Annotated in this window: 58 protein-coding genes, 2 other RNA genes and 1 pseudogene (1 of these 61 cut by a window edge); 8 read left to right on the top strand and 53 right to left on the bottom strand. The window is 65.3% G+C overall.

The window, feature by feature from the left end; all coding sequences use genetic code 11:
• The 24 genes from B9N72_RS13380 to B9N72_RS13495 form a co-directional block, all read right to left on the bottom strand.
• On the bottom strand, positions 1–1,606 hold a 1,606-nt coding region (locus B9N72_RS13380; RefSeq protein ID WP_143477831.1), incomplete at its 3' end, for a retention module-containing protein.
• An 89-nt stretch (positions 1,607–1,695) separates the two neighbouring features.
• Entirely contained in the window at positions 1,696–2,310 is a 615-nt protein-coding gene (locus tag B9N72_RS13385) for a helix-turn-helix transcriptional regulator (RefSeq protein WP_085276820.1), read from the bottom strand.
• 4 nt (positions 2,311–2,314) lie between these two features.
• Complete coding sequence (locus B9N72_RS13390; RefSeq protein ID WP_085276821.1) at positions 2,315–3,733, bottom strand: HlyD family type I secretion periplasmic adaptor subunit; 1,419 nt, start codon at positions 3,731–3,733, stop codon at positions 2,315–2,317.
• Positions 3,730–5,838 (bottom strand): type I secretion system permease/ATPase, encoded by a 2,109-nt coding sequence (locus B9N72_RS13395; RefSeq protein ID WP_327078296.1) that lies wholly within the window; start codon positions 5,836–5,838, stop codon positions 3,730–3,732. Before B9N72_RS13395 ends, B9N72_RS13390 begins: the two co-directional genes overlap by 4 nt.
• A 142-nt stretch (positions 5,839–5,980) precedes the next feature.
• A complete protein-coding gene (locus B9N72_RS13400; RefSeq protein WP_085276823.1) occupies positions 5,981–6,331 on the bottom strand; it encodes a DUF2069 domain-containing protein in 351 nt (116 codons plus the stop codon).
• The gene (gene tatC, locus B9N72_RS13405) at positions 6,328–7,056 is read right to left on the bottom strand and encodes a twin-arginine translocase subunit TatC (protein ID WP_085276824.1); all 729 of its coding nucleotides are present in this window, start codon (positions 7,054–7,056) and stop codon (positions 6,328–6,330) included. The genes B9N72_RS13400 and tatC overlap by 4 nt, the downstream gene beginning before the upstream one ends.
• Entirely contained in the window at positions 7,053–7,571 is a 519-nt protein-coding gene (gene tatB, locus B9N72_RS13410) for a Sec-independent protein translocase protein TatB (protein ID WP_085276825.1), read from the bottom strand. Before tatB ends, tatC begins: the two co-directional genes overlap by 4 nt.
• Positions 7,572–7,586: 15 nt before the next feature.
• Positions 7,587–7,784 (bottom strand): Sec-independent protein translocase subunit TatA, encoded by a 198-nt coding sequence (tatA, locus tag B9N72_RS13415; protein ID WP_008952125.1) that lies wholly within the window; start codon positions 7,782–7,784, stop codon positions 7,587–7,589.
• A 67-nt stretch (positions 7,785–7,851) separates the two neighbouring features.
• The gene (locus B9N72_RS13420; RefSeq protein WP_085276826.1) at positions 7,852–8,175 is read right to left on the bottom strand and encodes a histidine triad nucleotide-binding protein; all 324 of its coding nucleotides are present in this window, start codon (positions 8,173–8,175) and stop codon (positions 7,852–7,854) included.
• 19 nt (positions 8,176–8,194) lie between these two features.
• Positions 8,195–8,521 (bottom strand): phosphoribosyl-ATP diphosphatase, encoded by a 327-nt coding sequence (locus B9N72_RS13425; protein WP_008952123.1) that lies wholly within the window; start codon positions 8,519–8,521, stop codon positions 8,195–8,197.
• 114 nt (positions 8,522–8,635) lie between these two features.
• Positions 8,636–9,034, bottom strand: a complete 399-nt coding sequence (gene hisI, locus B9N72_RS13430; RefSeq protein WP_085276827.1) for a phosphoribosyl-AMP cyclohydrolase — start codon at positions 9,032–9,034, stop codon at positions 8,636–8,638.
• Positions 9,035–9,048: 14 nt separating this feature from the next.
• A complete protein-coding gene (hisF, locus tag B9N72_RS13435; RefSeq protein ID WP_085276828.1) occupies positions 9,049–9,816 on the bottom strand; it encodes an imidazole glycerol phosphate synthase subunit HisF in 768 nt (255 codons plus the stop codon).
• Positions 9,817–9,893: 77 nt separating this feature from the next.
• A complete protein-coding gene (gene hisA / locus B9N72_RS13440) occupies positions 9,894–10,634 on the bottom strand; it encodes a 1-(5-phosphoribosyl)-5-[(5-phosphoribosylamino)methylideneamino]imidazole-4-carboxamide isomerase (protein WP_085276829.1) in 741 nt (246 codons plus the stop codon).
• A gap of 21 nt (positions 10,635–10,655) precedes the next feature.
• Positions 10,656–11,297, bottom strand: a complete 642-nt coding sequence (gene hisH, locus B9N72_RS13445) for an imidazole glycerol phosphate synthase subunit HisH (protein ID WP_085276830.1) — start codon at positions 11,295–11,297, stop codon at positions 10,656–10,658.
• Complete coding sequence (hisB, locus tag B9N72_RS13450) at positions 11,294–11,887, bottom strand: imidazoleglycerol-phosphate dehydratase HisB (protein WP_040652113.1); 594 nt, start codon at positions 11,885–11,887, stop codon at positions 11,294–11,296. Before hisB ends, hisH begins: the two co-directional genes overlap by 4 nt.
• A gap of 2 nt (positions 11,888–11,889) precedes the next feature.
• A complete protein-coding gene (gene hisC, locus B9N72_RS13455) occupies positions 11,890–12,960 on the bottom strand; it encodes a histidinol-phosphate transaminase (RefSeq protein ID WP_085276831.1) in 1,071 nt (356 codons plus the stop codon).
• 130 nt (positions 12,961–13,090) lie between these two features.
• Positions 13,091–14,383: a histidinol dehydrogenase gene (hisD, locus tag B9N72_RS13460; protein WP_085276832.1), complete on the bottom strand. Its 1,293-nt coding sequence runs from the start codon at positions 14,381–14,383 to the stop codon at positions 13,091–13,093.
• Between the two features lie 18 nt (positions 14,384–14,401).
• Complete coding sequence (hisG, locus tag B9N72_RS13465) at positions 14,402–15,043, bottom strand: ATP phosphoribosyltransferase (protein ID WP_085276833.1); 642 nt, start codon at positions 15,041–15,043, stop codon at positions 14,402–14,404.
• 39 nt (positions 15,044–15,082) lie between these two features.
• Positions 15,083–15,853 carry a flagellar brake protein gene (locus tag B9N72_RS13470; protein WP_234985985.1) on the bottom strand — a complete coding sequence of 257 codons (771 nt, stop codon included), beginning with the start codon at positions 15,851–15,853 and terminating at the stop codon, positions 15,083–15,085.
• A gap of 37 nt (positions 15,854–15,890) precedes the next feature.
• Positions 15,891–16,478, bottom strand: coding sequence for an SCO family protein (locus tag B9N72_RS13475; protein ID WP_085276835.1), 588 nt, complete (start codon positions 16,476–16,478; stop codon positions 15,891–15,893).
• Complete coding sequence (gene cyoE, locus B9N72_RS13480; protein WP_085276836.1) at positions 16,478–17,377, bottom strand: heme o synthase; 900 nt, start codon at positions 17,375–17,377, stop codon at positions 16,478–16,480. Before cyoE ends, B9N72_RS13475 begins: the two co-directional genes overlap by 1 nt.
• The gene (locus tag B9N72_RS13485; protein WP_085276837.1) at positions 17,374–18,390 is read right to left on the bottom strand and encodes a COX15/CtaA family protein; all 1,017 of its coding nucleotides are present in this window, start codon (positions 18,388–18,390) and stop codon (positions 17,374–17,376) included. The genes cyoE and B9N72_RS13485 overlap by 4 nt, the downstream gene beginning before the upstream one ends.
• A gap of 126 nt (positions 18,391–18,516) precedes the next feature.
• Positions 18,517–19,065 (bottom strand): hypothetical protein, encoded by a 549-nt coding sequence (locus tag B9N72_RS13490; protein WP_085276838.1) that lies wholly within the window; start codon positions 19,063–19,065, stop codon positions 18,517–18,519.
• A complete protein-coding gene (locus B9N72_RS13495; RefSeq protein WP_234985986.1) occupies positions 19,062–19,739 on the bottom strand; it encodes an SURF1 family protein in 678 nt (225 codons plus the stop codon). Before B9N72_RS13495 ends, B9N72_RS13490 begins: the two co-directional genes overlap by 4 nt.
• 19 nt (positions 19,740–19,758) lie before the next feature.
• Here B9N72_RS13495 and B9N72_RS13500 point away from each other — a divergent pair, with 19 nt between their 5' ends.
• Positions 19,759–19,956: a DUF2909 domain-containing protein gene (locus B9N72_RS13500; protein ID WP_085276839.1), complete on the top strand. Its 198-nt coding sequence runs from the start codon at positions 19,759–19,761 to the stop codon at positions 19,954–19,956.
• A 188-nt stretch (positions 19,957–20,144) separates the two neighbouring features.
• Positions 20,145–20,221: non-coding RNA, sX9 sRNA (locus tag B9N72_RS13505), on the top strand.
• Between the two features lie 5 nt (positions 20,222–20,226).
• On the opposite strand, the gene B9N72_RS13510 is transcribed toward B9N72_RS13505, so the two are convergent.
• The 8 genes from B9N72_RS13510 to pssA form a co-directional block, all read right to left on the bottom strand.
• Entirely contained in the window at positions 20,227–21,084 is an 858-nt protein-coding gene (locus B9N72_RS13510; protein WP_085276840.1) for a cytochrome c oxidase subunit 3, read from the bottom strand.
• A 175-nt stretch (positions 21,085–21,259) separates the two neighbouring features.
• On the bottom strand, positions 21,260–21,436 hold the full coding sequence (locus B9N72_RS13515) for a DUF2970 domain-containing protein (protein ID WP_085276841.1): 177 nt from the start codon (positions 21,434–21,436) through the stop codon (positions 21,260–21,262).
• Positions 21,433–21,984: a cytochrome c oxidase assembly protein gene (locus B9N72_RS13520; protein WP_085276842.1), complete on the bottom strand. Its 552-nt coding sequence runs from the start codon at positions 21,982–21,984 to the stop codon at positions 21,433–21,435. The genes B9N72_RS13515 and B9N72_RS13520 overlap by 4 nt, the downstream gene beginning before the upstream one ends.
• A gap of 9 nt (positions 21,985–21,993) precedes the next feature.
• Positions 21,994–23,622: a cytochrome c oxidase subunit I gene (gene ctaD / locus B9N72_RS13525; protein ID WP_085276843.1), complete on the bottom strand. Its 1,629-nt coding sequence runs from the start codon at positions 23,620–23,622 to the stop codon at positions 21,994–21,996.
• A 43-nt stretch (positions 23,623–23,665) separates the two neighbouring features.
• Complete coding sequence (gene coxB, locus B9N72_RS13530; RefSeq protein WP_085276844.1) at positions 23,666–24,781, bottom strand: cytochrome c oxidase subunit II; 1,116 nt, start codon at positions 24,779–24,781, stop codon at positions 23,666–23,668.
• A gap of 220 nt (positions 24,782–25,001) precedes the next feature.
• The gene (gene bioD, locus B9N72_RS13535) at positions 25,002–25,625 is read right to left on the bottom strand and encodes a dethiobiotin synthase (protein WP_085276845.1); all 624 of its coding nucleotides are present in this window, start codon (positions 25,623–25,625) and stop codon (positions 25,002–25,004) included.
• A 141-nt stretch (positions 25,626–25,766) separates the two neighbouring features.
• Positions 25,767–27,560, bottom strand: coding sequence for a 2-isopropylmalate synthase (locus B9N72_RS13540; RefSeq protein WP_085276846.1), 1,794 nt, complete (start codon positions 27,558–27,560; stop codon positions 25,767–25,769).
• A gap of 224 nt (positions 27,561–27,784) precedes the next feature.
• Positions 27,785–28,564 carry a CDP-diacylglycerol--serine O-phosphatidyltransferase gene (pssA, locus tag B9N72_RS13545; protein WP_085276847.1) on the bottom strand — a complete coding sequence of 260 codons (780 nt, stop codon included), beginning with the start codon at positions 28,562–28,564 and terminating at the stop codon, positions 27,785–27,787.
• Positions 28,565–28,921: 357 nt separating this feature from the next.
• On the opposite strand from pssA, the gene asd reads away from it, so the two are divergent.
• Positions 28,922–29,761, top strand: coding sequence for an archaetidylserine decarboxylase (gene asd / locus B9N72_RS13550; protein WP_085276848.1), 840 nt, complete (start codon positions 28,922–28,924; stop codon positions 29,759–29,761).
• 277 nt (positions 29,762–30,038) lie between these two features.
• Here the strand turns inward: asd and ilvC are convergent, their stop codons facing one another.
• The 3 genes from ilvC to ilvB are packed head-to-tail and all read right to left on the bottom strand — an operon-like array spanning position 30,039 to position 33,378.
• Positions 30,039–31,055 (bottom strand): ketol-acid reductoisomerase, encoded by a 1,017-nt coding sequence (ilvC, locus tag B9N72_RS13555; RefSeq protein WP_085276849.1) that lies wholly within the window; start codon positions 31,053–31,055, stop codon positions 30,039–30,041.
• A 55-nt stretch (positions 31,056–31,110) separates the two neighbouring features.
• Entirely contained in the window at positions 31,111–31,602 is a 492-nt protein-coding gene (gene ilvN, locus B9N72_RS13560) for an acetolactate synthase small subunit (RefSeq protein ID WP_008952097.1), read from the bottom strand.
• 15 nt (positions 31,603–31,617) lie between these two features.
• Positions 31,618–33,378, bottom strand: a complete 1,761-nt coding sequence (gene ilvB, locus B9N72_RS13565; protein WP_085276850.1) for a biosynthetic-type acetolactate synthase large subunit — start codon at positions 33,376–33,378, stop codon at positions 31,618–31,620.
• A gap of 228 nt (positions 33,379–33,606) precedes the next feature.
• On the opposite strand from ilvB, the gene B9N72_RS13570 reads away from it, so the two are divergent.
• A complete protein-coding gene (locus tag B9N72_RS13570) occupies positions 33,607–34,122 on the top strand; it encodes an RDD family protein (protein ID WP_085276851.1) in 516 nt (171 codons plus the stop codon).
• 105 nt (positions 34,123–34,227) lie between these two features.
• On the opposite strand, the gene guaD is transcribed toward B9N72_RS13570, so the two are convergent.
• From guaD to B9N72_RS13585, 3 genes are all read right to left on the bottom strand, one after another.
• Positions 34,228–35,541, bottom strand: a complete 1,314-nt coding sequence (guaD, locus tag B9N72_RS13575; RefSeq protein WP_085276852.1) for a guanine deaminase — start codon at positions 35,539–35,541, stop codon at positions 34,228–34,230.
• A 345-nt stretch (positions 35,542–35,886) separates the two neighbouring features.
• Entirely contained in the window at positions 35,887–36,630 is a 744-nt protein-coding gene (locus B9N72_RS13580; protein ID WP_234985987.1) for a lytic transglycosylase domain-containing protein, read from the bottom strand.
• Positions 36,630–38,345, bottom strand: coding sequence for a proline--tRNA ligase (locus B9N72_RS13585; protein WP_085276853.1), 1,716 nt, complete (start codon positions 38,343–38,345; stop codon positions 36,630–36,632). The genes B9N72_RS13580 and B9N72_RS13585 overlap by 1 nt, the downstream gene beginning before the upstream one ends.
• A 286-nt stretch (positions 38,346–38,631) precedes the next feature.
• Here B9N72_RS13585 and kup point away from each other — a divergent pair, with 286 nt between their 5' ends.
• Positions 38,632–40,497 carry a low affinity potassium transporter Kup gene (gene kup, locus B9N72_RS13590; RefSeq protein ID WP_085276854.1) on the top strand — a complete coding sequence of 622 codons (1,866 nt, stop codon included), beginning with the start codon at positions 38,632–38,634 and terminating at the stop codon, positions 40,495–40,497.
• A 245-nt stretch (positions 40,498–40,742) separates the two neighbouring features.
• Here the strand turns inward: kup and ampD are convergent, their stop codons facing one another.
• On the bottom strand, positions 40,743–41,291 hold the full coding sequence (ampD, locus tag B9N72_RS21450) for a 1,6-anhydro-N-acetylmuramyl-L-alanine amidase AmpD (protein ID WP_234985992.1): 549 nt from the start codon (positions 41,289–41,291) through the stop codon (positions 40,743–40,745).
• A 99-nt stretch (positions 41,292–41,390) separates the two neighbouring features.
• Positions 41,391–41,777 (bottom strand): annotated as a pseudogene (locus B9N72_RS21455) (GNAT family N-acetyltransferase); the annotation flags it as partial.
• A 177-nt stretch (positions 41,778–41,954) separates the two neighbouring features.
• Between B9N72_RS21455 and B9N72_RS13600 the strand changes: the two are divergent.
• On the top strand, positions 41,955–42,485 hold the full coding sequence (locus B9N72_RS13600; RefSeq protein WP_085276856.1) for a hemerythrin domain-containing protein: 531 nt from the start codon (positions 41,955–41,957) through the stop codon (positions 42,483–42,485).
• 280 nt (positions 42,486–42,765) lie between these two features.
• Here B9N72_RS13600 and tal read toward each other — a convergent pair whose 3' ends face one another.
• The 3 genes from tal to phoB form a co-directional block, all read right to left on the bottom strand.
• Positions 42,766–43,824 (bottom strand): transaldolase, encoded by a 1,059-nt coding sequence (gene tal / locus B9N72_RS13605; RefSeq protein ID WP_085276857.1) that lies wholly within the window; start codon positions 43,822–43,824, stop codon positions 42,766–42,768.
• Positions 43,825–43,920: 96 nt separating this feature from the next.
• The gene (phoR, locus tag B9N72_RS13610; protein WP_085276858.1) at positions 43,921–45,225 is read right to left on the bottom strand and encodes a phosphate regulon sensor histidine kinase PhoR; all 1,305 of its coding nucleotides are present in this window, start codon (positions 45,223–45,225) and stop codon (positions 43,921–43,923) included.
• 9 nt (positions 45,226–45,234) lie between these two features.
• A complete protein-coding gene (gene phoB / locus B9N72_RS13615; RefSeq protein ID WP_085276859.1) occupies positions 45,235–45,924 on the bottom strand; it encodes a phosphate regulon transcriptional regulator PhoB in 690 nt (229 codons plus the stop codon).
• Positions 45,925–46,342: 418 nt separating this feature from the next.
• On the opposite strand from phoB, the gene B9N72_RS13620 reads away from it, so the two are divergent.
• Positions 46,343–46,783 carry an Lrp/AsnC family transcriptional regulator gene (locus B9N72_RS13620; protein ID WP_085276860.1) on the top strand — a complete coding sequence of 147 codons (441 nt, stop codon included), beginning with the start codon at positions 46,343–46,345 and terminating at the stop codon, positions 46,781–46,783.
• A 262-nt stretch (positions 46,784–47,045) separates the two neighbouring features.
• On the opposite strand, the gene yedA is transcribed toward B9N72_RS13620, so the two are convergent.
• The 10 genes from yedA to rnpB form a co-directional block, all read right to left on the bottom strand.
• Positions 47,046–47,927, bottom strand: a complete 882-nt coding sequence (gene yedA, locus B9N72_RS13625) for a drug/metabolite exporter YedA (protein WP_085276861.1) — start codon at positions 47,925–47,927, stop codon at positions 47,046–47,048.
• A 151-nt stretch (positions 47,928–48,078) separates the two neighbouring features.
• Complete coding sequence (tolQ, locus tag B9N72_RS13630) at positions 48,079–48,747, bottom strand: protein TolQ (protein ID WP_327078297.1); 669 nt, start codon at positions 48,745–48,747, stop codon at positions 48,079–48,081.
• 33 nt (positions 48,748–48,780) lie between these two features.
• Positions 48,781–49,380 (bottom strand): L-threonylcarbamoyladenylate synthase type 1 TsaC, encoded by a 600-nt coding sequence (locus B9N72_RS13635; RefSeq protein WP_234985988.1) that lies wholly within the window; start codon positions 49,378–49,380, stop codon positions 48,781–48,783.
• Between the two features lie 82 nt (positions 49,381–49,462).
• Positions 49,463–50,191 carry a substrate-binding periplasmic protein gene (locus B9N72_RS13640; protein WP_085276863.1) on the bottom strand — a complete coding sequence of 243 codons (729 nt, stop codon included), beginning with the start codon at positions 50,189–50,191 and terminating at the stop codon, positions 49,463–49,465.
• 255 nt (positions 50,192–50,446) lie between these two features.
• Complete coding sequence (purD, locus tag B9N72_RS13645; protein ID WP_085276864.1) at positions 50,447–51,724, bottom strand: phosphoribosylamine--glycine ligase; 1,278 nt, start codon at positions 51,722–51,724, stop codon at positions 50,447–50,449.
• 51 nt (positions 51,725–51,775) lie between these two features.
• Positions 51,776–52,321, bottom strand: coding sequence for a lipid IV(A) palmitoyltransferase PagP (gene pagP / locus B9N72_RS13650; protein ID WP_234985989.1), 546 nt, complete (start codon positions 52,319–52,321; stop codon positions 51,776–51,778).
• 57 nt (positions 52,322–52,378) lie between these two features.
• Complete coding sequence (purH, locus tag B9N72_RS13655) at positions 52,379–53,956, bottom strand: bifunctional phosphoribosylaminoimidazolecarboxamide formyltransferase/IMP cyclohydrolase (protein WP_085276866.1); 1,578 nt, start codon at positions 53,954–53,956, stop codon at positions 52,379–52,381.
• 74 nt (positions 53,957–54,030) lie between these two features.
• Entirely contained in the window at positions 54,031–54,267 is a 237-nt protein-coding gene (locus B9N72_RS13660; RefSeq protein WP_085276867.1) for a helix-turn-helix domain-containing protein, read from the bottom strand.
• A 34-nt stretch (positions 54,268–54,301) separates the two neighbouring features.
• Positions 54,302–55,330, bottom strand: a complete 1,029-nt coding sequence (gene dusB / locus B9N72_RS13665; protein ID WP_085276868.1) for a tRNA dihydrouridine synthase DusB — start codon at positions 55,328–55,330, stop codon at positions 54,302–54,304.
• Between the two features lie 175 nt (positions 55,331–55,505).
• Positions 55,506–55,911: RNase P RNA component class A (rnpB, locus tag B9N72_RS13670), an RNA gene on the bottom strand.
• Positions 55,912–56,017: 106 nt separating this feature from the next.
• Here rnpB and B9N72_RS13675 point away from each other — a divergent pair.
• Positions 56,018–56,380, top strand: the beginning of a protein-coding gene (locus B9N72_RS13675) for a bifunctional diguanylate cyclase/phosphodiesterase (protein WP_085276869.1). The gene runs 2,808 nt beyond the window's last position; 363 of the gene's 3,171 nt are visible here — the first part of the coding sequence; its start codon is at positions 56,018–56,020; its stop codon lies beyond the right edge, outside the window.

The following is a 56,380-nucleotide window of genomic DNA, read 5'->3' on the forward strand; positions in this document are numbered from 1 at the left end:
TGCCGATGCCGGTGGCGGCATCGTAGACATAGCTCGCCGTCAGTTGGCCCGTCGTGCCGTTTGGCAATGTCTCGACGGGGAACGTCGTCGACGTGCCGGTCAGCACATGGCCGCCGAGCGACACGGCTTGAATGCCATCCGGCGAGGTGAAGCCGATGCTGCCGGAGGTGGTCTCGGAGGTGGCGGCCGAATTCGAACCGGCCGGTTCGCCGACACGCGCCGGCAGGCCGGCTTCATAGACGGTGGTGTCGCTGCCGCCGGCCTCGGGGATCGAGACGGTCGGGGTGGCGTCGCCGATCGAGATGGTCAGCGTGGTGTGCGACAGGTCGCCGTCGCCATCCTTGATGGTGTAGGTGAAGACGTCGTCATGACCGCCCTGCGAGCCCACGTCGCGGGTGTAGGTGTAGGAGCCATCCGCCTTGAGCGTTAGCGTGCCGTAGAGACCATGGATCGGGGTACCGACATTGGCGTCTTCGCCGCCGGCAGTGGTGCCGGCCGCAATGCCCACGACACCGCCCACCGGCGATGTCGTGGCCGGGCCGTCGGCGCCGAACACGTCGTTGGTCAGCACCTGGCCCGTCACCGGACCAACGGTGCCGGCTGCAACGCTGTTAGTGTCCAGACTTGCCGTCGGCACGTCGTCGACAATGTTCACGCTCAGCGTGCCGTTGCTGCTGCTACCGTCCACATCGGTGGCCGTCACCGCCACGTTGTCGAACAGACTGTTGTTGCCGTCGCCGCTGGCGTGCGTTTCCGCCGTGTTCAGCGTGTAGGTGTAGCTCACCACCCCGGTGGCCGGGTCGAACCCGGTGATGGTGATGGTGCTGCCCAGCGCCGTGATGATGGTGGTGTTCGCCGTCAGCGCGTTGTTGTCGACCACCTTAACCCCGCCGATGACGATTTCGTCCAGGCCGTCGGCCGCCGTCACCTTGAAGGAGCCGCTCATGCTTTCGGTGGTCGCGCTCGGATTGCTGCCGATGCTCAGCGCCGCTTCGGAGACCGTGCCTTCGCCGCCCTGCGCCGTCGGGGTCAGGTCGCTGATGGTGACACCATTGTTTACCGAGAGAGCAGGCAAGGTGCCGCCCAGGTCGTTCTGCTGCACGTTGGCGATATCGAAACTACCCACCAGCCCGATATCGGTCAGCCCCTCGGTGATGCGCGCCAGGCGGATGAAGGTGAGCCCGCCATCCTCGCCGCCGGCCCCGCTCAAGCCGGCTGCGGCCGGCGCCAAGGCCGCGAAGGGGTCCTGACCCGCCTCGAGGGCCTGCAGGATGGCATTGGTGTCCGAGGCGGCCTGCTGCTCCACCGACGGCGCCTGCAGCGCCGCTTCATGAGTATCGGGAACGGCCTGAGGATTGAGGATGGACTCGTCCAGACCGACCAGCCGCCCTCCTTCGATGACCAGGGAGTCGCCGCTGGCCGTGAGCAGCACGGCGGAGCCATCGGCATCCGCCACGATCCGCTCGCCAACGTGGACGATGTCCCCCGCCTTGAGCAGACGGACTTCACCCTGGCCATTGATGACTCTGACGGAGCCGTGGACACTATCGACCTTGGCTTCGCCCGACACGGCGATTTCGCTGGAAACATGCGTCGTGATGGCCATGATGCTTCTCCCTATACTCGGTGAATGGATACCGTAAGCATAGGAGGCCGATCAACAAGTTCTTATTGTACTGAAGGGCAATAGCCCGGCTAACTTCGTACCTTCAGCAGCAATTGCAAACGGTCGGAAACATCGAGCTTTTCAAACACCGCGCTCAGGTGCGCCTTGACGGTGCGCTCGCTGATACCCATTTCACGGGCGATGAGCTTGTTGCTGGCACCGGTCAGCAGTTGCTCCACGACCTCCTGCTCCCGCACGCTGAGCGCATCGCGCCAGCCATCCACCGTCGGCTTCTCCGGGATGGCACGGGACAGGGTGCCGATCATCTGCGCCATCAGCGCCGCGCCGACCCACACCCCGTCATTGAGGACGGTATCGACCATCAGCCGCAGCATGATCGCCGGCGACAGCGTATGCCCATAGCCGCGCACGCCAAGACCGAACAGGTGCAGGCCCTGCTGCTCCTGCGGGGCATCGGCCAGCACCAGCGGCCGGCATCGCCGGGCAAGCGCTTGCCAGTCCGCATCGCCGCGCGGCGCGTGCGACCAAGCCAAGTCCAGCAGCAGAGGCACGCTCGGCGCCTCGCTGGCCAGTTGTCGGTCCAGGTGATCGCCGTCGTCCACCACCACCGGGTCGTCGTTGGCCAGTGCCTCCGTCCAGCGTTGGCACAGATACAGACTCGAGGTCGCGAGCAGGATCGTCACGGCCTTACCTCTCGGTCATGGCATAGCTATGGGCACGCAGCACCGGTTTGAGCAGATAGGACAGGATGCTCTTCTTGCCGGTCATGATGTCCACCTCGGCCACCATGCCCGGAATGATCGGACGGGAAGCACTCCCCAAATAAGACTTGCGCGTCCGCACCCGTACCAGATAGAAGGCGTTGCCCTTGTCGTCGGTGACGGTATCGGCACCGATCTGTTCCAGCGTGGCGTCCAGCCCTCCGTAGATCGCGAAATCATAGGCCGTGAAGCGGACGAAGGCTTTTTGCCCCGGATGCAGAAAGGCGATGTCACGCGGCAGGATGCGCGCTTCCAGCAACAGCGTATCTTCCGTCGGCACGATTTCGACGATGTCCTTGCCCGGCTGCACCACGCCGCCGATGGTGTTCACCAGCAGCTGTTTCACCGTACCGTTGACCGGAGAGCGCAACTCGGCCAGCTTCACCCGGTCGTTCAGCGCCACCCGGGTTTCGGTCAGGCTGCTCAGCTTGCCGAGGGTCTCGGACAACTCGGCGCTGGCCTGGTTGCGGAACGACAACTCCACCTCCTCGATCTTGCGCTGCGCCTCGGCGATGGCCGCCTGGATCTTGGGAATCTGTGCCGCCGCCATGTCGCGCTCACCGCGGAAGCGGCTGACGTCACGCTCCAGCCGCAGTAGATCCACGTCCGAAACCGCCCCGGTGTCCTTGAGCGGACGGGTCACCTGCAGCTCCTTGGTGGTATAGCCGAGCCCCTGCTCGGCCTGTTCCCGCCGCGCCCGCACTTCCACCAGTTCCTGGTTGCGCTGCGCCAGCTGCTGGCGGGCAATCGACACGTTGGCCTCGAGCTCGCGCCGTTTCGAACCGTACAGCTCCAGCTCGTGTGCCCCGATGTCGGGCGCTTCGCGTTGCACCTCGGGCGGCACCACGAAGGCCTGGCCATCGGTGATGGCGCGCAATCGCGCCGCCTTGGCCAGCAGCGACAGGTACTGTGCGCGGTTCTCGTTGAGCGATGATTCGAAACGGGTGCTGTCGATCTTCAACAACAGCTGGTTCTTCTGCACCCGATTCCCCTCGCGCACCAGAATCTCCGACACCACACCCCCGTCCAGGCTCTGGATGCGCTGAATCTGGCTGGAGGGCACCACCTTGCCCTCGCCGCGCGCCACCTCGTCCACCTGGGCCAGCGACGCCCACACCAAACCGGCAAACACGATCGCCAGCAGCAGCCAGACGAAGAAGCGCGGCCGAACCGGCTGCTGCTCCAGGATGGCCCAATCGGCATCGGCGGCAAAATCCTGCCGCTCCTGCAGATCGCGAGCACTCAGCCAGTCCAGCCAGCGCTCCAGCCAGGCCGGCCCCAGTCCCCCTTCCGCGCCCGACAGCCGCACCCGCAGCCAATGGCGCCAACCGCGACCCTCGCTCATAGCCCTCTCCCCAGCCGCCCTTCCTTGAGCGCCTCCAGCACCTGCTGCTTCGGACCATCCGCCACCACCTGCCCCTGATCCAGCACGATGAGGCGATCGACCAGATCGAGTAGCCCCGCATGGTGCGTCACCAGCACCATGGTCCGCCCCTGCGCCAGCTTGGCCAGCGACTGCTTCACCTTGGTCTCGCTGGCGCTGTCCATATTGCTGGTCGGCTCATCCAGCAGCAGGATGCGGGGTGCGTTGACCAGTGCCCGCGCCAGGCACACCGCCTTGCGCTGCCCCCCGGACAGCGACTCGCCACGCTCCCCGATCAGCATGTCGTAGCCCTGTGGATGATGGTTGACGAAATCGCTCAGCCCGACCATCTCGGTGGCGGCAACCACACTGGCATCGTGGACGAAGCTCGACCCCATGGTGATGTTCTGCCGCAGCGAGCCATAGAACAGCAGCGGATCTTGCGCCGCATAGCCGACGTGGCGCCGCAATTCGGCCGGGTCCAGTTGTTGGATATCGATGCCGTCGACCCGTACCGCCCCCTCGGTCGGCGAATACAACCCCATCATCAACTTCTGCAGCGAGCTCTTGCCCGAACCCACCCGGCCCAGCAAGGCCACCCGCTCGCCAGCCTTGATACGGAACGACACATTCTTCAGCACCGCCTGCTGTGTGCCCGGGTAGACGAAACTGACGTTGTTGAACTCGATCTCACCGACAAACTGCACGCGGTGAAAGAAGGGCGTGTCGCTGTCCCGCTCCACCGGCATCTTCATCAAGCCCTCCAGCGATGTCAGGGCGTTGCGTGCGTTGTGGTATTGCGTCAAGAGCCCAGCCACCTGCCCCATCGGCGACAGCGCACGGCTGCTGAGCATCATCGCCGCAATCAAAGCCCCCAGGCTGGCGTCCCCATTGATGATGGCGTACACCCCGACGATCAGAATGCCGACCACGATCACCTGCTGCTGAAACGACGCAAAGTGACTCGCCAGCGACGACAGCACCTTGAGCCGGGTACCGATCTGGGCCAGGAACAACGTGGCTGCCTCCCAGCGCCGCTGCTGCTCGCCCTCGGCACACTGCGTCTTGATCGCCTCGAGCCCGACCAGTGCCTCCACCAGGTAGGCATTGCGCTGCGCCGCCGCCTTGAAGCTGTCCTGCGTCAGCGACTGCATGCGCGGCTGAATCAACAGCGCCGCGCCGAGAATCAGCACCATTGCCAGGAACAGAGGCAGCAGGAACCACGGGGAAATCCAGGCGATCACCGCCATGAACAGCAGCACGAAAGGCAGATCGACGAAGGCCGTCACGGTGGCCGAAGCGATGAAATCGCGCACCTGCTCGAAGGCGCGCAGATTGGCGGCAAACGCGCCGACCGAGGCCGGCCGCGCATCGAAACGCAGACCGACGACTTTTTCGAAGATCAGGGAAGACAGCATGACATCGACCCGCTTGCCGGCAATGTCGATCAAGTAGCTGCGTGTCATGCGCAGCAGGAAGTCGAACAGCAGCACCAGCCCCAAGCCGAGCGCGAGCACCCACAGGGTATCGGTGGCCCGGTTCGGCACGACGCGGTCGTAGACGTTCATGGTCACCACCGGCGTCGCCAGCGCGAAGAGATTCAGCAAGGTGGCCGCAACCAAGGCATCGCGGTACAGCGGACGGCACTCCAGCAACGCCTGCCAGAACCAGTGGCGCGTGCGCACCCGGCCCAGTTCGGGAGCACGCGGTTCGAAGCGGAAACGGGGACGCACGAAGATGGCATAGCCGAGATACCGCCCATCGAGCTCTTCGCGCGCCATGGTCATCTCGCCGTCGCTCAAGGCGCCCAGGCTGATACGGGCAGAGCCGTCATCGTTCCAGCCCCACAACAGGCAGGCATCGTCATCCTTGAGCAGCAATACCGCTGGGAGCAGATGCTGATCGATCGTGTCGAGCGGGCGCCGGCTCACGCGCGAAGCGAGGCCGGTGCGCCGCGCGGCGCGACCGAACAAGGCCGGTGTCAGCCGATTGTTGGAGAGCGGGATGCCCGCCACCAACGCCTCGTGCGTGGTCGTCACGCCATGAATGCGCGTCAGCTGGAACAGGCATTCCAGCAGCGGATCCACATGCACGGACCTCGGAGATATCCCGATGTCCTTGATGGAAGCGCTATCCATCTCCTACCCCCTATTGGCCACATTACCAGGCTGAATCGTTATTACTGTTTCAGTCAGTTATAGGACATTCCAGAAGGGTAAGGCAGGACAATTATGTATTTTTTTGGGATTGGCTGGAGCGAACGAAAAAGATGACGAAGCCGAAGAACAACACCGTCAGCATGACTTCAAGGCCGGCCAGCTGTTGTGAAAGCCCGGCGTCGGCCCAGGCGCGCATCACGCCTTCGGCGAAGAAGGCGAGGATGAACATGCTCGACCATTGGTAAGTGTAAACCCGCCCCTTGAGCACCCCCATCAGCGGCGCCAGCAGTACCACCGCCTTCAGGGCCAGCAGCGAGCCGCCCGGCCGCAAGGGAGCCAGCCACAGCTCCCAGCCCAGGGTCAGCAGGATCAGGGCGATCAGACTGACGATCGCCCCCCAATGAAAGAAACGTACACTCATGCGGTCTCGCGCTTGGGCTGACGCCCGAAGAAAATGGCCATGACAATGCCGAACTCGTACAGCAACCACAGTGGCAGCGCCAGCATGATCTGCGACAACACGTCGGGCGGCGTCACCACGGCGGCGACGACAAAAGCACCGACGATGACGTAGGGGCGGCCGGCACGCAGTTTCTCCACCGTCACGATGCCCATGCGCGTCAGCAGGATCACCACGATCGGCACCTCGAAGGTGACGCCGAAGGCGACGAACATGCCGAGAACGAAGGACAGGTACTTGTCGATGTCGGTCATCATCGCCACCCCTTGCGGGGTTACCGAAGACATGAAGCCGAACACCACCGGGAACACCAGGAAGTAGGCAAAGGCCATGCCGGTGAAAAACAGCACCACGCTGGACACCACCAGCGGCAGAATCAGCTTTTTCTCATGGGCGTACAGGCCCGGAGCGACGAAGGCCCAGATCTGATACAGGGTATTGGGCAACGAGATCAGGAACGCCACCAGCATGGTCACCTTGACCGGCACAAAAAACGGCGCGGTGACGTCGGTGGCGATCATGTTGCTGCCGCTGGGCAGCACGTCGAGCAAAGGCTTGGCCAGCAGGTGGTAAATGTCCCCGGACCAGTGGAACAGGGCCAGAAACACAATCAGCAGGCCGGCGGCGGCACGCACCAGGCGCGTGCGCAGTTCGATCAGATGCGCCAGGAGAGGCTGTTCGTTCATTCGCGTGTTTCGGCAGGAGGGGTGGCAGGTTTCACCGGAGGGCTGTCGAACAGATCCAGCTGGTTTTCATCGTGGACAACGGCGGCTGCGGCGCCCGGCCCGGCGGCGTCGCCTTCACGAGCGGCCGCAAACAGATCGGCTCCCAGCACCGCATCCGGCTCGGGAGAGTTGGAGGTAACCGATGAGCGGGCCGAATCGAGCACCGCGGCGGCCTCGTCACCGGCTGCACGCACGGCCGCGACATTCTCCTGCACCACACCTTCGACCTCCTTCATCTCGGTCTCGATGCTTTGCCGGAACGAAGCGGCCGCGTTCTGTACTTCCTGCTGCAGCGAGGAGAGGCCGGTCAGGTCGGCCTGCTGGTGGATGTCGGCCTTGACGCTGGCGACGAAGCGCTGCGCCCGGCCGATCAGGGCACCCAGGGTGCGCGCCACCGTCGGCAGCTTTTCCGGCCCCAGGACGACCAGCGCCACCACGCCAATCAGCAGCAGCTCGCCAAAACTGATCTCAAACACCGCGCCGTCCGCCGCTTACTTCTTCTCGGACTCGCCGTCGATAACACGGCCTGCCGGTTTGTCATCCTTCTCGGTCTCGCCCTTCATGCCTTCCTTGAAACCGCGCACGGCGCCGCCGAGATCCTCGCCGACGTTACGCAGCTTCTTGGTGCCGAAGATCAGGACCACGACCACCAACACGATGAGCCAGTGCCAAATGCTGAAAGAACCCATGATGACTTCCCTTTACTTAATACAATCGTTCAGGCCGCGCGCCTGGACAGCGCCACGGTCATGTTGCTCAGGCCTTGTGACCGAACACATGGATATGCAGGTGAAACACTTCCTGGCCGCCGGCGCGGCCAGTGTTGATGCCGGTCTTGAAACCGGCGGCCAGCCCCTGCTCGCGCGCCAGCTTGGGAACATGCGCCAGCAAGCGGCCCAGCATGGCCTCGTGCTCCGGGCCACAATCGGAGAGCGACGCCACGTGCTGCTTCGGAATGACCAGGAAGTGCACCGGGGCGATGGGCCGGATGTCGTGGAAGGCGAGCACGTCGTCGTCTTCGTATACCTTGTCGCAGGGGATTTCGCCGGCAGCAATCTTGCAGAAGAGGCAGTCACTCATGTCCACAAATCCTTGGATATCAGGCGGTCGGGGTACGGGAGGCTTTTTCGTCGATGCCGGAAATGCCCTCGCGACGCTTCAACTCCATCAGCACGTCCTCGGCGCGCAGGCCATGATAGGTGAGCAGCACCATCGAGTGGAACCACAAATCGGCCACTTCGCGCACCAGGTGCAGTTTGTCCTTGTCCTTCGACGCCATGAGGGTTTCGGCGGCCTCTTCGGCGACCTTCTTCAGGATGGCATCCTCGCCCTTGTGGAACAGCGAAGCCACGTAGGAGGACTGCGGACTGGCCTCGCGCCGGGCTTCCAGCGTGTCGCCGATCGTTTTCAGCACGTCAATGCTCATGGTGTCGGGGTTCCTGTGCGGTTAATCCGGCAAGTATATGTCGATTCCGTTACCGCCCGGTAACAAAGGTCGAACAGGGTTATCCTAGGTCAAATATCGGCCGGGAAGGCCGGCTCAATGCTGGTGGTAAATGGCGTCGGGGTCTTTCAGCACCTCGTCCACCACTACCCAGCCGCCATTCTCGTAGCGGCGGTAGAAGCAGCTTTCCCTGCCGGTATGACAGGCAATGCCACCGGCCTGCTCCACCTGCATGGTGACCACGTCGCCGTCGCAGTCGAGGCGCAGTTCCTTGACGCTTTGCAGATGGCCCGACTCCTCGCCTTTCTTCCACAGGCGCTGACGCGAGCGGCTCCAGTAATGGGCGATGCCGGTATCGGCGGTGAGCTGCAGCGATTCGCGGTTCATCCACGCCACCATCAGCACACGGCCGCTGCGGACGTCCTGGGCGATGGCCGGCACCAGACCGTCCTCGTCCCACTTCACTTCATCAAGCCAGTTCATCTTCGCTTCCATTCTTTCAGTCTGACTTACAGCCGCACTTCGATACCGGCGGCCTGCATCGCTTCCTTGGCCTCACGCACGGTGTATTCGCCAAAGTGGAAGATGCTGGCGGCCAGTACCGCATCGGCCTTGCCTTCCTTGATGCCGTCGACCAGATGCTGCAGGTTGCCGACACCGCCCGAAGCGATCACCGGAATGTTCACCCCGTCGGACACGGCCCGGGTCAACGGCAGGTTGAAGCCGATCTTGGTGCCGTCACGGTCCATGCTGGTGAGCAGGATCTCGCCGGCCCCCAACTCCTGCATCTTCTGCGCCCACTCCACCGCGTCGAGCCCGGTGCGGTTGCGTCCACCGTGGGTGAACACCTCCCAGCGGTCGTTCTCCGGCGTCACCGCCTTGGCGTCGATGGCGACCACGATGCATTGGCTGCCAAACTTGTCTGCAGCCTCTTTCACCAGTTCCGGGTTGGTCACGGCGGCAGTGTTGATGCTGACCTTGTCGGCGCCGGCGTTGAGCAGGCGGCGGATATCCTCGACCTTGCGCACGCCTCCCCCCACGGTCAGCGGGATGAACACCTGTTCGGCGACCGACTCGATCACGTGCAGGATGATGTCGCGGTCGTCGGAACTGGCGGTGATGTCGAGGAAGGTCAGCTCGTCGGCACCCTGTTCGTTGTAACGACGGGCGATTTCCACCGGGTCGCCGGCGTCACGCAGGCCGACGAAATTGACCCCTTTCACCACGCGGCCGGCAGTGACATCGAGGCAGGGAATGAGGCGTTTGGCTAAAGGCATGGGCGAGTGCTACCACGGCAAGACGGGACACCCCGTCACCAGCCACATGACTGGTGCGGCAGTGCCCCGCAAATCAATTAGACGCTCAACTCGTCGGCCAGGTTCTGGGCTTGGGCGAAGTCGATGCTGCCTTCGTAAATGGCGCGGCCGGTGATGGCACCTTCGATGCCTTCGCCTTCCACCGCGCACAGCTGCTTGATGTCGTCGAGGTTGGTCAGGCCGCCGGAGGCGATCACCGGGATGGTCAACGCCTGTGCCAGCTTGACGGTGGCGTCGATGTTGACGCCGTTGAGCATGCCGTCACGGCCAATGTCGGTGTAGATCACCGAGGCCACGCCGTAATCCTCGAAACGCTTGGCCAGATCGATCACGTTGTGCGGGGTGATCTTGGCCCAGCCGTCGATAGCGACCATGCCGTCCTTGGCGTCGAGGCCGACGATGACCTGTCCGGGGAAGGCGTCGCAGGCGTCATGCAGGAAGCCGGGGTTCTTCACCGCGGCGGTGCCGATGATGACGTACTTGAGACCCATGCCGAGATAGGCATCAATGGTATCAAGGTCACGGATACCGCCGCCCAACTGTACCGGCATGTCATCGCCCACTTCGGCGAGGATATCGCGGATCACGCTGAGGTTCTTCGGCTTGCCGGCGAAGGCACCGTTCAGATCAACGAGGTGCAGGCGGCGGGCGCCCTGGTCGCGCCAGTGCAGCGCGACCTTGACCGGGTCGTCGGAAAATACGGTGGCATCTTCCATCACGCCTTGCTTGAGGCGGACACACTGACCGTCTTTCAGGTCGATAGCGGGAATGAGCAGCATGGTGCGTTGCGTCGTAGAAAGTTAAACAGCGCCGTCCCAGGCGAGGAAGTTCTTCATCATCTGAAGTCCCGCGCGGTGGCTCTTTTCGGTGTGAAACTGGGTTGCGAACACGTTGTCGCGCCCCACGATGCAGGAAAACCGGCCAGGATATTCGCACTCGGCCAGGGTCAGGCCGGGGTCGGCCGGGGCGAAATGGTAGCTGTGCACGAAGTAGAAGCGCTCGCCGTCGTCGATGCCGGCGAACAGCGGGTGCGGCCGGGTCTGGAACACCCGGTTCCAGCCCATGTGCGGCACCTTGAGGCGATCGCCGTTGGCGTCGACCATGCCGTCGGCAAAACGCACTACGTTGCCGGCAAACAGCCCGAGACCGGGGGTATCCCCCTCCGCGCTGTGCTCGAACAACAGCTGGGCGCCAACGCAGATGCCGAAGAACGGCTTGCTCTTGGTGGTTTCGATCACCGCTTCGGCCAAGCCGTAGCTATTCAGTTCGCGCATGCAATCGGGCATGGCGCCCTGCCCCGGAAACACCACCTTGTCGGCCTTGACGATGGCCTCGGGGTCGCGCGTCAGAAACACCTCGGCACCAACCTCGTTGACGGCCTCGACGGATTTCAGCACGGAGTGCAGGTTGCCCATGCCGTAGTCGATAACGGCGACTTTCATGCTGTCAGCGTCCCTTTGGTGGACGGCGTCACGCCGGCCATGCGTTCGTCGAACTCGACCGCCATGCGCAGCGCCCGGCCGAAGGCCTTGAACACGGTTTCGGCCTGGTGGTGGCTGTTGACGCCGCGCAGGTTGTCGATGTGCAGCGTCACCATCGAGTGGTTGACGAAGCCGTGGAAAAATTCGGAGAACAGGTCGACGTCGAAGCCGCCGATGGCGGCGCGGGTGAAGTCGATGTGGTACTGCAGGCCGGGACGGCCGGACAGGTCGATCACCACGCGCGAGAGCGCCTCGTCGAGCGGCACGTAGGCATGGCCGTAGCGACGGATGCCCTTCTTGTCGCCGATGGCCTTGGCGAAGGCTTGGCCGAAGGTGATGCCGATGTCCTCGACAGTATGGTGGGCGTCGATGTGCAGATCGCCCTTGGCGACGATTTCGATGTCGATCAGGCCGTGGCGGGCGATCTGGTCCAGCATATGGTCGAGGAACGGCACGCCGGTATCGAAATGGGAGTGGCCGGTGCCGTCCAGGTTGAGGCTGACGGTGATCTGGGTTTCCAGCGTATTGCGGGTAACGGTAGCGGTGCGCATGGTCATTCGAAATAGGCGTTAAGCGCGGCAAGTACCGCGGAATTCTCGTCCGGCGAGCCGACGGTGAAGCGCAGGCAATGCGCAAGCAAGGGGTGGGCGCCGTGCAGGTTCTTGATCAGGATGCCCTGCTGACGCAGGTAGTCGAACAGGTCCGGGGCGTCTGGGACGCGGACCGTGAGGAAATTGGCCTCGCTCGGGAATACGGTGCAGGCTGGCCACTGTGCCAGCGCTTCGGCCAACCTGGCACGCTCGCGGCGCAGTTCGCTGGCTTGGGCATCGAACACATCCATGTGCTTGAGCGCCACCTTGGCGGCGGCCTGGGTCAGCACGTTGACGTTGTACGGCGGGCGCACCTTGTCGAGTTCGGCGATCCAGTCCGGAGAGCCGGCGGCGTAACCCAGGCGGATGCCGGCCAGGCCGAGCTTGGACAGCGTGCGCATCACCAGCAGGTTGTCGACGCGACCGGCGAGATCCATGAAGCTGTCGTCGGCGAAGGCCTGGTAGGCCTCGTCGACCACCACCAGCCCCGGCGCGGCGTCCAATACCGCCAACACATCTTCACGCGGGAAGCGGTTGCCGGTCGGGTTGTTGGGGTAGGACAGAAACACCACGGCAGGCTGGTGCCGTTCGATGGCGGCCAGCATCGCCGGCAGGTCGAGGGTAAAGTCCGCCTTGAGCGGCACGCCGACGTACTCCAGCCGGGAGAACAGCGCGTTCATCTTGTACATGACGAACGACGGCTCGGCCGCCAGCATCACCGCGCCGGGCCTGGCCAAGGCCTGTGCCACCAGCGTGATGATTTCGTCGGAGCCGTTGCCGAGCAACACCTCGGCCGCCGCCGGGATGGCGAACGCGTTCTTGAGCTGCTGCTTCAAGCCGCCCCCGTGCGGATCGGGATAGCGGTTGATCAGCGCGTCGGCCAGCGCCTGCCCCAGTTCCGCGCGCAGCGGTTGCGGCAGGCGGTAGGGGTTCTCCATGGCGTCGAGCTTGATCAGGCCCGAGGCATCGGCGACGTGATAGGCGCCCATGGCGGCGATTTCCGGGCGGACCAGGTGTTGTGCAGACAGTTTCATCTCGATTCCACGAACCGGCCGATGACGGCCGGGACGCTGCGGCCCGGCATGGGCCGGCTCAGGGTGGCGACAAGTCGTCATCGTACCGCGTTCGTTCCGATTGGGCTACTCGGGGACGGTCTCGCCCGCCTCATTTATCCAGCCGGAATTCGGCGGCGCGGGCGTGGGCGGTCAGGCCCTCGCCGTGGGCCAGCACGCTGGCGATCTGGCCGAGCTTCTGCGCGCCGGCGTGCGAGACGCGGATCAGGCTGGTGCGCTTCTGGAAGTCGTACACCCCGAGCGGGCTGGCAAAACGCGCGGTGCGGCTGGTCGGCAGCACGTGGTTGGGGCCGGCGCAGTAGTCGCCCAACGATTCCGACGTGAAGCGGCCCATGAAGATGGCGCCGGCGTGCTTGAGACCCGGCAGCCACACCTCGGGCTCGGCCACCGACAGCTCGAGGTGCTCCGGGGCGATGTAGTTGGCGATGGCGCAGGCCTCGGCCAGGTCCATCACCTCGATCAGCGCGCCGCGGTTGCCGAGGCTGGCCTCGATGATGGCGCGGCGCGGCATGGCCGACAGCAGTTTCTCGATGCTGGCCTCGACCTTGGCGATGTAGTCGGCCGACGGGCACAGCAGGATGGCCTGGGCGATTTCGTCGTGCTCGGCCTGGCTGAACAGGTCCATGGCGATCCAGTCCGGATCGGTCTCGCCATCGCAGATCACCAGGATCTCGGACGGGCCGGCCACCATGTCGATGCCGACCACGCCGAACACGCGGCGCTTGGCGGCGGCGACGTAGGCGTTGCCGGGGCCGGTGATCTTGTCGACCTGCGGCACGCTCTCGGTGCCGTAGGCCAGCGCGGCGACGGCCTGCGCCCCGCCCACGGTGAACACCTTGTCGACGCCGGCGACGTAGGCGGCGGCCAGCACCAGGTCGTTCTTCTCGCCGCCCGGGGTCGGCACCACCATGATGATCTCGCCCACGCCGGCCACCTTGGCCGGCAGCGCGTTCATCAGCACCGAGCTGGGGTAGGCGGCCTTGCCGCCCGGCACGTAGATGCCGACGCGGTCAAGCGCGGTGACCTGCTGACCGAGCAGCGTGCCGTCCTCGTCCTCGTAGCTCCACGACTGCATCAGTTGCTTCTCGTGGTAACGCCGCACACGGCCGGCGGCGGCTTCCAGCGCCTCGCGCACCTCGGAGGACAGACGCTTATAGGCGGCCTCGAGCTCGTCGCGCGACAACGTCAGGCCGGCCATCGAGGCGGCGTCGGTGCGGTCGAAGCGGTTGGTGTACTCCACCAGCGCCGCGTCGCCGCGCGCCTTGACGTCGTCGCAGATGGCAGCAACGGCGGCATCGACCGCCGGGTCCTGCGCGGTTTCAAACGCCAGCAGCGCCTTGAGGCGCTCGGCAAAATCGGCTTGGGAGGAAGAGAGTCGCAGCATGCTGGTTCCGTTTCTGGCTCAGGCCGGCACGGCCGAGGCGAAGGCATCCAGCACCGGCTGGATGGTGTTGTATTTCAGCTTCAGCGCGGCCTGGTTCACCACCAGTCGCGAACTGATATCGAGGATGTGCTCGACCGCCTGCAGGTTGTTGGCGCGCAGGGTACCGCCGGTGGACACCAGGTCGACGATGGCGTCGGCCAGGCCGACCAGCGGCGCCAGTTCCATCGAGCCGTACAGCTTGATGATGTCGACGTGCACGCCCTTCTGCGCGAAGTGCTCGCGGGCGATCTTGGGGTACTTGGTGGCCACCTTGAGGCGCGCGCCGTGCTTGACGGCGTCTTCGTAGTCGAAGCCATTCTGCACCGCCACCATCATCTTGCACTTGGCGATGTTGAGGTCGAGCGGCTGGTACAGGCCAGCGCCGCCGTGCTCGATCAGCACGTCGCGCCCGGCGATGCCGAGATCGGCGGCGCCGTACTGCACATAGGTCGGCACATCGGAGGCACGCACGATGACCAGGCGCACGTCCGGATGGTTGGTGCCGATGATCAGCTTGCGCGAGGACTCCGGGTCTTCGGCCGGAACGATACCGGCGGCGGCCAGCAGAGGCAGGGTTTCTTCAAAAATGCGGCCCTTGGACAGGGCAATCGTCAGCGTCATGGCGAGGCTCAGGCAATCAATATTCAGTAAGGTTGGGCATCAGGGCATCAGGGCACGGCGTTCGCGCTCGAGCTGCCCGACGTAACGCTGGATCAGGTTTTCCATGGCGGTCGGCAGCTGCTGGAAGGCGCAACCGATGCGCAGCGCATCCTGTCCGTTGCGGCGCTGCACCGGCAGGCGGTGGCGCACTTCGAGGCGAACCTGCAGCACGCCCAGCGGCTTGAGGTCGAGCGAGCAGTCGTAGTACACCTGCCCGACGTCGAAACCCGGCGTGGACGGCGACGGCAGCCAGAACGACAGGCCGCCCAGGCTGATGTCGAACAGCGGCAGGTCGAGCGTGTGCTGCGGGTAGTCGAGGATGCGGCAGATCACCGGGTTGGCGACCGGGGTCTGGATGCGGAAGAACTCGCGCCGCTGCAGCTTGATCACCTGCTCCGGCAGGTCGACCTCGAACGCCGGGCGTCCGTCCAGCTCGATGCGCCGTGGCTGGCCGGTAACGAACTGGGTTTTCACGCCGTCCGGCGAGCAGACGAAGACATTGCGCTCGCTGGCCAGGAATTGCTCGTTGACGCCGGGTTCGGCCCCCCAGTCCAGCGTCAGGGTGCCGTTCTGGGCATCGACGCCGAGGATACGGGTGAGGATGAAGGTGCGGCCCTTGTTGGAAAACACCGTCACCATATGGCCCTGCTGGGCAATGCTGCGCAGATGATGGGCAATCTCGACCGGCGATGCCAGGGTGTAGTTGGCCAGGTCCAGCGCGTCACTGGGGGCGACCGGGCTATCGGAGCGGTTTTCTTCGGTCACAATCACGACTTTCGGTATCTTCGGCGGCGCATCGGCGCCCATTTTAGCGTATTAGCTCTTTTATATCATGAGCCAGATCGGCCGCGGGCAAACCGTAAGGCAGATAGACGCGCAATTGTCCGCTCCGATCGAACAAATAGGCGCCGGCGCTGTGGTCCACGCTGTAGCCGCCGCCCGGCTCGGCACGCTTCTGCGCCACGATCTTGAAGCGCGCCTCGACCTCGCGTACGGCCTCCGGCGAGCCGCTCAGGCCGATGAAGCGGGGGTCGAAATGCGGCACGTAGCCGGCCAGCAGTGCCGGGGTGTCGCGCTCGGGGTCGACGGTGATGAACAGTACCTGGACCTGGTCGGCCTGGGTTTCCAGCAGCTTCATCGCCGAGGCGAATTCGAGCATGGTGGTGGGGCAGACGTCGGGGCAATGGGTATAACCGAAGAACAGCGCCACCACCTTGCCCTTGAACTCGCTGAGCGAACGGGGCTTGCCGGTGTGATCGGTCAGGGTGAAGTCACCGCCGAACTTGACGCCGGCAATATCGGTCCCCTTGAATTCCGCCTTCGGGGTGTCGGGAGAACAGGCCAGCAGCGAAGCCAGCAACAAGCATGTCAGCAGTCTGACTATGAATGCGCGCATCAGTACGGAGCAATCCACCAGTAGTGATCGATCAGCAGGGCCGCAAACAGCCAGGTCAGGTACCAGATCGACCAGGTGAAGGTGCGGCGCGAGAGGGCGTCAGCATACTGGCGATGGAGATGGGCGGCAAGCCAGATAAAACGGGCGTTGAGCATGACAACGGCGACAAGGTAGAGCAGGCCTGCCTCGCGCAGTGCGACCGGGAGCAACGTCACCCCGGCCAAGAGGCAGGCATAGAGCAGGATGGACAGGGTGGTGAAACGGATGCCATGGGTGACTGGCAGCATTGGCAGACCGGCGCGGGCGTAATCGTCGCGACGGTACAGCGCCAGCGCCCAGAAGTGCGGCGGGGTCCAGGTGTAGATGATCAGGAACAGCACCAACGGCAGCGCGCTGATGTCGCCGGTGACGGCAGCCCAGCCCAGTACCGGCGGCATGGCGCCGCTGGCGCCGCCGATCACGATGTTCTGCGGGGTGTTGGGCTTGAGCAGCAGGGTATAAACGATGGCATAACCGACGAAGGTGGCCAGCGTCAGCCAGGCGGTGAGCGCGTTGACGAAGGCGACCAGCAGCGCCATGCCGAAGCCGCCGGCGGTGAGCGCCACCAGCAGCGTCTCCAGCACGCCGGCCTCGCCGCGCGCGGTGGCGCGCCAGGCGGTGCGGCGCATGCGAGCGTCGACGGTGCGTTCGACCAGGCAGTTGACCATCGCCGCCGCCCCGGCGACCAGCGCGATGCCGAGCGTGGCGGGAATCACCAGGTTGGCCGAAGGCAGCTCGGGTGTGGCGAGGAACATGCCGATCACGGCACAGAACACGATCAGCGCCACCACGCGCGGCTTGGCCAATTGCCACAAGGCGCGGACGTGGCTCCGGGCGAAATGATGGCTCAGCGTCGTCATTGCAGGCTCCTTTTGTCGGCCAGGCCGTGGTGCAGCCGGACGGACAGCTTGGGCAGCGCCGGCAAGGCGCGCCAGCGGCATTGTGCGGCGAGCAGCACCGTCGCCGACAGCAACAACAATGCCCCGGCGTTATGCGCCACCGCCAGCGGCAACGGCAGTTGCAACAGCACATTGGCGATGCCCAGCACCACTTGCAGCAGCCAGGCCCCCAGCAACAGCAACAGTGACGGACGCAAAGCAGCCTGGCGCCAGCCCCTCAACACCAGCGTCCACACCAGCACGGACACCAGGGCCGCGCCGGCACGATGCAGCCAATGGATGGCGATCAGGTTGGCGCTGTCGAGCGGTGTGCCGTCCGGCGCCATACCCAGCTCCCGCCACAGATGGAAGGCGTGCTCGAAGCGCATCGCCGGCGGCAGCCAGGCGCCATTGCAGGTAGGAAAGCCCTGGCAGGCCAGCGCGGCGTAGTTGGACGAGACCCAGCCGCCGAGCGCGATCTGCAGCAGCACCGCCAGTACCAGCAGCCACGCCAGCCCGGTGACGGCATGAGGCACCTCGACGGCCGGCCGACGCAAGCCGAACCAGAGCAGCCCGGCGGCGAGGCTCATGCCGCCGATCAGGTGCAGCGAGACGATGGCGGGCTTGAGCAACAGGGTGACGGTCCACATACCGAGCAGGCCCTGCAACACCACCCCACCGAGCAGCAGGCTGGCCGGCAGCCGCTCGCGGCGCTGGCTCCAGGCCAGCACGGCGGTGAGCAGGATGACCAACCCCAGCGAGGCCGCCAAGTAGCGATGCAGCATTTCCTTCCACGCCTTGGGCAGGCTCACCGGGCCGTCGGGGTGGGCCACGGCGACCTGCTGGATGGTGTCGGCGGCATGATGAGGGGAGAGCTGACCGTAACAGCCGGGCCAGTCGGGACACCCCAGGCCGGCGTCGGACAACCGCACGTAGGCGCCGAACGGCACCACGAGACAGGCCAGCAGGATGGCGAAACCGATGAGCTTTCTCATGTCTCCCCTTTCGGACGGGTTTCCCGTCGTGGTCAGCACCGTTTGGCCCACCCGGCCGGCCCCGGCTGGCCGCGGCGGCACGGACGGTGTGTTTTGCGCGCCCGTGCCGGCACGCGGGGCCCTCGCTCAGCCCAGGCCGTTATTGGTCTTGAGCAGTCGGGTCAGCTCGCGGATGACCGGCCCCGGCTCGGCCTGATCGGGGTAGAACATCACCTGGTTGCCCAAGGGATCGATCAGGTAGTAGCCGTCGCGACGCAAGGCGGCGGCGGGGTCGAGCGGCAGCCCGAGCAGCCCCGCCGGCAGCGGCCCGGCATCCGGCGTACGCAGCTCCACGCGCTGCATCCGCGTGAAAGCCTCTCCCTGCGCGGCATGGATCTGCCGCAGCACGAAACGCCGCTGCTTGCAGTCGTCGGAACACCGCCCGGCCTGCACCGTCAGCAGAACCCACTTGCCCCGGGGCCACCCCTCCTGCCGCGCGCCGGCCAGCGGCGTCACCTCCAGCAGTTGGCCGTAGCTCTTGCCCCCGGCCGGCGGCATCAGGTAGTACGCCAGGTAGGACCCCAGCACCGGGCTGATGCAACACAAGGCGATCAGCAACAGCTTGAGGCGCCCCCGGCGCCGCGGTACCGCGCCCCCGGTACCGGCGGATCGACCATCGATGGGCAGGGACATCATGTGCGCCTCCACAACAGCACCGACCCTGCTATCAGGCATAGCCCAAGCAGCAGCCATTGCAAAGCGTAGCCATAGTGGCGACGGGGATCGAAAGGGGGACGGGCGGGCCAGACCTGCAACGGCGCGGTGGTCTCCCCCAGCACCACCACCCCGCCGCGCAAGGGCCGGCCCAGGCGCCGGGCTAATTGAACCGGATCGACGTCGTCCACCCGGCCCTGGGTGCCACGCAACGCACCGGGCAGCGTGAAGCGCTGGGGCAAGGGCATCCAGCGCCCGTCCAGTCTGGCGGGCAGGGGCGGCAGCGGCGTGCCCGCCTGCGCGTCTGCCAGCCACCCTCTATCCACCAGCACCGCCGAGCCATCGGCCAGCGCCAGCGGCACCAGCACCCTCACCCCCGGGAGGCCCTCCAGCAGCGAGTTGGCCAGCAGCAATGACGCCGCCGCCGGACGGCCATGCAGCTGAACCCGGCTCATGTCCGGCACGGCGGACAGCGCTCGCGTCTGCAGGAGCTCTGCCGGACGCCGTGCCGCCGCGTCGAACGCCGCCAGCTGGGCGGAGCGAACTTCACCTCGCTGCCATTGCCAGACAGAGAGGAGGCCGGGCACGCCGGCCAGCAAGGCCAGCCCCAGCGCCTGCCAAGCACGGGACTTTCGTCTAGGCTTACAAGAGGACACAGGAAAAGGGGAACCGGATATGAAACTACTCGTGCTCGTTCTGCTCGCCTGCATCATCCTCACCCTGTTCTGGGGACTGAACGGCTTGTTGCGCGCCGAACCGGGGTCGCAACGCGTGGTGCGCTCGCTGACACTGCGGGTCGGCCTATCGATCGGCCTGTTCTGTCTGTTGATTCTGGGAGCGCTGTTTGGCTGGTGGCGCCCCCATCACCTGTGAGTTCCGTACGTTCGGCCAACCCTGAGGTTGGCCGAAGAATAAAGACGCTGGCCGACACCCCTTTAAGAACCTGTTCCCGATCTTGCTGCGCATCCCTGATCGGGGCTCATGTGCACTGCGTGCGAACCTATCGCTGGGCAAATCAAAGATTTGCACGCAGAGATTCTGCTCAGCGATCGGAAATCCTCATGTACTACTTGTACATTCCGGCTCCTGCGCTGCTCTTCCAACCCCGCTGAGGGCTGCTCGCGACAGGTCGTGAACAGGTTCTTAGAGCCAGTACACCAGGGTAAACAGCAGCAGCCACACCACGTCGACGAAGTGCCAGTACCACGCCGCCGCCTCGAAGGCGAAATGGTGCTCGGTGTTGAAATGCCCCCTCACCACCCGCAACCACACCACCGCTAGGATGATGGCGCCGAGCAGCACGTGCATGCCGTGGAAGCCGGTCAGCATGTAGAACGTCATGCCGTAGGCGCCGGAGCCCAGCGTCAGGTTGAGCTCGTGCATGGCATGGCTATATTCGTGAGCCTGCAGGCCGAGGAACAACGCCCCCAGCAACACCGTCATTCCCAAGCCAATAGTCAGCGAGGTGCGCTTGCCCTGGATCAGCCCCCAGTGCGCCCAGGTCAGGGTGGCGCCGGAGGACAGCAGGATCAGCGTGTTGATGGCCGGCAACCCCCAGGCCGCCATCGCCTCGTAGCGCTGGGTGATGCCCGGTCCAGTAGACAAGGGCCAAGCCGCGGTGAAATCCGGGTACAGCAGCTTGTGCTCGAAATTACCCAGCTCAGGCACCGAGATCGTGCGCACGTAGAACAACGCGCCGAAGAAGGCGGCGAAGAACATCACCTCGGAAAAGATGAACCAGCCCATGCCCCAGCGGAACGACAGGTCTTCCTTACCGTGATAGTTCCCCTTCAGGCTTTCGCGGATCACATCGCCGAACCAGCCGAACAGCATGTAGAACAGGATGGCGAAGCCGAGCCCCAACGAGAGCTTGCCGAAGCCGACGCCGTTGACCGCCAGTGCCGCGCCCAAGCCCAGGCAGAACAGCGCCAGCGCCCCCACCACCGGCCAACGCGACGGCTCCGGCACGAAGTAATGCGTTTGATGCGAGACCGATTCCATGCCCGTTCTCCTGTAGATGACTCACTCCCCGCCCCAGCCGGAACGAGGACGGCCCACCCGCGCGGAAGAGCGACTGCGGTTCCCCCGTTCAGCAGACCCGGCTCCAGCAAGGGCGCCGAGCGCCATGCTTCGCCGCAGGCCGCCGCCCGCCTTGGCGCGTCCAGACCCGTCGACGTCAGCGGGTCACCAGCGACACCAGCAGTAACAGCCCGCCGATGAAACACGCCAGCAGCAGCAGCGCGGCCACCGCGATCTGCCAGAAGCGCAACTTGACGTCCTGCCCTGCCGCCTTGCCCTTGCGGATACCGAGAAACGCCGACAGCACCGCCGACACCCCGGCTAGCCATTTCACGACGCCCCCTGCCCCGGCACGTCGAACACGCTGTAGGCCAGCGTGATCTCGCCGATGTCGGCCGGCATGGCGCGGTCGATCACGAACACCACCGGGAAGCGCCTCGTCTCGCCGGGTTTGAAGACCTGCTGGCGAAAACAGAAACACTCCAGCTTCTTGACGTAATTACCGGCCGCCGCCGGCAGGTAGCGCGGCACCGCCTGGCCGGTCACCTCGCGGTTGCTGGCGTTGGTGATCTCATAGTCGACCCGCACGAATTCGCCGCGCGGCGCCGCCATCTGCCCCACCAGCGGCCTGACCTGCCATGGCAGACCCGCCTGCACCGTGGCGTCGAAGCGCAGGCGCACCGGCGCCGCCGTGACCGCCAGATCACTCGCCGCAACCGCCGGTGCCGGGGCATCGGCCTTGACCAGCTGGTTGATGCCGGTCACCTCGCAGATCACCCGGTACAGCGGGATCAGCGCCCAGGCGAAGGCGAACATCACGCAGGCGATGACGCCCAGTTTCAGCAGCAGTACCCGGTTATCCGCTCGGCTCGATTCCGCCATACCTCCCGCTCAGTGATGAGCGCCCCCCGTCATGGAATGAATCACACCATTATCGCCCGCCTCCACGTGCGGTGCCTCGACGAAGCTGTGGTAAGGCGCCGGCGTCGGGATCTGCCACTCCAACGTCTCGGCCCCTTCCCACGGCTTGTGCGGCGCCGCCTGGCCGTGCCGGATCGAGCGCAGCATGTTATAGAGGAAGATCAGTTGGCCCAGGCCGAAACAGAAGGCGCCGATCGAGGCGATGCGGTTGAAGTCGGTGAACTGCAACGCATAGTCGGGGATGCGTCGCGGCATGCCGGCCAGCCCGAGGAAGTGCATCGGGAAGAAAGTGACGTTGAACCAGATCATCGACCACCAGAAGTGGAACTTGCCGAGTGGTTCCGAGTACATCTTGCCGGTCATTTTCGGAAACCAGTAATAGATCGCCGCGAACAGGCTGAACAGGGCGCCCGCCACCAGCACGTAATGGAAGTGCGCCACCACGTAGTAGGTATCCTGCAACTGAATATCCACCGCGGCCACCGACAGGGTCACACCGGACAGGCCACCGACCGTGAACAGGCAGACGAAACCGACGGCAAACAACATCGGCGTCTCGAAGCTCATCGCCCCCTGCCACATGGTGCCGATCCAGTTGAACACCTTCACCCCGGTCGGCACCGCGATCAGCATGGTGGCGTACATGAAGAACAGCTGGGCGGTGGCCGGCATGCCGGTGGTGAACATGTGGTGCGCCCACACCATGAACGACAACACGGCGATGGAGCTGGTGGCGTACACCATCGAGGTGTAGCCGAACAGCGGCTTGCGGCTGAAGGTCGGGATGATGTGACTGACGATGCCGAACGCCGGCAACGCCATGATGTACACCTCGGGGTGGCCGAAGAACCAGAAGATGTGCTGGTACATCACCGGGTCACCGCCACCCGCAGCATTGAAGAAGTGGGTGCCGAAGTGGCGGTCGGTCAGCACCATGGTCACCACGCCGGCCAGCACCGGCATCACCGCGATGATCAGGTAGGCGGTGATCAAGGATGCCCAGGCGAACATCGGCATCTTCATCATCGTCATGCCCGGCGCGCGCAGGTTGAGGATGGTGACGATGATGTTGATCGAACCCATGATCGAGCTCACGCCGAGGATGTGGATGGCGAAGATGGTCAGATCCATGCCCATGCCCATCTGCGTGGCCAGCGGCGCATACAGCGTCCAGCCGGCCGCCGCCGCACCGCCCGGCACGAAGAAGGAAATCAGCAGCAAGAGTGCCGCCGGCGGCAGCAGCCAGAAACTCCAGTTGTTCATGCGCGCAAACGCCATGTCCGGCGCGCCGATCATCAGCGGCAGCAGCCAGTTGGCGAGCCCTGTGAAGGCCGGCATGATGGCGCCGAACACCATCACCAGGCCGTGCAGCGTGGTGAGCTGGTTGAACAGCTCCGGCTGGAAGAATTGCAGCCCCGGTTGGAACAGCTCGGCGCGGATGCACAAGGCCATCACCCCGCCCGACAGAAACATGGTGAACGAGAACCACAGGTACATCGAGCCGATGTCCTTGTGGTTGGTGGCGGCCAGCCAGCGCCAGAGGCCGGTCGGCTTACCGTGTTCATGGGGAGCGTGTCCCGCCGTGGTGCTGATCGCCATGCTCGTCCTCCTGATTCCCCTGCCGTCGCGGTCAGGGCGGGCTTTATGCCTTGCCACCGCGCGCCGCCTTGATGTCCTTGGGTTGCACCACGTCGCCGGTATGGTTGCCCCAGGCATTGCGCTCGTAGGTGATCACCGCCGCGATGTCGGTGTCCGACAGCTGCTTGCCCCAGGCGGCCATCGCCGGGTTCCGCTTGCTGCCGTTGAGCACGATGTCGATATGCGCCGGCTTGTCCTTGGTGGCGATGGGCGAGCCATCGAGCGCCGGGAACGCGCCCGGAATCCCCTTGCCGTTGGCCTGGTGGCAGGCCACGCAGTTCTGCTGGAACACTTTCTCGCCGCGCGCCTTGAGGTCGGCCAGCGCCCACACCTTGTTGGGGTCGTCGGCACTGGCGGCTGCCAGCTTCTTCCTGGCGGCAAGCCACAGCGCGTAATCCTCCGGCGTCCGGGCGTCGACCACGATCGGCATGAAGCCATGGTCCTTGCCGCACAACTCGGCGCACTGGCCGCGGTACACCCCCGGCTTGTCGACCAGGAACCAGGCGTCGCGCACGAAGCCGGGAATGGCATCCTGCTTCACACCCAGCGACGGCACCCACCAGGAGTGGATCACGTCGTTGGCGGTGAGCAGCAGCCGCACCTTCTTGCCGGTCGGCACCACCAGCGGCTCGTCCACCTCCAGCAGGTAATGCGTGCCCTTGGCCGAAGCGCTGTGCAGCGCCTCGGTCGGCGTCGCCAGATGGCTGACGAAACCGACTCCGTCGTCGAGGTAGTCGTAGCGCCACTTCCACTGGAAGCCGGTAATCTTGATGGTCATGTCCTCAGCGCGCGTGCTCTTTTGCGCCAGCACCGCCCTGGTGGCCGGCCACGCCATGCCGACCAGGATCAGGAACGGGATCACGGTCCAGATGATTTCGACGGTGGTGTTTTCATGGAACGGCCGGGCCCGGTGCCCGAGCGATTTGCGGTGGCGCAAGATGGCGTAGAACATCACGCCGAATACCACGATGAAGATGGTGACCGTGATCAGCAGCAGCAGGCTGTGCAGGTCGTAAATCTGGCGCGCCACCGGGGTCACCGGCGGCTGGAAGGTGAAGTCGGCAGCGTAGACGGTACCGACCCCACCCAACATGGACAGCAGGATACGCTTGCCGGACATCGCGTCCCCCTTGTATACCTAGGCGGCCCACGTCGGACCGAAGCAGAAATGCCGACCTTTTAGCGCGCCGGCTATTATCGATAGTAGGAAAAAGCACCAGAAAAACAAGAACATGTCATGATGCACTGCAATATGCAGCCATGAAAAAGGCTTCGGCCAACCTTTCACGGTTGGCCGAAGCCTTGTCAGTACAGCCAGAGCACCGGCCCGGCGCCCGGCCTCAGCCTTCGTAGGGAATCTCCAGCAGCAGCGGCGCGGCGATGTGGGCCTGCAGCGTGGCAAGGTTCTCGGCGTACGCCGCCTGCTCCGGCACCACGCGGTTGGCCACCCACCCGGCCAGCGGTAGGCCGGCGGCTTCGATCGCCTGCACCGTCAGCAAGGCATGGTTGATACAGCCCAGCCGCATCCCCACCACCAGGATCACCGGCAGCTGCAGCGCCTGCGCCAGATCCCGCATGAAGAGCCGCTCGGTCAGCGGCGCGAACCAGCCACCGGCCCCCTCCACCAGCACCACATCAGCCATGGCCGCCAGCCGTTGATAATGTTCCCTGATGCGCTCCAGCGAGATGTCGACCCCAGCCTGACGCGCCGCGATATGCGGCGAGATCGGCGGCAGGAAACGGTAGGGGTTCATCAGCTCGAGATCGGTCTGCCCGGTGGCCGCCACCAGGCGCTCGACGTCGCTGTTGCGCCAGCGCCCGTCCGGCAGCACCTCGCAGCCCGACGCCACCGGCTTCATCGCCAGCACGCGCCGGCCCTCCGAGCGCCAGCGTTCGATCAGTTTCACCGCGGCATGGGTCTTGCCGATGTCGGTATCGGTCCCGGTGACGAAATAGCCTTGCATGCTGAGTCCTTGCTCGAGAGGTAGCCGTCGTGCCGATCGGCACACCCTGGACACGACAAAGGGCGACCCCTCGTGAGGGTCGCCCGGCCTGCCAATCAGGGTTGCCGATTCGCGGCTAGAAATGGTGGGGACGCGGTAACGTCACACCTCGCCTTGCGGATTAACGCGCTCCAACTTGCTGGCCAGCTTGTTGAGTGCGGAAAGATAAGCCTTGGCACTGGCGACGATCACGTCGGTATCGGCGCCCTGGCCGTTGACGATGCGGCCGTCGCGCGCCAGACGCACCGTCACCTCGCCCAGCGACTCGGTGCCCTTGGTCACGGCGTTGACCGAGTACAGCTCCAGCTCGGAATCGCTCTTGGCCACGCTCTCGATCGCCTTGAACACCGCGTCCACCGGGCCGGAACCGCTGCTGACGGCACGCTGCTCGGCCCCGCGCTCGTTGAACACGATCTCGGCCCGCGGCAGTTCACCGGTCTCGGTATTGACCTTGAGCGAGACGAACTTGAACTCTTCCTGGTCGATCGCCACCATCTCGTCCGACACCAGCGCCTGCAGATCCTCGTCGAAAATCTCGCGCTTCTTGTCGGCCAGTTCCTTGAAGCGGGCGAAGGCGGCGTTGAGCGCCTCCTCGCTGGACAGCACGATGCCCAGTTCCGCCAGCTTGGTCTTGAAGGCGTTGCGGCCGGACAGCTTGCCCAGGGTCAGACGGTTGGTGGACCAGCCCACACTCTCCGCCGACATGATCTCGTAGGTCTCGCGATGCTTCAGCACGCCGTCCTGGTGGATGCCGGACTCGTGGGCAAAGGCGTTAGCGCCGACGATGGCCTTGTTCGGCTGCACCGGGTAGCCGGTGATGGTCGACACCAGCTTGGACGACGGCACGATCTGGGTGGCATCGACGCGGGTATCGACGGCAAAGATGTCCTTGCGGGTGCGCACCGCCATCACGATCTCTTCCAGCGCGGCGTTGCCGGCGCGCTCGCCCAGACCGTTGATGGTGCACTCCACCTGGCGCGCCCCGCCCAGCACCGCGGCCAGGCTATTGGCCACCGCCATGCCCAGGTCGTTGTGACAGTGCGCCGACCAGATCACCTTGTCGCCGCCCGGGGTCTTGGCGATCAGCTCACGGAAGAACGCCTCGGTGACACGCGGCACGGCGTAGCCGACGGTATCCGGCACGTTCAGCGTGGTGGCGCCAGCCTCGATCACCGCGCCGAAGATGCGGGCAAGGAAGTCGATATCCGAACGCAAGGCGTCCTCAGCCGAGAATTCGACGTCGTCGGTATACTCGCGGGCAATCTTCACCGCCTTCACCGCCGCCTCGACTACCTGGTCCGGCGTCATGCGCAGCTTCTTCTCCATGTGGATCGGGCTGGTGGCGATGAAGGTGTGGATGCGGCCCTTGGCGGCCGGCTTGATCGCCTCGCCGGCGGCGCGCACGTCGCGCTCGTTGGCCCGCGCCAGCGAACAGACGGTGGATTCCTTGATCACTTCGGCAATGGCGTGGATGGCGTCGGCATCACCCGGGCTCGCCGCGGCGAAGCCGGCCTCGATCACGTCCACGCCCAGGCGTTCCAGCTGGCGGGCGATGCGGATTTTCTCTTCCTTGGTCATCGAGGCGCCGGGGCTCTGCTCGCCGTCGCGCAAGGTGGTGTCGAAGATGTACAAACGATCGCCCATGTTGAAACCCTTCCCTTGTCCCGGCACCGCCGCGGTGCCGCTCAGATAGTCGTTGAAGTCGAATCTTCTGCCCTGGCTGGCGGCCAGTTGCGCCAGCTTGTTCAACTGGGCGAGCGGCAGACTGCCGCGCTCGCGCCACTTGTAAATCGCCGCGCGGGAGACCGGTTCATCCGGAAACGCCGCGTTCAGCGCCTCAGCCAACTCGCTCGGTCCGCCAAAGTTGGCGATCAGACGCTCAATGTCCAATTGCATGCCCAGCTCCTGCTGCGTTATGGGTTTCACAATACTGACAGCACGACACAATGTCAAACATAAACGTCCACCGTTTCGACGAACAACTCATTTCGGTGTGTCCAACCAACAAATATTAGACATTAAGTCCAACGTAACACGACAGTAAAACGTCCATGCCTCTCCACGCATGCAAAAAAGGCGGCCAAGGCCGCCTTTTCCTCCTGCATCCCACAATGGGCTGCTTACTGCTCCGGAGACACTGCGCTGCCGCCCCCGTTCTTGCTGCGCGACAGGCCAAGCAACGCCATCACGTAGCCGGACAGGCCATAGCCGACGAAGAAACCGAACAGCACCAGCGGCGGCTTCGACACCAGCAGCAGGATCACCAGCACCACCACCAGCATGGCGACAAACGGCACCTTGCGGCGCAGGTGAATCTCCTTGAAGCTCCAGAACTTGACGTTGGTCACCATGGAGATACCCGCGAACGCGGTGAAGCCCAGCGCCACCCACGGCAGGATCGCCAGGTCGTTGTAACCGTACTCGTGGCAGATCCACACCAGCCCGGCCACCAGCGCTGCCGCTGCCGGGCTCGGAATACCGGTGAACCAGCGCTTGTCGGCGGTGCCGATCATGGTATTGAAGCGCGCCAGGCGCAGTGCAGCGCCGGCGCAATAGATAAAGGCCACCATCCAGCCCAGCTTGCCCAGCCCACGCAACATCCACTCGTACGCCACCAGGGCCGGCGCCACGCCGAAGCTGACCATGTCGGAGAGACTGTCGAACTCCGCACCGAAGGCGCTCTGGCTGTGCGTCAGCCGTGCCACGCGGCCATCCAGCCCGTCCAGCACCATGGCGATGAAGATCGCCATCGCAGCGTATTCGAAATTCTTGTTCATGCCCTGCACCACGGCGTAGAAACCGGCGAACAGCGCGGCCAGCGTGAACAGGTTGGGCAACAGGTAAATGCCCTGGCGCCGGAGCGTCGGCTTTTCCCGGCTGGGTGTGACAGAAGTCTGCATCTTCACTTTCCGCAGAATACAACGGCACCAAGGCACCGTTGCGGTTGGTATCAACGAATCGGCTTACAATCTTTGGACGGAGGGCATCGGCCCGACACGTGGCCGACGGCATGACAGCCAGGGCCGACCCCGCCGAGGACAAGTCCGCGCCGGACAAGGCACAATCAATAAAGATGCCTGCCTTACCCTCTCCAGCGGACCACACGAAGAGCGCTAACCGGTTCTTAGCCCGCTATTGTAACGCGACCGGCGCGGCGGGCGGGCAACACCTTGTCGGCCTTGCCAGCCCGCCCAGCGCGGCCGGCAGGCGAATAGGCTATACTTTGCCGCTTTGACCGAACTTTTGGGAACCCGCCCTTGTCAGAGCGCCTCTTCGTCCTGCTGCAGCACCTGCTGCCCAAGCTCCTGATCACTCGCCTGTTCGGTTTCGTCGCGCGCCAGCGCGCTGGCGCCCTGACACAGTGGATGATACGCCGCTTCATTGCCCGCTACGACGTCAACATGGCAGAAGCCGCCGCACGCCAACCCGGCGCCTACGCCAGCTTCAACGACTTCTTTACCCGCGCCTTGCAGCCCGGCGTGCGCCCACTGGCGACGACGCGGCTGGTCTGCCCGGTGGATGGCGCCATCAGCCAGTTCGGCAACATCAAACGCGACCAGATCTTCCAGGCCAAGGGCAAATCCTTCAGCAGCACCGCCCTGCTCGCCGGCGACGCGGCGCAGGCGCGCCAGTTCGACGACGGCCTGTTCGCCACCATCTACCTCAGCCCGCGCGACTACCACCGCATCCATATGCCGTGCGACGGCCGCCTGCTGTCGATGAGCTACGTACCGGGCGAACTGTATTCGGTGAACCCGGCCACGGCACGCGGCGTCGACGCGCTGTTCGCGCGCAACGAGCGCGTGGTGTGCCATTTCGACTCGCCGCATGGCCCGTTCGCGCTGGTGCTGGTGGGAGCCACCATCGTCGGCAGCATGGCCACGGTGTGGCACGGAGCGATCAACCCGCCACGCAGCGCCGACGTGCGCCACTGGGACTACCACGACCAGAACATCACCCTGAAACAGGGCGAGGAGATGGGACGCTTCCTGCTCGGCTCAACCGTGGTGCTGCTGTTCCCGCATGGACCGCTGCAGTTCAATGCCGACTGGGCGCCCGGCCGCGCGGTGCGCATGGGCGAGGCCATGGCCGACTGAGTGCCGGCGAGCCAACCGCCAGACAACACACCCAGACCAGGCTGCGCCGGCCCCGCCGGTGCAGTGGGTGCCTAGCCCACCCCACCCGCCACGCTCAAGGCGGGCATGCCAACCAGGCCACGCGCCGCATCTCACCCAGCCCCCTCTCATCGCCCACCACGTCCGGCACTGCCCCGCCGAGTGCGCCCGTACTGGAAGTATCCGCAGGCGGACGCGGCTTCCGGGCAAGAAAAAAGGCCGGGGAAACCCCGGCCTCACTAGCCAAACTGCACGTCAATCAGTTCTTGGACTGGTCCACCAGTTTGTTCTTGGCGATCCACGGCATCATTGCACGCAGTTCGGCACCTACCTTCTCGATCGGATGATCGGCGGTCAGACGACGACGAGCGGTCATGCTCGGGTAGTTGGTCTTGCCTTCCAGGATGAACATCTTGGCGTATTCACCCGACTGGATGCGGTACAGCGCTTTCTTCATCGCTTCCTTGGTGGCAGAGGTCACCACTTCCGGGCCGGTCACGTACTCGCCATACTCCGCGTTGTTGGAGATGGAGTAGTTCATGTTGGCGATGCCGCCTTCGTACATCAGGTCGACGATCAGCTTCAGTTCGTGCAGGCACTCAAAGTAAGCCATTTCCGGCGCGTAGCCGGCTTCGGTCAGGGTTTCGAAACCGGCTTTCACCAGTTCCACCGCGCCGCCGCACAGCACAGCCTGTTCGCCGAACAGGTCGGTTTCGGTTTCTTCACGGAAGTTGGTTTCGATCACGCCACCCTTGGTGCCGCCGTTGGCCGCAGCGTAGGACAGAGCGATGTCACGGGCCTTGCCGGACTTGTCCTGGTACACGGCGATCAGGGTCGGCACGCCGCCGCCCTTGACGTACTCGGAGCGCACGGTGTGGCCCGGGCCTTTCGGGGCAACCATGACCACGTCCAGGTCGGCGCGCGGCACGATCTGGTTGTAGTGCACGTTGAAGCCGTGAGCGAAGGCCAGCACCGCACCTTGCTTCAGGTTCGGCTCGATGTCCTTGCGGTACACGTCCGGCTGCGACTCGTCCGGCAGCAGGATCATGACGACGTCGGCTTCCTTCACTGCCTCGGCAACTTCCTTCACCTGATGGCCGGCGTTGACCGCCTTGTTCCACGAAGCGCCATCCTTGCGCAGGGCAACGGTAACGTTGACACCCGAGTCCTTCAGGTTCTGGGCGTGGGCGTGGCCTTGCGAACCGTAGCCAACGATGGTCACCTGCAGGCCTTTGATGATCGACAGATCGGCGTCCTTGTCGTAAAACACTTTCATTTTTGTCTTTCCCTTCAGCCGGGCGGAGACGACTCCGCCCGTATTGATCGATTTATCAGATTTTCAGAACCCGCTCACCTCGGCCAATGCCGGATGCGCCAGTACGAACCGTCTCCAGGATCACTGTGCGGTCGATCGCCTCGATAAAGGCATTCAGCTTGTCGCTCGTACCGGTCAGCTCGATGGTGTAAGTCTTTTCCGTTACGTCGATGATGCGACCGCGGAAGATATCCGCCATGCGCTTCATTTCTTCCCGGTCTTTGCCGGTAGCGCGCACCTTGATCAGCATCATCTCCCGTTCGATGTGCTCGGATTCGTTGAGGTCTATCACCTTGACCACCTCGATCAGCTTGTTGAGCTGCTTGGTGATCTGCTCGATAACGTCGTCGGAGCCGTGCGTGACGATCGTCATGCGCGACAGTGTCCGGTCCTCGGTCGTGGACACCGTCAGGGAGTCGATATTGTACGCCCGGGCCGAAAACAGGCCCACTACGCGGGAAAGAGCCCCCGCTTCATTCTCCAAAAGAATGGAAAGAATATGTCGCATTTGTCCGCCCTTCAATCAGCACAGGTTGCCGTAGTCGCGTTCGGCACCCGGCTCGTCGGTTTTCCTCATATGTGGCGGCAGGTCCATTTCGTCCAGGCCCTTGCCATTGCCAATCATCGGGTAGACGTTTTCCGACTGATCGGTACGGAAGTCCAGGAACACCAGGCGCTCCTTCAGCGCCGGGCTGAAGGCTTCGCGCAGCACCGGCTCGACGTCGGCCGGATTCTCGACCTTGAAGCCGATGTGGCCGTAGGCTTCGGCGATCTTAACGAAATCCGGCAGCGCGTCCATGTACGACTCGGAGTAGCGCGTGCCGTAGAACAGCTCCTGCCACTGGCGCACCATGCCCAGGTAGCGGTTGTTCAGGCTGATGACCTTGACCGGGGTGTGGTACTGCTTGGCGGTGGACAGTTCCTGAATGTTCATCTGGATCGAGCCCTCGCCGGTGATGCAGGCGACGGCCTTGTCCGGGTTGGCGAGCTGGGCGCCAATCGCGGCAGGCAGGCCGAAGCCCATGGTGCCGAGGCCACCGGAGTTGAGCCACTGCTTGGGCCGGTCGAACTTGTAGTACTGCGCCGCCCACATCTGGTGCTGGCCGACGTCGGAGGTGATGATGGCATCGCCGCCGGTGATTTCGTAAAGCTTCTGCACCACGTACTGCGGCTTGATCAGCTCGTCGGAGGGGGCATACAGCAGCGAATTGGGCGCACGCCATTCCTCGATCTGTTTCCACCACGCCGCCAGGGCGCCGGCATCGGGCTTCTTGCCGCCTTCCCGGAACTGTTCGAGCATGTCGCGCAGCACGTGCTTGACGTCGCCGACGATGGGCACGTCGACCTTGACGCGCTTGGCGATGGAGGACGGATCGACGTCGATGTGGATGATCTTCTTCGGCTTGGACAGGAAGTGCGACGGCACGCTGATCACGCGGTCGTCGAAGCGGGCACCCACGGCAAGCAGCACGTCGCAGTTCTGCATTGCCATGTTGGCTTCATAGGTGCCGTGCATGCCAAGCATGCCGAGGAACTGCGGATCGCTGCCCGGATAGGCGCCCAGGCCCATCAGGGTGTTGGTGCACGGCAGCCCGAGCGAGCGCACCAGCTCGGTGACTTCCTGCTCCGCCCCGCCCTGCACCGCGCCGCCGCCGACGTAGACGTAGGGGCGCTTGGCTTCCAGCAGCAGGTTGACGGCCTTGCGGATCTGGCCCGGATGGCCGCGCAGCACCGGCACGTAGGAGCGGATGCTGACGCTTTCCGGATAGTGGAACTCGGCCAGCTTCTGCGTCACATCCTTGGGGATGTCGACCACCACCGGACCGGGGCGACCGGTCTTGGCGATGTAGAACGCCTTCTTGATGGTTTCCGCCAGCTCGTTGATGTCCTTGACCAGGAAGTTGTGCTTCACGCACGGCCGGGTGATGCCGACCATGTCGACTTCCTGGAAGGCATCCAGACCGATGGCCGGAGTCGACACCTGGCCAGACAGCACGACCATCGGAATCGAGTCCATGTAGGCGGTGGCAATGCCGGTCACGGCATTGGTCGCGCCCGGACCGGAAGTGACCAGTGCCACGCCGACCTTGTCGCTGGAACGCGAGTAGGCGTCGGCGGCATGCACCGCTGCCTGCTCGTGCCGCACCAGGACATGCTTGAACTGGTTCTGCTTGAAGATGGCATCATAAATTTCTAGTACCGCGCCGCCGGGGTAGCCGAAAACAAACTCGACTCCTTCTTCCTGCAGGCAGCGGACTACGATCTCCGCGCCCGAAATCTGCATCGTTGCCTCTTTTATGTGGTGGTTTTGTCCCGTTATAGCCTCTGACCTTAGCCTATCTTGGAAAGACCGGTCAAGGGCTTTTGTGCACATGCAAAATCCACGCAAATCCAATGGTTAAGGCGCCCCCCGGGGCGGTATCCGCCGCCATCGGGCTCTGCTACCATTGCGTTCTGACAGCGTGCGGAAGAGCGCGCGCCCTCGCCCCGACCAACCGTTCCCGTTTCCGGCATGACATCTTCCCTGACCACTCCCGGCTTGACCCGTCGCCTGTGCTGCCTGCTGTACGAACTGTTGCTGATGCTGGCGGTGCTGCTGCTCGCCTCGGCCCTGTTCACCCCGCTCAAGGCCTGGCTCGGCGCCTCGTTCTGGCTCGAGCAGCTGTTCCGCCTGTTTCTGGCGGCGGTGCTGTTCGGTTATTTCGGTCTGTCGTGGGTACGGCGCGGCCAGACCGTAGCGATGAAGACCTGGCGCATCAAGCTGGTGGGGCGCGACGGCGGAACCGTGGGCTGGCCACAGGCGCTGGGGCGCTACCTGGTGGCGCTGGCACTGTTCGTCGGCCTGCCGCTATTGAGCTACCTAGGCTGGGAGCGCGCCGTTGGCCACACGCCCGAGGCGCGCTGGCTGCCGCTGCTGTGGTGGCTGATTCCGTTCCTGGCGGCGTTCCACGACAAGGAGCGCCAATTCCTGCACGACCAGCTGGCCGGCACGCGCCAGATTCTGCTGCCGCCGCGCCAGAAGGCGTAACACCGGGCAAGAACGGCACCCCGGCGCAGGGCGTAGGGTGCCGGCGCCGCCAAGACAAAGCGCTTCGGCCAACCTTCAAAGGTTGGCCGAAGCGTTTTCGTTTTCTCACTCCGCCGAGCCGGCCGCGGGCTGCAGCCGGCCCGCCACGTAGGCGGCGGCGATGGCACGGTCGTCCCCCAGGATCATCTGCACGAACAGCGCCTCCTCGATGTCCCGGACGTAGCGCATGCGAAAGTCGATCAACGGGGTGGAACGCAGGTTGAGCACCACCAGGTCGGCCTCCAGCCCGACCTCGATCGACCCCACCTTGTCCGCGATGCCCAGCGCCTCGGCACTGCCGCGCGTGGCGAGGTAGAACGCCTGCGGCGCCGACAGCGCGACACCATGCGCCTGCGCCGCCTCGTAGGCCGAGCGCATGGTCTGCAGCATCGAGAAGCTGGTGCCGGCGCCCAGGTCGGTGGCCAGCCCGACCCGCACCGGGCGCGGCACGGCGCGGGCGCGGCGCAGGTCGAAGCTGCCGGAGCCGAGAAAGGCGTTGGAACTGGGGCAGTGCGCCAGGCTGGCGCCGCTGTCGTAGAGCAGTTGCAATTCCTCGTCTGCCAGGTGCACGCCGTGACCGTACACGGCGCGCGGCCGCAACAGACCGTAGCGCTGGTAGACCGCGGTGTAGTGCGGACAGTCCGGGTGCAGCGACTTGACCCAGGCGATCTCGCCCGGCGTCTCCGCCAGGTGCGACTGGATCGCCATGTCAGGGTATTCCGCTGCCAGCGCCCCCAGCGCCTCCAGCTGCGCCACCGACGAGGTCGGCGCGAAGCGCGGGGTGATGACGTACTCGGCGCGGCCGCGGCGGTGCCAGCGTTCGATCAGCGCCTTGGACTCGGCGTAGGCGCGCTCGGCACTGTCGAGCAGTTCGGCCGGGGCGTACTGGTCCATGCAGACCTTGCCGGCCAGGAGCCGCATCTGGCGCCGGTCGGCCGCCTCGAACAGGGCGTCGACGGAGTCCGGGTGCACGGTGCAGAACACCGCCGAGCTGGTCACGCCGTGGCGCAGCTGCTCGGCGAGAAACACCTCGGCCACCGCGGCGGCGTGCGACTTGTCGGCGAACGCCTGCTCGGTGACGAAGGTGTAGTGGTTGAGCCAGTCGATCAGCTGCTCGCCGTAGGCGGCGATCATCTCGGTCTGCGGGTAGTGCACGTGACAATCGATGAAGCCGGGCAGGATCAGATGGTCCGGATAGTGGGTCACGGCGACGTCGGCGCCGAGCACGGGTAGCAGCGTCGCCGCCGGCCCGATGGCGGCGATGCTGCCCGCCTCGATCACCACCACGCCGTCCGACTCGTAAACCATGCCGGCCTCGACGCCGGCCAGCAGCGGGTCGCGGCGGAAGGTGAGCAGCGCCCCCCGAATGGCGGTTTTCATGCCGGGCTCCTTAGAACATCGTCCGTGCTTCATCATGGCAGTTCGCGCCGGCAGGCGCCCATGAAAAGCTACCGAATGGTGATTTGCAGATTGTTGGCAATCCATCTCGAGCGTAGCGAGGCCCCCTTGCAGGGCAAGGGCGGACTGCGTGCCAATCTATCGCTGGGCCAATCGAAGATTGGCCCAGCGATAGATTGGCTCAGCGAAGGATTGGGAATAGATGGGCAGGCTGCGGAATGAACTACTGAAATGGAGAGGCCCGGCTTTGCCGGTTCCTGTAACAACGCATCAAAGCACTATGCAGCAGCCTGAACGCCACCGGGCGGTGGCGTGCGGGAAGACGACTCAGTCCTGGGTGGCGCCCGACTCCAGCCGGGCGGTGCGCAGGGCCGCCGGCGGCTGCCACTGCCAATGGGCGCGCCAGGCGCCCAGCACCAGGTTGGGGTACTCCGGGCGGCCGAGGCTGCCGTTGTAACGTCCCAGCGCGCGGAACAGGTTGCCGCGCTCCAGGTCGAGGTAGTGGCGCAGGATGGTGCAGCCGTAGCGCAGGTTGGTGGTGAGTTCGAACAGGTTGTGCTCGCTGTTGCCGATATGGCGCACCCAGAACGGCATCACCTGCATCAGCCCGCGCGCGCCGGCGCCGGAGATGGCGTACTTTTTGAAGCCGCTCTCGACCTGGATCAGCCCCAGCACCAGCTGCGGGTCGAGGCCGGCGCGGCTGGCCTCGTACTGGATGGCGGTGAGCAGGCGCTGGCGCATCCAGGCATCGGGGATGCGTTTTTCCAGGCGGCGCGACATCTCGGCGAGCCAGGCCTGGCCTTCGCGCGCGTCGTCGAACACCAGCCGCGGCGCGTTGGCGTCGTTCACCGAGCGCCGCATCGCCGAGGCCACGTTGGCCGACAACGCTTCCTCGCGCTGCGCGCCGGCCCAGGCCGGCACCGCTGCGCACAGCGCCAGCGCCAGGAGAGCGGCCCGTCCCTCGCGCCTCGCCCCTTGTCTCAGCCAGCGTGCGAGCGCACCGAACGGACGACTCGGCGTCGTACGGCGCGGCCGACAAGGCGAGATGGCGGAACGAGCGGCAGCAGGCATCACTTACCCAGTTTGGCTAGCACATGCTCCAGAATAGCATCGACGGCCATGCCAGTGGCTTCGCTGTCGCGGCGGTGCTGGTATTCGACCTTGCCTTCCTTGAGGCCGCGGTCGCCGATGGTGACGCGGTGCGGCACGCCGATCAGCTCCCAGTCGGCGAACATCGCGCCCGGGCGCTCGCCGCGGTCGTCGAGGATGACGTCCACGCCGTTGGCGACGAGATCGCCGTAGAGCTTGTCGGCGGCGGCCTTGACCTCGGCCGAGCGGTCGTAGCCGACCGGGCACAGCACCACGGTGAACGGTGCGATGGCGTCCGGCCAGATGATGCCCTTGGCGTCGAAGTTCTGCTCGATGGCGGCGCCCAGGATACGGGTCACGCCGATGCCGTAACAGCCCATCTCGAAGAACTTGGGCTTGCCGTCTTCATCGAGGAAGGTGGCGTTCATCGCCTCGGAGTACTTGGTGCCGAGGTAGAACACGTGGCCGACCTCGATGCCGCGCTCGATGGCCAGCACGCCCTTGCCGTCCGGGCTCGGGTCGCCAGCTACCACGTTGCGGATGTCGGCGACGATCGGTTCCGGGCAGTCGCGGCCGAAGTTGACGCCGGTGAAGTGCTGGTCGTCCTCGTTGGCGCCGGTGATCATGTCGGCCATCTTGGCCACGGTGCGGTCGGCGTAGACCTTGCCCGGGAAGTTGACCGGACCGAGCGAACCCGGGTTGGCGCCGAAAGCGGCACGGATGGAGTCCGGGCTGGCGAAGGTGAGCGGGCTCTTCACACCAGCCAGCTTGCCGGCCTTGACCTCGTTCAGTTCGTGGTCGCCGCGTACCAGCAGCAGCACCGGCTGGCCGTCTTCGCCATCGCCGTCCACCACCACCGCCTTGACGGTCTGTTTGATGTCGACCTTGAGGAAGTCCACCAGGTCGGCGATGGTCTTGACCTTCGGCGTGTACACCTTTTCCATGGCGGCGCCGGGAGCCGGACGCTCGCCGGCCGGGGCCACGGCTTCGGCCAGTTCGATGTTGGCGGCGTAGTCGGAGTCCGGGCAGTAGATGATGGCGTCCTCGCCGGTGGCGGCGATCACCTGGAATTCGTGCGAGCGGTCGCCGCCGATGGCGCCGGTATCGGCCGCCACGGCGCGGTAGGTCAGGCCGATGCGGTCGAAGATCTTGCAGTAGGCGGCGTACATATTGTCGTAGCTGACGCCGGCGGCGTCGGCGCTGCGGTCGAAGGAGTAGGCGTCCTTCATGGTGAATTCACGGCCGCGCATCACGCCGAAACGCGGACGGCGCTCGTCGCGGAACTTGGTCTGGATCTGGTAGAAGTTCTTCGGCAGCGCGCGGTAGCTCTTCAGTTCGCCGCGGATCAGGTCGGTGACTACTTCCTCGGAGGTCGGCTGGATCACGAAGTCGCGCTCGTGGCGGTCCTTGAAGCGCAGCATCTCCTCGCCCATGGTGTCCCAGCGCCCGGTTTCCTGCCACAGCCCGGCCGGCTGCACGATCGGCATGATGACCTCGATGGCGCCGGCGCGATTCATTTCCTCGCGCACGATCGCTTCCACCTTGCGCAGGCTCTTGAGCCCCATCGGCATCCAGGAGTAGATGCCGGCGGCGGCCTTGCGGATGAAGCCGGCGCGCAGCATCAGTTTCTGGCTGACGATGTCGGCGTCGGCGGGAGCTTCTTTCAGGGTGGAGATGAAAAACTGCGAGGCGCGCATGGCGGGATGTCCTTGGAAATTCCGATAAATGGCATTGATTGTAGCGGTTTGCGCCGCCCGTGGGGAAGCGGCGCACCGCTCCCGGCCGCCGCCGGCCCTGGCGCCGTTTCCCGGCCTGTGGCAGGCTCCCGACAGAATCCCCGGCCTGCCGGGGCAATTACCGGCCGGCTCTTTGCACTGTCACGGCACAGGAGTAAGCTTCGCGCTCGTTGACCATCTACCGCACTGCAGCAACCTTCCGCGCAACACGGCTTGCTGCCATAAAAACGGCAAAAAACAGACCATTATGCAAGCACACAGCAAGCAGGCGCTGGCGGGCATCACGCTCGCCGCACTGGGCGTGGTGTACGGCGACATCGGCACCAGCCCGCTCTATACCCTTAAAGAATGTTTTGCCGGCCACGGCTTGCCGGTCACCCCGGGCAACGTGCTCGGCATCCTGTCGATGATTTTCTGGTCGCTGCTGTTCGTGGTGACGATCAAGTACGTGCTGTTCATCCTCAAGGCCGACAACCGTGGCGAGGGCGGCATCATGTCGCTGATGGCACTGGCCCGCCACGCCGCCTCGGGCAAGCGGCGCGGCCTGGTTGTGGTGCTCGGGCTGTTCGGCGCGGCGCTGTTCTACGGCGACGCCATCATCACCCCGGCGATTTCGGTGCTGTCCGCCGCCGAGGGGCTGGAAGTGATCACCCCGGAACTGGAAGCCTATGTGCTGCCGATGTCGATCGTGGTGCTGCTGGCGCTGTTCCTGATCCAGCGCTTCGGCACTGCCAGCGTCGGCATGTTGTTCGGACCGGTCATGCTGCTTTGGTTCGGCACGCTGGGCGTGCTCGGCCTGAACCAGATCGTCGCCACGCCGCAGGTGCTGGCGGCGCTCAATCCGCTGTACGCCATTGACTTCCTGGTCAAGCACGGCCACGACGCCTTCCTGGCACTGGGCGCGGTAGTGCTGGCACTGACCGGGGCCGAGGCGTTGTACGCCGACATGGGGCATTTCGGCAAGAAGCCGATCCGCCTGGCCTGGTTCAACCTAGTGCTGCCGGCGCTGCTGCTCAACTACTTCGGCCAAGGCGCCCTGCTGATGACGGACCCATCCGCGATCCGCAATCCGTTCTACCTGTTGGCACCGTCCTGGGCACTGATGCCGCTGATCATCCTCGCCACGCTCGCCACCGTGATCGCCTCGCAGGCGGTGATTTCCGGCGCCTACTCGCTGACGCGCCAGGCCATCCAGCTGGGCTACTGCCCGCGCATGGGTATCCTGCACACCTCGGCCAAGGAGATCGGCCAGATCTATATGCCGTTCGTGAACTGGGGACTGCTGGTCGCGGTGATGGTGGTGGTGCTGGCGTTCAAGTCGTCCGGCAACCTGGCTGCCGCCTACGGCATCGCGGTGACCGGCACCATGCTGATCACCACGCTGCTGGCCTATATCGTGGCGCGCGCCAATTGGCGCTGGCCGCAGCCGCTGGCGCTGGCGGTGACCTCGTTCTTCCTGGTGATCGACACCGGCTTCTTCAGCGCCAACGCGCTCAAGCTGTTCTCCGGCGGCTGGCTTCCGCTGTTGATCGGGCTCGCGGTCTTCACGCTGATGGCGACCTGGAAGCGCGGCCGCGAAATCCTGGTCGAGCGGCTGACCGAACACGCCATCCCGCTCGACAGCTTCGTCGAGAACATGGAGTCGTTCCCGCCCAGCCGGGTGCAGGGCACGTCGGTATTCCTGACCAGCACGCTGCACGGCGTGCCGCACGCGCTGTTGCACAACCTGAAGCACAACAAGGTACTGCACGAGCGCATCGTACTGCTGACGATGCACGGCGAAGACGTGCCTTACGTCGCCCCGGCGGAGCGGGTGCGCATCGCGCGCCTGTCCAATTCGTTCTGGCAGGTGGAGGCATTCTACGGTTTCCAGGAAACGCCGAACGTGCAGGAAATCCTCGATCTGTGCGCGCAGAAGGGGCTGGAGTTCGAGGTGATGGACACCTCGTTCTTCCTGTCGCGCGAGACGCTGCTGTCCACCGCCCGCCCCGGCATGGCGCGCTGGCGCGAACAGCTGTTCGTGTGGATGAGCAAGAACGCGCTCAGGGCCACCGACTTCTTCCACATCCCGACCAACCGGGTGGTGGAACTGGGCGCGCAGATCGAGCTGTAACGTTCCTCCTCCAACACAAAAAAACGGCCGCTCAGCGGCCGTTTTGTCATTCAGGGGCTGACCGGAAGCTTAGAGTCTATTCCAGTAGGCGAGCGAGCCAAGGCAGGTTGAGTGCCGCCAGCGCACAGGAACCGGAATGTACACGGAGTGCATGAGGATTCCGCATCGCTGGGCGCATCGGAGATGCGCACGCAGTCTGCCGGCGCTCAAGATGCGAAGGCGCAGCCGCCTGATGGGATAGGCTCTCACTCGGCAGGCAGGTCCACCAGTCGTCTCAGCCGCGCCCAGTCGAAGTACGGCCCCGGGTCGGTCTTGCGCCCCGGGGCGATGTGTTCGTGGCCGGTCATGCCGGTCAACCCCAGTTGCTGCTTGAGCAGGCGCGCCAGCGCGATCAGGGTGCGGTACTGGGCGTCGGCGAACGGCTCGAAGTCGCAGCCTTCCAGTTCCACCCCGAGCGAGAAATCGTTGCAGCGCTCGCGCCCGCGCCAACTCGACACCCCGGCGTGCCAGGCGCGCTCGGTGACCGGGACGAACTGCACCAGCTCGCCGTCGCGGCGGATGAAGAAATGTGCCGAGACGCGCAGGTGGTGGATGGTGGCGTAGTAGGGATGCGCCTCGGGGTCGAGGGTGTTGGTGAACAGCTGTTCCACGCCCGGCCCGCCGTAGCGGTACGGCGGCAGGCTGATGTTGTGCACCACCAGCAGTTCCGTCGCCACCCCGGCCGCGCGGGCGTCGCGGTTGGGCGAGGGGCAGTGGCGCGCCTCGGGCACCCAGCCCGCAGTGTCGAGCGACAGCGGCGGCAGCGCCGCCTCGTCGGGTGGGCGGCGGTAGCCCAGCCGCCACAGCGCCAGCCCGCCCGGCGTGTGCCAGCGCTGCTCCGGCACGAAGCCGGCCTTGCCGTAGAGGCGCAGTGCCGCGGCATTGCCCTCGGCGGTATCCACCGTGACGTGCGGCGCGACAGCCAGCAGCGCGTTCACCAGGCGGTAGCCCCAGCCCTGGCCGAAATGGGCGGGATCGACCACGATGCGCTGGATATGCACGCCGTCGCCCTCCTCCTCGTACACCAGCAGGCCGCGCAGCTCGGCGCCCTCGAACGCGGCGAGCTGGCGATAGGGGCAGGCCGTCACCGCCGCCGCGCCGTCCCACAGCAGCGGCAGGTCGGGCGGTTCGCCGAGCCACGCCAGTTCCAAGCGGTGGGCCGCCAGCTGCAGGCGGAACGCGGCTTCCGCCAAACCAGGCTCGGCCAGATCGGGAGGGCGTACGACGAAGGGTTGATCCATGGGAAGACTCTTGGTAACGAGCGAGAGACGCGGCGGCCACCACCGGGCGCACACCCCGTCATTGTGGTGCAGAAGCACGGCGCCGGCCAGTCTGCCCGGCGTTTCTTGAGCGCGGTCATGGCCCCGCGCACCGGGCTCGGGCACACTAAATACCTGCCATCCCACCAGGAACCCGCCATGCTGCGACTCGACAATCTCGGCCAGAACGCCGCCCCCAGCTTCGACGCGCCGCTGGAGATGCTCGGCGCCTGCCACGACAAGGTGCGCCACTTCTGCAGCCTGCTCGACAAGCTGCCCGGCTACCTTGCCGCACAGGGCGTCACCCCGGCGCTACAAAGCTCGGTGGCGGGCATCCTGCGCTACTTCGACGTGGCCGGCCCGGCGCACCACGCCGACGAGGAAGACGAGCTGTTCCCGCTGCTGCGCCAGCGCCTGCCGGATACCGACACGCCGCTGGCGCGACTGGCCGCCGATCACGTCATGTTCGGCCAACGTTGGCAGGTGTTGCGGCGGCAACTGCTGGCGCTGCAGGACGGCACGGCGGCGCAGGTCGACGCCGAAGCCATCCACGCCTTCACCACGCATTATCGCAGCCATGCCCAGCTGGAGGAGGACTGGCTGTTTCCGCTGGTCGCCGTCACCCTGAGCGAGGACGAGCTACGCCAGGCCGGGCAGCGCATGGCGGCACGACGGCAGCAGCCGGGCTGAGTCTTCGGCCAACCTTTTCCAACCAAAAAACGGGATGGCGCGCCATCCCGTTTTTCCTTGTATTTAGACCGCTAACTTGGAGCCCCTCCCAGTAGGCGAGCGAGCCAAAGCCCGTTCAGCGCCGCCAGCGTACAGGAACCGGAATGTATACGGAGTACATGAGGATTCCTGATCGCTGAGCCAATCCCTGCGTGCCAATCTTCGATTGGCTCAGCGATAGATTGGCACGCAGTACTGCCGGCGCTCAAGATGCGCAGGCGCAGCCGCCTGGGAGAGACTCTCAGGCAGTCAGTTCCAGCAGCGCCTGATACGACTCGACAAACAGCTTGAGACCGTCCTGCTGCAGCTTGTCGCCGACAGCGGCCAGGTCGATGCCGGAGGCGCCGACGCGGTGCAGCGTCATCATGGCGTCTTCGAGGGCTCGCGGCAGGGTCTCGGCGGCCGCGCCATGGTCGCGGAAGGCCGCCAGCGTGGCGTCCGGCACGGTGTTGACGGTTTCCTGGCCGATCAGGCTCTCGACATACAGCACGTCGGAGTAGGCGGCATTCTTGGTGCCGGTGCTGGCCCACAACAGGTACTGCGGACGCGCCCCGGCGGCGCGCAGCGCGGCGAATTCGGCACCGTGGAAGCGCTGCCGGTAGCGCGCGTAGGCCGCCTTGGCCAGCGCCACCGCCACCTTGCCCTGCAGTTCCGGCGCCAGCTGCGCATCGAGCAGGCTGTCGACGCGCGACAGGAAGAAGCTCGCCACCGCCTTGACCGGCTTGACGTCGTTGCCGTCCTCGAGGCGCTGCTGCAGGCCGGCGAGGTAGCCGTCCCACACCGCCTCGACCTGGGGCAGGCTGAACAGCAGCGTGATGTTGACGTTGACACCCTCGCGCGTCAGCGTGCGCAGCGCGTCCACCCCGGCGGCGGTGGCCGGGATCTTGATCATCAGGTTGGGTCGGGCAACCGCCTGCCACAGCCGGCGCGCCGCGGCGAGGGTGCCGGCGGCATCGTTGGCCAGCAGCGGCGACACTTCCAGGCTGACGTAGCCGTCGTCGCCGGCACTGGCGTGGTACTGCGGCGCCAGCAGATCGCAGGCGGCCTGGATGTCCGGGATCACCAGCGCCTCGTAGCACTGCTCGGCGTCCAGCGCGCGCAGTTTCAGCGCGGCCAGGTCTTCCTGATAGCGCGGATCGCTGGCGATGGCCTTGTGGAAGATGGTCGGGTTGGAGGTCACGCCGGCGATGCCGTCTTCCTCCACCAGGCGCGCCAGCGTGCCGGAGGCCAGCAGTTCACGCGACAGGTTGTCCAGCCAGATACGTTGGCCGAAGGGACGGATGGCTTGCAGGCGGTTCATGGCGTACTTCCCGGTTGGTTGAGGGGGTAATCGATGACAACAGGAAGATCATCTTAGCGCGGCACGGCGGCCCGCGCCAAGGGCAGGATCGAGCGCTCAGGCCGCTTCCGGCTCGGCCATCTGGGCGCGGTTGAACACCACGCTGAAGGTGCTGCCACGCTCCGGCTCGCTGTGCACCTCGAGGCGCGCCTGGTGGCGTGCCACCACGTGCTTGACGATGGCGAGCCCGAGCCCGGTGCCGCCGTTGCCGCGCGAGCGGCCGCGGTCGACGCGGTAGAAGCGCTCGGTGAGGCGCGGGATGTGCTCGCGCGGGATGCCAATGCCGCTGTCCTTGACCGAGAACACCAGCTTCTCGCCCTCCTCCTTCCAGCATAGCGTGACGTCGCCGCCGTCCGGGGTGTAGCGCACCGCGTTGGACACCAGGTTGCCGAACGCCGAGTGGAGTTCCTGGGCATTGCCCCACAGCCACAGCGGCGTGTCGCGCTGCAGCCGGATCTGATGACGCCCCTGCGACAGCCCCTCGGCCTCGACCATCAGCGTGTCGAGCAGCTCGCTCATGTTGACCTTCTCGTTAGCGCTGTTCTTCGGGCTGTTCTCCAGCCGCGACAGGATCAGCAGATCCTCCACCAGGCTCTGCATGCGGCGCGACTGCTCCATCATCATCGGCAGGAACTGGCGCAACAGCGCCGGGTTGTCCGGCATGTCGGAGAGCGTCTCGAGGAAGCCACCGATCACCGTCAGCGGCGTGCGCAGCTCGTGCGAGACGTTGGCGACGAAGTCGCGGTGCACCGTCTGCACCCGCTCGAGCTGGGTGATGTCGCGCGACAGGATCAGCTTGCGGGTGGAGTCGAACGGCACCAGCTGGATGCTCAGCACCCGCTCGTCGGGCTGGGAGGAGCGCAGGATCAAGGGCTGGCTGAAACTGTCCGCCTTCATATAGGCGTTGAACGCCGGCTGGCGGATCAGGTTGAAAATCTGGTTGCCGACATCGCGCTTGCGGTCGAGCCCGAAGTGCTCCACCGCCATCGGGTTGAGCCACTCGATGCGGTCGTGCTCGTCCAGCACCACCACGCCGTCCGGCATCGCCTCGCCGGCGTTGATGAAGCGCTCCACGGTTTTGGTCAGCTTGCGCTTGCTCTGGCTTTGCATCTTGCTCTGCCGATAGAGCGTGATGAACACCGTGTGCCAGGCACCGAAGCCGTCCGGCACGCGCTCGGCCGAGGGGTGCTGCAGCCAGCGCAGCAGCAGCGCCAGGTGATAGAGATGGAAGGCGAGCCAGCCGCCCAGGCCGATGCTGAGCACCAGCAGGGCGTCGAGCGCGCCGGAGGCCAACCAGAACCCCAGCCCGAGCAGCACGATGGCCACCAGCCAGAGCAGCGTACGCTGTGCAAATTCGCGCAAGAGCCTACCTCACTGTTGCGTGGAGAAGCGGTAGCCGGTACCGCGCACGGTCTGGATCAGGCCGTCGTGGCCGGAGCCTTCCAGCGAGCTGCGCAGGCGGCGGATGTGCACGTCGACGGTGCGCTCCTCGACGAACACGTGGTCGCCCCATACCTGGTCGAGCAGCTGCGCGCGCGAATGCACCCGTTCCGGGTGGGTCATGAAAAAGTGCAGCAGGCGGAATTCGGTGGGGCCGAGGTCGATCGGCTGGCCGTCGGTGCTGACGCGGTGCGTGGCCGGGTCGAGCCTGAGGCCCTTGACCTCGACCGCATCGTCGGTCATTTGCGGCGCGCGGCGGCGCAGCACCGCCTTGATACGCGCCAACAGCTCGCGCGGCGAGAACGGCTTGGTGATGTAGTCGTCGGCGCCGGTTTCCAGCCCGACGATCTTGTCCTGCTCGTCGGAGCGCGCGGTCAGCATGATGATCGGCACCTGGCGCGTGCGCTCGTCGGCGCGCAGGCGCTTGGCGATGTCGATGCCGGAGCCGCCGGGCAGCATCCAGTCCAGGAGCACCAGGTCCGGCAGAGCATTCTTGACCAGCATCAGCGCAGCCTCGGCGGTGCTGGCGCGCAGCACATGGTGGCCGGCCTGGGTCAGGTTGAACGCAATCAGTTCCTGAATGGCCGGTTCGTCTTCAACGAGCAGAATGTTCGCAGGCATGATGATCCATTGGCAGAGAGTCTGCCCAGAGGATAAGAAGCGGGGATTACAGAAATATGACATTTCCCGGGAAATGCCAAGTCACGGTAACAAAGTCGGGGGAAACAGGCAAAAAAACAGGCCTGTCGCAAGACAGGCCTTGAAGGATCGTCGTCAATACTAAAGAGAAATGACTTGAGACCGGGGACAAAGAGATCACCAGAACAGCGACCGCTCCCGACGCATCGGGCACACCTCGGGGGGTCCACGTATCCAGTCCAAGGAGCGCACCGCCATCCCGCAGGGCGGCAGCGCGCTGCCTCATCACGGGACGTATTGTACGTAGCCAGAGGGGCCGAATTAATAAGAAAACCATCGATTTACCGGGGTATAATTTTCGTTTCAACGCATATTTATGGCTAACGCCTTCGAATCAAAAGTGGACAAATTCGATCACAAGATTCTCGCTGCACTGCACGAAAACGCCCGCCTCAGCTTCGCCGAGCTGGCGCGGCGGGTGAACCTGTCGGCCCCCGCGGTGGCCGACCGTATCGACAAGCTGGAGCGCGCCGGCATCATCACCGGCTACCACGTCGGGGTCGACCTGGCGCGGCTGGGATTTCCGATCCAGTGCGTGATCGAGCTGACGGTGAAACACCTGGAGTTCTACGCCGTGCTGGAGAAACTCAAGGACGTGCCGGGCATCGTCTCGTGCGAGTCGATCACCGGCAGCAGCGGGCTGCTGCTGAAGGTGGCGGTGGACACGATGGCGGCGTTGCAGACGCTGATCGCCGAGCTGATGCAGTACGGCGACACCAAGACCTCGATCGTGATCGACACCCCGATCTCGCCGCGCCTGCCGCCGCTGCCGGTGGATTAGGGTGTGTCACCCATTGTTTCCCTCCCCACGCCGGGGCCTTTTTTTGTGCGCGACAAGGCGCGAAGCCGACGTTTTGGTATTCCAAACGAGAGCTGAGCAACACCGTGGCACACAAAAACAGGCCCGGCCCGAAGGGTTGCGCCGCGAAAGCGCCCATACGGTGTTGCCGGGCTTGGCAAGGGAGTGACCATTGCCAAGCCCGGCGCCTTGCCTGGCCGCTTTCGCGGCGGCAACGCGGAGGGAAGACAATGGATGACACACCCTAGGCCGGGCGCGGTTCATCCTTCTTCCAGCCGATCAGCACGACGCCCGCCACGATCACCCCCAGCGCGCCCAGCTCCTGGCGGCCGACCTGCTCGCCGAGAAACAGCACGCCCAGCAGCACGGCGATCACCGGGTTGACGTAAGCGTAGCTGGTGGCGGTGGCCGGGCTGACGTTGGCCAAGAGATAGAGATAGGCGCTGTAGGCGATCAGCGAGCCGAACACCACCAGGTAGCCCAGCGCCAGCCAGCCTTCGAAGGTCGGCACCGCCGCCAGGCGCTCGCCGCTCGCCACGCTGGCCAGCAGCAGCGCCATGCCCCCCATCAGCATCATCATGGCGCTCGCCATCAGCCCGCTGGGCTGCGGCAGGTGCTTGCTCCAGGCCGAACCGAGCGCCCAGCCGGCGCAGGCCAGCAACAGCAGAATGCCGCCCACCGGGCTCAGCGCCAGGCTGCTGCCCATGTTGAGCAGCGCGATGCCGGCCAGGCCCAGCACCATGCCGGCCCACTCCAGCGGGCGGGTGCGCTGCCCGAACAGCCGGGCGCACAAAGTGGTGAACAGCGGCACCGTCGCCACCATCAGCGCCGCCACGCCGGACGACACACTCTTCTGCGCCACCGTCACCAGACCGTTGCCCATGCCCGGCATCAACACCCCGAGCAGGGTGGAGCTGCCCAGCTGGCGCCAGTTCGGCAAGGCCTCGCCGCGCCACAGCAGAAACGACGCCAGCACGGTGCCGGCGATGACGAAGCGCACCCCGGCCATCAACAGCGGCGGCCACGAGTCGACGGCGACGTGGATGGCAAAGTAGGTCGAGCCCCAGATCAGGTAGAGCGACAGCAGGGCGACAAGGGTAAGAGGAGGCACGCGGCGCGGGGACATGGCAGGACATCGCATCGGAAACAGGATGACATCATCCCACTGCCGGGACGAAATACAAGGCGGGCTGATGCGACAAGACTGTTCGCGCTGGCGAACAGTGGCTTCGGCCAACCTTGGCGGCCTGGCCGAAGCCGGTATCGCGGGCAGGTTCTCAGCGCGTGGCGAGGCGCTGCAGGATGTTGGAGAACTCTTCCATGAAGGTGTCGAAACGCGACGCCAGGCGGTCGACGTCGGCGGCGAAGCGGTTGTACGCCACCACCGCCGGAATCGCCGCGAACAGGCCGATGGCGGTCGCCACCAGCGCCTCGGCGATGCCCGGCGCCACCGTCGACAGCGTCGCCTGGCCGGCGTTACCGAGGCCGATGAAGGCGTGCATGATGCCCCATACCGTGCCGAACAGGCCGATGTACGGGCTCACCGAACCGACCGTGGCGAGGAACGAGGTGTGGCTGTCGAGGCGGTCGAGTTCGCGCTGGGCGGCGGCGCGCATGGCGCGGCGCGCCCCGTCCATGATGTCGGACAGCTCGGCGCCGCTGCGGCCGCGCTGCTTGAGGAACTCGGCGAAGCCGGACTGGAAGATGCGTTCCATGCCGACCGTCTCGCCCTGCTGGCGCGCGTCCTCGTACAGGCGGTTGAGGTCGGTGCCGCCCCAGAAATTCTGCTCGAAGCTCTCGCTGTGGCGCCGCGCCGAGCGCAGCGTGCCGAGCTTGCTGATGATCAGCGTCCACGACAGCACCGACAGCAGCGCCAGCCCCAGCATGACCAGTTGCACCACCAGGCTGGCGTTCAGGATCAGGCTCATGAAAGAAATCGGTTGCAAAGCTAGTTCCTCGTTACAAACGGCGCAGGCGCTTCAGCGCAGCACGCGGCCGGTTTCAAAATCGATGATGGTGGAGGGACGGCGGCTACCGCCGATGCGTCCCGGCAACGTCAGGACCGCCGTCCCGAAGGCGCGGCGGCAAGCTTGTGCGGTTTTCAGCGACGTCTGCCCGGCGCGGTTGGCCGAGGTCGACACCAGCGCCGTCCCCAGCGCGCGGCACAGCGCCGCCGCCTCGCCGTGCGCGGTCACCCGCACCGCGATCTTGTCGTGCCGCCCGCGCAACAGCGGCGAGACGCGCGGCGAGGCCGGCAGCAACAGGGTATAGGGACCAGGCCAGTAGCGGGCAAGTTCCGCCTCCTCGGCCGCCGACAACGGGCGGATCAGCGGACGCACCTGCGCCAACGAGGCGGCGATCACGATCAGGCCCTTGTGGTTGGGGCGTGCCTTGAGCGCCAGCACGCGCCGGATCGCCGCAACATTGAACGGATCGCACCCCAGCCCAAAACAGGATTCGGTGGAATAGGCCAGCACGCCGCCCTGCTGCAGCACGGCCCTGGCACGCCGCAACAGCGCAGCGGCGGGCAGGCGCGGCAAGGCCCGGCGCCCGTGCGGCGGGGTTAGAGGACGACTCATGACGATGGGGGGGACGACAAAAGCGCCATTCTAGCAGAGCCGCCGCCACCCCGGCGGCGGCGTCCCGCAAAACCCGCCCGCTTCAGTGCAGGTAGCGGTCGACGATCTTCTGTATCACGCCCTCCTCGCGCATGCCGCCGAGGCTGGCGTTGAGCGTCTGGATCAGCGCGTCGTCGGTGGACTTGTTGCAGGCGAGATAGAGCTGCACCGTCTTGAAGGTCAGCACCGGGTGGATGCCGCTCTGCTTCTGCTGCGCCACGAGATAGGCGCCCTGGTACTTGCCGGTGGCCCAGTAGTCGATGCGGCCGTCGGCCAGCTTGTGCATGTTGAGCATGTCGGCCGGCACCAGTTCGACGCGGTAGCCGTTGCTCATCAGGAACTGGGCGGTGGCATCGCCGACGTAGCCGCCCAAGAGGTAGGGACGGACGTCTTCCAGCGCGTGCACCGGGCGCGTGTCGTCGTTGCGCGCGAACAGCACCCAGGGGTTGTCGACCAACGGGCCGACCCACTTGAACTGCGCCTCGCGATCCTCGCTGCGGGTGGTGGAGTAGACGCAGGTGGCAGGATTGTCGCGCGCGTTGGTGAAGGCCCACACCCACTGCTGCAGCTCGATGGTGTAGGGCACGCGGGCGCGTTTCATCATCTCGCGCACGATATCGGTCGACAGTCCCACCACGGAGCCGTTCTTGGCGCTCATGTTGTAGGGCGGGTACGACTCGGTGAGCACGCGCAAAGGTTTGGGTGCGGCGCCGGCATGGCCGGTCAGGGCGAACAGCGCACACAGGACGGCGATCAGGTAGCGGCGGGCCATGATAAGCTCCTGTTTCCACACATGATTCAGTATGGCCCATGGCGCGGCGCTGCCAATAAAAAACGGCACCCGAGGGTGCCGTCATGAAACCAGGCGGAAATCGATCCGGAACGTGTGAAAAAAATTCGTCCCACAGGGATTCCCTGCGGTCATTGCCGCAGACCGAGGTCAAAGCGAGAAGCGCAGCTGTACAAGTGGTACAGCGAGCATCGCCGCTTTGAGATCGACCTGCGCAGCAGAATTTTTCACACGTTCTCAGCCGCGCCGGTGCAACGCCTTGCTGCCGATGTCGCGGCGCAGCTGCTTGCCGGCGAAGCGGATCTGGTCGGCCACGGCGTAGGCCTTGCCCTGCGCCATGCGCACGCTGTCGCCCAGGCCCACCACGCACAGCACGCGGCCGCCGTTGGTGACCACGCGGCCTTCTCCATCGAACGCCGTGCCGGCATGGAACACCACGGAATCGTCGGTGGCCTTGGGCAGGCCGTCGATCAGGTCGCCCTTGCGCGGATTTTCCGGATAGCCTTCGGCCGCCAGCACCACGCCCAGTGCCACGCGCCGGTCCCACTCCGCCTCGACGCGGTCGAGCTGGCCGTTGACGCCAGCTTCCAGCAGCACGGTGAAGTCGGACTTCAGGCGCGCCATGATCGGCTGGGTTTCCGGATCGCCGAAGCGGCAGTTGAACTCGATGGTGAACGGGTTGCCGTCCTGGTCGATCATCAGCCCAGCGTAGAGGAAGCCGGTGTACTCGTGGCCGTCCTTCTTCATGCCCTGCACCGTCGGCAGGATGATCTCGCGCATCACGCGCGCGTGCACGTCCGGGGTCACCACCGGCGCCGGGCTGTAGGCACCCATGCCACCGGTGTTGGGGCCTTCGTCGTTGTCTTTGAGGCGCTTGTGATCCTGGCTGGTGGCCATGGCCAGCACGTGCTCGCCGTCGACCATGACGATGAAGCTGGCTTCCTCGCCTTCCAGGAAGTCTTCGATCACCACGCGCGCGCCGGCACTACCCATCTTGTTGCCGACCAGCATGTCGTCGATGGCGGCGTGCGCCTCGTCCAGCGTCAGCGCCACCACCACGCCCTTGCCGGCGGCCAGGCCATCGGCCTTGATCACGATCGGCGCACCCTTGCCGTCGACATAGGCGTGCGCCGCGGCGGCGTCGGTGAAGGTCTCGTAGCCGGCGGTGGGGATGCCGTGGCGCTTCATGAACGCCTTGGCGAAGTCCTTGGAGCTTTCCAGCTGCGCGGCGTACTGGGTCGGGCCGAAGATTTTCAGCCCTTCGGCGCGGAAGGCGTCGACCACGCCGGCGGCCAGCGGTGCTTCCGGACCGACCACGGTGAGCTCGATCTTCTCCTGCTTGACGAAGGCGATCAGCTCCGGAATCGCGCTGATCGCCACGTTGGTCAGGTGCGGGTCGAGTTCGGTGCCGGCGTTGCCGGGCGCGACGAATACCTTGGACACGCGCGGCGACTTGGCGATACGCCAGGCCAGGGCGTGTTCGCGCCCGCCGGAACCGATAACCATCACTTTCATCTGTGTTTCCTCAATCTTTCAATGACGGTGCCCGGACCAGGCCGGGCACGCTCAAAAACCGTAACGGGCGAACAGGAAGACCACGTTGCCGTTGCCTTTGCCGCCGGGGATGTAGGTTCCCATCACCGCCAGCCGCTTGTACTGCACCGAGGCCAGCGGCAACACGCCCGGCACCGGGAAGTGATGCAGGGTGTCCGAGCGGGAGGTGAGGAAGGCGGTAAAGCCGAGCCCGCCCTGCCAGTTCTCGCTGAAGTGGTGGCGGCTCTGATAGGCGTAGCCGGCGATCGGCTCGGGATCGTTGTGCGAGTCGAGAAAGGCCATGGCGTAGAGACCGTGCCAGTCGCCGTCGTCGTCGACCAGACCGCGCCCCAGGCCGAAACCCCAGGCCTGCTCGTTGAACGAGTTGATCTTCTCCCGCCGGTAGGCGCTGCGCAGGTGGTAGGCGTAGCCGGGCAGGTAGACCTCGCCCTGCCCGTCGTTCCACACCTGGCCGACGCGGCGGCAGGCACCGTCGAGCCAGCCGTCGCCACTGCAGTCGAGCGCCCAGGCCGGGACGGCGCTGGCCAGCAGCAGGGCGAACAGGACGGGGCGGCTCATGGTGGTCATGTGCGGCCGAAGCACGCTTCGGCCAACCTTTCTCGTGGTCCGCCGCGCTTAGTGGCGGAAGTGGCGCACACCGGTCAGCACCATGGCGATGCCATGCTCGTCGGCGGCGGCGAACACTTCCTCGTCGCGCATCGAACCGCCCGGCTGGATGATGGCCTTGATGCCCTGCTCGGCGATGACGTCGATGCCGTCGCGGAACGGGAAGAAGGCATCAGAAGAGGCCACGGCACCCTGCAGCGTCAGGCCGGCGTCCTGCGCCTTGCGCGCGGCGATGCGGGTGGAGTCCACACGGCTCATCTGGCCGGCGCCGATACCGGCGGTCTGGCCGTTCTTGCAGAACACGATGGCGTTGGATTTGACGTACTTGGCGACGCGCCAGGCGAACAGCAGGTCGCTCATTTCCTGCTCGGTCGGGGTGCGCTTGGTCACCACCTTGAGTTCGTCCAGGCCGACGTTGCGGATGTCCGGGGTCTGCACCAGCACACCGCCGCCGACGCGCTTGAGCTCGAAGCGGTTGGCACCGGCTTCCAGCGGGATTTCCAGCACACGCACGTTCTTCTTGGCGGCGATGACGGCCTTGGCTTCGTCACTGAAGGCCGGGGCGATCAGCACTTCCAGGAACTGGCCGGTCACGGCTTCGACGGTCTCGGCATCGACCGGGCGGTTGAAGGCGATGATGCCGCCGAAGGCCGAGGTGGTGTCGGTGGCGAAGGCCAGGCGGTAGGCGGTGAGCGGGTCGGCCGCCACGGCCACGCCGCACGGGTTGGCGTGCTTGACGATGACGCAGGCCGGCTGCTCGAAGGTCTTCACCGCTTCCCACGCCGCGTCGGAATCGGCGATGTTGTTGTAGGACAGTTCCTTGCCCTGCAGCTGGCGGTAGTTGGCGATGGAGCCGGCGGCCGGGTCGAGGTCGCGGTAGAAGGCGGCGGCCTGGTGCGGGTTCTCGCCGTAGCGCATGTCCTGCACCTTGATGAACTGGGTGTTCAGGCGGTTCGGGAAGGCGGTGCGTTCCGGCACCCCGGCCAGCGAGCCGGCGGCCAGGCTGGTCAGGTAGTTGGAGATGGCGCCGTCGTAGGCGGCGGTGTGGGTGAACGCCTTCTTGGCCAGCTCGAAGCGGGTGGCCTTGGACAGCTGGCCGTCGTTGGCCTTCAGCTCGTCGGCCAGGGTGGCGTAGTCGGCCGCGTCGGTGACGATGGCGACGTGCGCCCAGTTCTTGGCGGCGGAGCGCACCATGGTCGGGCCGCCGATGTCGATGTTCTCGATGGCGTCTTCCAGCGGGCAGTCCGGGTTGGCGATGGTGGCTTCGAACGGGTACAGGTTGACGCACACCAGGTCGATGTTGCCGATGTCGTGTTCGGCCATCTTGGCCACGTGCTCGGGCAGATCGCGTCGGCCGAGGATGCCGCCGTGCACTTTCGGATGCAGGGTCTTGACGCGGCCGTCCAGCATCTCGGGGAAGCCGGTGTAGTCGGACACTTCGGTCACCGGCACGCCGGCTTCGGCCAGCAGCTTGGCGGTGCCGCCGGTCGACAGGATATGCACGCCGAAGCCGGCCAGGGTCTGGGCGAATTCGAGAACGCCGGTCTTGTCGGAAACGCTGATCAGCGCACGTTCGATCTTGGTCATCGTTAATCTACCACTCAAGGGAGTCATAAAAATCCGAAAGCAGGCGCCCGGTGAGGGAGGCCTGCTTTCCCATTCTAGATCAGGTCGTAACTCTTCATTTTCTTGCGCAGCGTGTTGCGGTTGAGCCCCAGCAACTCCGCCGCGCGCGTCTGGTTGCCCTGGGTGTGCGACAGCACCACCTCGAGCAGCGGTCGTTCCACGCAGGCCAACACCATGTCGTAGATGGCCGAGGGCACCTCGCCGTCGAGATCGCGGAAGTATTGCTCCATGGCCAGCCGTACCGACTGGGAAATATGATCGTTTTTCTGCATGGTTGTTGTTCTGTTTAGTTGTCTGAGCACGGCCTCAGCCCGCCAGGGCCTCGTCCGGGGACGCCTCGGCCTCGACGTACTCGAGGCGCTCGGAGGCGCCGGCCAGCCGGTCGAAATAGCCCGCCACCGCCATCCGCTGCTGCGCGGTGTCTTCCAGCCGGTACATCGCCTGGCGGAACTCGTTGGAGCCGCGCAGGCCGCGCGTGTACCAGGCGATGTGCTTGCGCGCGATGCGGCAGCCGGAGTATTCGCCGTAAAAACCGTACAGCTCGTCCAGGTGCTCCAGGAGCAGCTGGCGGATCTCCGCCACCGTCGGCGCCGGCAGGGTTTCACCGGTGTCGAGGTAATGCTGGATCTCGCGGAAAATCCACGGCCGCCCCTGCGCGGCGCGGCCGATCATGATAGCGTCGGCGCCGGTGTAATCGAGCACGTGGCGCGCCCGCTGCGGCGAGTCGATGTCGCCGTTGGCGATCAGCGGAATCGAGATCGCCTGCTTCACGGCGCGGATGGTGTCGTACTCCGCCGCGCCGTGGTACATGTCCTCGCGCGTGCGGCCGTGCAGCGCCAGCGCGGCGATGCCGCAGTCTTCGGCCAACCGCGCCACCCTGAGCGCTGTCTTGTGCTCGCGGCTCCAGCCGGTGCGCGTCTTCAAGGTCACCGGCACGTCCACCGCCTGCACCACGGCCTCGAGAATGCGCCCCACCAGCGCCTCGTCGCGCAATAGTGCGGAGCCGGCGGCGACGTTGCACACCTTCTTGGCCGGGCAGCCCATGTTGATGTCGATGATCTGCGCGCCCTGCTCGACGTTGAGGCGCGCCGCCGCCGCCATCTGCGCCGGGTCGGCGCCGGCGATCTGCACCGAGATCGGCTCCACCTCGCCGTCGTGGTTGGCGCGGCGCAAGGTCTTGGCGGTGGTCCACAAAGCCTTGTTGGAGGTGATCATCTCGGACACCGCCATCCCCGCCCCCAGTCGCTTGCACAGCATGCGGAACGGGCGATCCGTCACCCCGGCCATGGGCGCGACGATGAGCCGGTTCTTCAGGGTATACGGTCCGATGCGCATCTGGTTTATCAAGGATTTAGCGGCGAGAGGGCGGCATTGTAATGCTTTTTGCCCGGCGGGTAAAAAACATTTTGCCTACTTTTTGAGCAGGCTCGATAGCGATGGAATAAGGGCGCACGTACGTGCCGGCGTGCGCGCCCAGGCGGGTCGAGCGCTGCCGCCTCATGGCATGGGGACGGGGAGTCAGTCGGTAAGCCGGGTTCTGTCGTGGACAGTCATTCCTCTAGGCCGACCATTGCTGGCCGGCTCAAGCAACCTACCCGGGGACAACGCGAGCCACGTTAGCGCCCCCCTATTTGGTCTTGCTCCGGATGGGGTTTAGCCTGCCGTCGCGTGTTGCCACCGACGCGGTGCGCTCTTACCGCAGGCAGGTTTCCCCGCCCGTCCGGCCCGGCTTGCGCCTGACCGGTACACCTTTTCACCCTTGCCTGATCCCTGTTGCCAAGGCCATCGGCGGTTCAGCTCTCTGTTCCACTTTCCATCGCCTCGCGGCGTCCGGTCGTTAACCGGCATCCTGCTCTGCGGAGCCCGGACTTTCCTCCCCGTGCCTGAAGGCACGCGGCGACTGTCTGGCTGACTCCCCGCGTTGCCATTTTACCTCAGAACCCGGCCAAGCCCGAGGGATATTTTCGCGGGCCAGCACCATGAAGAAGGTATAATCCGGCACCCCCCCACCGGTTTTTCCCCATGCAGCTTACCCAGGAGCGGCTGGCGCACTTGCAGCTGGCCGGCACACTGCTCATCGTCTTCCTGCTGGCAGGCAGCCTGACCGGCTATTTCCTGTACAGCCAGGAGCAGGATTTCGCCCGCGCCCAGCAGAAGCAGGAGCAGGAAGTCCTGAAGGACGTCGAGGCCGACCTGCGCGCTCACGGCGAGCAGGCGGCCGGGCTGCTGGAGTCGCTGCGCCATCAGACCGAAAGCACGCTGGAACGCCGCCTGCGCCAGCAGGTCGACCAGGCCTACACCCTCGCCGAGAGCCTCTGGCAACAGCAGCACGACCGGCTGCCGCCCGACCAGCTGCGCGCCCTGATTCGCGAGACGCTGCGCCCG

Origin of the sequence: Pseudogulbenkiania subflava DSM 22618, assembly GCF_900177275.1 — a bacterium.
GTDB classification, from domain to species: domain Bacteria; phylum Pseudomonadota; class Gammaproteobacteria; order Burkholderiales; family Chromobacteriaceae; genus Pseudogulbenkiania; species Pseudogulbenkiania subflava.

Coding starts and splice junctions, on each gene's coding strand:
- purD (WP_085276864.1), bottom strand. CDS start 51,724: ATGAAAGTGATGGTTATCGGTTCCGGCGGGCGCGAACACGCCCTGGCC.
- B9N72_RS13600 (WP_085276856.1), top strand. CDS start 41,955: ATGCTGCGACTCGACAATCTCGGCCAGAACGCCGCCCCCAGCTTCGAC.
- pagP (WP_234985989.1), bottom strand. CDS start 52,321: ATGAGCCGCCCCGTCCTGTTCGCCCTGCTGCTGGCCAGCGCCGTCCCG.
- B9N72_RS13640 (WP_085276863.1), bottom strand. CDS start 50,191: ATGGCCCGCCGCTACCTGATCGCCGTCCTGTGTGCGCTGTTCGCCCTG.
- hisB (WP_040652113.1), bottom strand. CDS start 11,887: ATGCGCACCGCTACCGTTACCCGCAATACGCTGGAAACCCAGATCACC.
- ctaD (WP_085276843.1), bottom strand. CDS start 23,622: ATGGCGATCAGCACCACGGCGGGACACGCTCCCCATGAACACGGTAAG.
- B9N72_RS13540 (WP_085276846.1), bottom strand. CDS start 27,560: ATGCAATTGGACATTGAGCGTCTGATCGCCAACTTTGGCGGACCGAGC.
- B9N72_RS13635 (WP_234985988.1), bottom strand. CDS start 49,380: ATGAGTCGTCCTCTAACCCCGCCGCACGGGCGCCGGGCCTTGCCGCGC.
- B9N72_RS13390 (WP_085276821.1), bottom strand. CDS start 3,733: ATGAGCGAGGGTCGCGGTTGGCGCCATTGGCTGCGGGTGCGGCTGTCG.
- B9N72_RS13520 (WP_085276842.1), bottom strand. CDS start 21,984: ATGGCGGAATCGAGCCGAGCGGATAACCGGGTACTGCTGCTGAAACTG.
- B9N72_RS13580 (WP_234985987.1), bottom strand. CDS start 36,630: ATGCCTGCTGCCGCTCGTTCCGCCATCTCGCCTTGTCGGCCGCGCCGT.
- hisA (WP_085276829.1), bottom strand. CDS start 10,634: ATGCTGCTCATTCCCGCTATCGACCTGAAAGACGGTCAGTGTGTCCGC.
- yedA (WP_085276861.1), bottom strand. CDS start 47,927: ATGTCCCCGCGCCGCGTGCCTCCTCTTACCCTTGTCGCCCTGCTGTCG.
- cyoE (WP_085276836.1), bottom strand. CDS start 17,377: ATGACGACGCTGAGCCATCATTTCGCCCGGAGCCACGTCCGCGCCTTG.
- ilvB (WP_085276850.1), bottom strand. CDS start 33,378: ATGCAGATTTCGGGCGCGGAGATCGTAGTCCGCTGCCTGCAGGAAGAA.
- B9N72_RS13510 (WP_085276840.1), bottom strand. CDS start 21,084: ATGGAATCGGTCTCGCATCAAACGCATTACTTCGTGCCGGAGCCGTCG.
- B9N72_RS13475 (WP_085276835.1), bottom strand. CDS start 16,478: ATGCGCGCATTCATAGTCAGACTGCTGACATGCTTGTTGCTGGCTTCG.
- tatC (WP_085276824.1), bottom strand. CDS start 7,056: ATGAACGAACAGCCTCTCCTGGCGCATCTGATCGAACTGCGCACGCGC.
- guaD (WP_085276852.1), bottom strand. CDS start 35,541: ATGAAAACCGCCATTCGGGGGGCGCTGCTCACCTTCCGCCGCGACCCG.
- B9N72_RS13420 (WP_085276826.1), bottom strand. CDS start 8,175: ATGAGTGACTGCCTCTTCTGCAAGATTGCTGCCGGCGAAATCCCCTGC.
- bioD (WP_085276845.1), bottom strand. CDS start 25,625: ATGCAAGGCTATTTCGTCACCGGGACCGATACCGACATCGGCAAGACC.
- B9N72_RS13570 (WP_085276851.1), top strand. CDS start 33,607: ATGACATCTTCCCTGACCACTCCCGGCTTGACCCGTCGCCTGTGCTGC.
- dusB (WP_085276868.1), bottom strand. CDS start 55,330: ATGCGCATCGGACCGTATACCCTGAAGAACCGGCTCATCGTCGCGCCC.
- B9N72_RS13425 (WP_008952123.1), bottom strand. CDS start 8,521: ATGAGCATTGACGTGCTGAAAACGATCGGCGACACGCTGGAAGCCCGG.
- hisC (WP_085276831.1), bottom strand. CDS start 12,960: ATGAAACTGTCTGCACAACACCTGGTCCGCCCGGAAATCGCCGCCATG.
- hisG (WP_085276833.1), bottom strand. CDS start 15,043: ATGACGCTGACGATTGCCCTGTCCAAGGGCCGCATTTTTGAAGAAACC.
- B9N72_RS13660 (WP_085276867.1), bottom strand. CDS start 54,267: ATGCAGAAAAACGATCATATTTCCCAGTCGGTACGGCTGGCCATGGAG.
- ilvC (WP_085276849.1), bottom strand. CDS start 31,055: ATGAAAGTGTTTTACGACAAGGACGCCGATCTGTCGATCATCAAAGGC.
- B9N72_RS13400 (WP_085276823.1), bottom strand. CDS start 6,331: ATGAGTGTACGTTTCTTTCATTGGGGGGCGATCGTCAGTCTGATCGCC.
- B9N72_RS13485 (WP_085276837.1), bottom strand. CDS start 18,390: ATGAGAAAGCTCATCGGTTTCGCCATCCTGCTGGCCTGTCTCGTGGTG.
- B9N72_RS13500 (WP_085276839.1), top strand. CDS start 19,759: ATGAAACTACTCGTGCTCGTTCTGCTCGCCTGCATCATCCTCACCCTG.
- hisD (WP_085276832.1), bottom strand. CDS start 14,383: ATGCTGCGACTCTCTTCCTCCCAAGCCGATTTTGCCGAGCGCCTCAAG.
- tatA (WP_008952125.1), bottom strand. CDS start 7,784: ATGGGTTCTTTCAGCATTTGGCACTGGCTCATCGTGTTGGTGGTCGTG.
- kup (WP_085276854.1), top strand. CDS start 38,632: ATGCAAGCACACAGCAAGCAGGCGCTGGCGGGCATCACGCTCGCCGCA.
- hisF (WP_085276828.1), bottom strand. CDS start 9,816: ATGCCTTTAGCCAAACGCCTCATTCCCTGCCTCGATGTCACTGCCGGC.
- purH (WP_085276866.1), bottom strand. CDS start 53,956: ATGACCAAGATCGAACGTGCGCTGATCAGCGTTTCCGACAAGACCGGC.
- hisI (WP_085276827.1), bottom strand. CDS start 9,034: ATGGAAGCGAAGATGAACTGGCTTGATGAAGTGAAGTGGGACGAGGAC.
- ilvN (WP_008952097.1), bottom strand. CDS start 31,602: ATGCGACATATTCTTTCCATTCTTTTGGAGAATGAAGCGGGGGCTCTT.
- pssA (WP_085276847.1), bottom strand. CDS start 28,564: ATGCAGACTTCTGTCACACCCAGCCGGGAAAAGCCGACGCTCCGGCGC.
- tal (WP_085276857.1), bottom strand. CDS start 43,824: ATGAACCGCCTGCAAGCCATCCGTCCCTTCGGCCAACGTATCTGGCTG.
- hisH (WP_085276830.1), bottom strand. CDS start 11,297: ATGAAAGTCGCCGTTATCGACTACGGCATGGGCAACCTGCACTCCGTG.
- phoB (WP_085276859.1), bottom strand. CDS start 45,924: ATGCCTGCGAACATTCTGCTCGTTGAAGACGAACCGGCCATTCAGGAA.
- coxB (WP_085276844.1), bottom strand. CDS start 24,781: ATGTCCGGCAAGCGTATCCTGCTGTCCATGTTGGGTGGGGTCGGTACC.
- B9N72_RS13585 (WP_085276853.1), bottom strand. CDS start 38,345: ATGCGCGCCTCGCAGTTTTTCATCTCCACCCTGAAAGAAGCTCCCGCC.
- B9N72_RS13490 (WP_085276838.1), bottom strand. CDS start 19,065: ATGATGTCCCTGCCCATCGATGGTCGATCCGCCGGTACCGGGGGCGCG.